General features: G+C 73.4%; 42 protein-coding genes, 1 tRNA gene and 1 pseudogene. 16 read left to right on the top strand and 28 right to left on the bottom strand.

Features of this window, described 5'->3' with window-relative positions; all coding sequences use genetic code 11:
* Positions 1–243 precede the first annotated feature (243 nt).
* Positions 244–714 carry a DUF3592 domain-containing protein gene (locus tag ACFXOZ_RS28115; protein ID WP_380593183.1) on the top strand — a complete coding sequence of 157 codons (471 nt, stop codon included), beginning with the start codon at positions 244–246 and terminating at the stop codon, positions 712–714.
* 351 nt (positions 715–1065) lie between these two features.
* The gene (locus ACFXOZ_RS28110; RefSeq protein ID WP_380593182.1) at positions 1066–1365 is read left to right on the top strand and encodes a hypothetical protein; all 300 of its coding nucleotides are present in this window, start codon (positions 1066–1068) and stop codon (positions 1363–1365) included.
* Between the two features lie 16 nt (positions 1366–1381).
* On the opposite strand, the pseudogene ACFXOZ_RS28105 reads toward ACFXOZ_RS28110, so the two are convergent.
* From ACFXOZ_RS28105 to ACFXOZ_RS28005, 21 genes and pseudogenes are all read right to left on the bottom strand, one after another.
* Positions 1382–2894: pseudogene (locus tag ACFXOZ_RS28105) on the bottom strand (DUF885 domain-containing protein).
* Between the two features lie 86 nt (positions 2895–2980).
* Positions 2981–4663: a phospholipase gene (locus ACFXOZ_RS28100; RefSeq protein ID WP_380593181.1), complete on the bottom strand. Its 1683-nt coding sequence runs from the start codon at positions 4661–4663 to the stop codon at positions 2981–2983.
* Positions 4664–4881: 218 nt separating this feature from the next.
* Positions 4882–5298 carry a peptidase inhibitor family I36 protein gene (locus ACFXOZ_RS28095; RefSeq protein ID WP_380397735.1) on the bottom strand — a complete coding sequence of 139 codons (417 nt, stop codon included), beginning with the start codon at positions 5296–5298 and terminating at the stop codon, positions 4882–4884.
* 216 nt (positions 5299–5514) lie between these two features.
* A tRNA-Met gene (locus ACFXOZ_RS28090) sits at positions 5515–5588 on the bottom strand.
* 102 nt (positions 5589–5690) lie between these two features.
* Positions 5691–6773 carry a hydrogenase expression/formation protein HypE gene (hypE, locus tag ACFXOZ_RS28085; protein ID WP_380523760.1) on the bottom strand — a complete coding sequence of 361 codons (1083 nt, stop codon included), beginning with the start codon at positions 6771–6773 and terminating at the stop codon, positions 5691–5693.
* 13 nt (positions 6774–6786) lie between these two features.
* Positions 6787–7929 (bottom strand): hydrogenase formation protein HypD, encoded by a 1143-nt coding sequence (gene hypD / locus ACFXOZ_RS28080; protein WP_380593180.1) that lies wholly within the window; start codon positions 7927–7929, stop codon positions 6787–6789.
* Positions 7926–8219, bottom strand: a complete 294-nt coding sequence (locus ACFXOZ_RS28075) for a HypC/HybG/HupF family hydrogenase formation chaperone (protein ID WP_380397731.1) — start codon at positions 8217–8219, stop codon at positions 7926–7928. The genes hypD and ACFXOZ_RS28075 overlap by 4 nt, the downstream gene beginning before the upstream one ends.
* Positions 8220–8225: 6 nt before the next feature.
* Positions 8226–10547: a carbamoyltransferase HypF gene (hypF, locus tag ACFXOZ_RS28070; RefSeq protein WP_380593179.1), complete on the bottom strand. Its 2322-nt coding sequence runs from the start codon at positions 10545–10547 to the stop codon at positions 8226–8228.
* The gene (gene hypB, locus ACFXOZ_RS28065; protein ID WP_380593178.1) at positions 10544–11338 is read right to left on the bottom strand and encodes a hydrogenase nickel incorporation protein HypB; all 795 of its coding nucleotides are present in this window, start codon (positions 11336–11338) and stop codon (positions 10544–10546) included. The genes hypF and hypB overlap by 4 nt, the downstream gene beginning before the upstream one ends.
* A gap of 5 nt (positions 11339–11343) precedes the next feature.
* Positions 11344–11724, bottom strand: coding sequence for a hydrogenase maturation nickel metallochaperone HypA (hypA, locus tag ACFXOZ_RS28060; protein ID WP_380593177.1), 381 nt, complete (start codon positions 11722–11724; stop codon positions 11344–11346).
* A 116-nt stretch (positions 11725–11840) separates the two neighbouring features.
* Positions 11841–11945 carry a DUF6893 family small protein gene (locus tag ACFXOZ_RS28055; RefSeq protein ID WP_380397724.1) on the bottom strand — a complete coding sequence of 35 codons (105 nt, stop codon included), beginning with the start codon at positions 11943–11945 and terminating at the stop codon, positions 11841–11843.
* Positions 11939–12481 carry a hydrogenase maturation protease gene (locus ACFXOZ_RS28050; RefSeq protein WP_380593176.1) on the bottom strand — a complete coding sequence of 181 codons (543 nt, stop codon included), beginning with the start codon at positions 12479–12481 and terminating at the stop codon, positions 11939–11941. Before ACFXOZ_RS28050 ends, ACFXOZ_RS28055 begins: the two co-directional genes overlap by 7 nt.
* Positions 12478–13860 carry a hypothetical protein gene (locus tag ACFXOZ_RS28045; protein ID WP_380593175.1) on the bottom strand — a complete coding sequence of 461 codons (1383 nt, stop codon included), beginning with the start codon at positions 13858–13860 and terminating at the stop codon, positions 12478–12480. The genes ACFXOZ_RS28050 and ACFXOZ_RS28045 overlap by 4 nt, the downstream gene beginning before the upstream one ends.
* Positions 13857–14501, bottom strand: coding sequence for a DUF6084 family protein (locus ACFXOZ_RS28040; RefSeq protein WP_380593174.1), 645 nt, complete (start codon positions 14499–14501; stop codon positions 13857–13859). Before ACFXOZ_RS28040 ends, ACFXOZ_RS28045 begins: the two co-directional genes overlap by 4 nt.
* Positions 14498–15145, bottom strand: coding sequence for a DUF5947 family protein (locus ACFXOZ_RS28035; protein WP_380523647.1), 648 nt, complete (start codon positions 15143–15145; stop codon positions 14498–14500). Before ACFXOZ_RS28035 ends, ACFXOZ_RS28040 begins: the two co-directional genes overlap by 4 nt.
* Positions 15142–15609: a thioredoxin gene (locus ACFXOZ_RS28030; protein ID WP_380397714.1), complete on the bottom strand. Its 468-nt coding sequence runs from the start codon at positions 15607–15609 to the stop codon at positions 15142–15144. The genes ACFXOZ_RS28035 and ACFXOZ_RS28030 overlap by 4 nt, the downstream gene beginning before the upstream one ends.
* Positions 15606–17393 carry a nickel-dependent hydrogenase large subunit gene (locus tag ACFXOZ_RS28025; protein ID WP_380593173.1) on the bottom strand — a complete coding sequence of 596 codons (1788 nt, stop codon included), beginning with the start codon at positions 17391–17393 and terminating at the stop codon, positions 15606–15608. Before ACFXOZ_RS28025 ends, ACFXOZ_RS28030 begins: the two co-directional genes overlap by 4 nt.
* A 115-nt stretch (positions 17394–17508) precedes the next feature.
* Positions 17509–18555, bottom strand: coding sequence for a hydrogenase expression protein HypE (locus tag ACFXOZ_RS28020; RefSeq protein WP_380593172.1), 1047 nt, complete (start codon positions 18553–18555; stop codon positions 17509–17511).
* Between the two features lie 134 nt (positions 18556–18689).
* Positions 18690–20381, bottom strand: coding sequence for an enoyl-CoA hydratase-related protein (locus ACFXOZ_RS28015; protein ID WP_380593171.1), 1692 nt, complete (start codon positions 20379–20381; stop codon positions 18690–18692).
* A gap of 136 nt (positions 20382–20517) precedes the next feature.
* A complete protein-coding gene (locus ACFXOZ_RS28010) occupies positions 20518–20967 on the bottom strand; it encodes a hypothetical protein (RefSeq protein ID WP_380523657.1) in 450 nt (149 codons plus the stop codon).
* 6 nt (positions 20968–20973) lie between these two features.
* Positions 20974–21450, bottom strand: a complete 477-nt coding sequence (locus tag ACFXOZ_RS28005) for a cupredoxin domain-containing protein (protein ID WP_380523659.1) — start codon at positions 21448–21450, stop codon at positions 20974–20976.
* A gap of 282 nt (positions 21451–21732) precedes the next feature.
* Between ACFXOZ_RS28005 and ACFXOZ_RS28000 the strand changes: the two genes are divergently transcribed.
* The gene (locus tag ACFXOZ_RS28000) at positions 21733–22179 is read left to right on the top strand and encodes an SsgA family sporulation/cell division regulator (protein WP_380593170.1); all 447 of its coding nucleotides are present in this window, start codon (positions 21733–21735) and stop codon (positions 22177–22179) included.
* Positions 22180–22227: 48 nt separating this feature from the next.
* Complete coding sequence (locus ACFXOZ_RS27995) at positions 22228–22602, top strand: cupin domain-containing protein (RefSeq protein ID WP_380593169.1); 375 nt, start codon at positions 22228–22230, stop codon at positions 22600–22602.
* On the opposite strand, the gene ACFXOZ_RS27990 is transcribed toward ACFXOZ_RS27995, so the two are convergent.
* Positions 22574–24868: a germacradienol/geosmin synthase gene (locus tag ACFXOZ_RS27990; RefSeq protein ID WP_380593168.1), complete on the bottom strand. Its 2295-nt coding sequence runs from the start codon at positions 24866–24868 to the stop codon at positions 22574–22576. The genes ACFXOZ_RS27995 and ACFXOZ_RS27990 overlap by 29 nt on opposite strands.
* Before the next feature lie 234 nt (positions 24869–25102).
* Between ACFXOZ_RS27990 and ACFXOZ_RS27985 the strand changes: the two genes are divergently transcribed.
* Complete coding sequence (locus ACFXOZ_RS27985) at positions 25103–25870, top strand: maleylpyruvate isomerase family mycothiol-dependent enzyme (RefSeq protein ID WP_380523667.1); 768 nt, start codon at positions 25103–25105, stop codon at positions 25868–25870.
* Positions 25871–25952: 82 nt separating this feature from the next.
* Here the strand turns inward: ACFXOZ_RS27985 and ACFXOZ_RS27980 are convergent, their stop codons facing one another.
* On the bottom strand, positions 25953–27152 hold the full coding sequence (locus ACFXOZ_RS27980) for a TIGR03364 family FAD-dependent oxidoreductase (RefSeq protein ID WP_380593167.1): 1200 nt from the start codon (positions 27150–27152) through the stop codon (positions 25953–25955).
* Between the two features lie 163 nt (positions 27153–27315).
* Between ACFXOZ_RS27980 and ACFXOZ_RS27975 the strand changes: the two genes are divergently transcribed.
* The 7 genes from ACFXOZ_RS27975 to ACFXOZ_RS27945 all read left to right on the top strand — a co-directional run bounded on the left by ACFXOZ_RS27975 (position 27316) and on the right by ACFXOZ_RS27945 (position 37791).
* A complete protein-coding gene (locus ACFXOZ_RS27975; protein WP_380523671.1) occupies positions 27316–28077 on the top strand; it encodes a GntR family transcriptional regulator in 762 nt (253 codons plus the stop codon).
* Between the two features lie 5 nt (positions 28078–28082).
* Positions 28083–28772, top strand: a complete 690-nt coding sequence (locus ACFXOZ_RS27970) for a phosphonatase-like hydrolase (RefSeq protein ID WP_380593166.1) — start codon at positions 28083–28085, stop codon at positions 28770–28772.
* 170 nt (positions 28773–28942) lie between these two features.
* Positions 28943–32533 (top strand): DNA polymerase III subunit alpha, encoded by a 3591-nt coding sequence (dnaE, locus tag ACFXOZ_RS27965; protein WP_380523674.1) that lies wholly within the window; start codon positions 28943–28945, stop codon positions 32531–32533.
* A gap of 232 nt (positions 32534–32765) precedes the next feature.
* Positions 32766–33551 (top strand): class I SAM-dependent methyltransferase, encoded by a 786-nt coding sequence (locus tag ACFXOZ_RS27960; RefSeq protein ID WP_380593165.1) that lies wholly within the window; start codon positions 32766–32768, stop codon positions 33549–33551.
* Positions 33552–33759: 208 nt separating this feature from the next.
* A complete protein-coding gene (locus tag ACFXOZ_RS27955) occupies positions 33760–35265 on the top strand; it encodes a Y4yA family PLP-dependent enzyme (protein ID WP_380593164.1) in 1506 nt (501 codons plus the stop codon).
* Entirely contained in the window at positions 35262–36590 is a 1329-nt protein-coding gene (locus tag ACFXOZ_RS27950) for a pyridoxal-phosphate dependent enzyme (RefSeq protein WP_380523682.1), read from the top strand. The genes ACFXOZ_RS27955 and ACFXOZ_RS27950 overlap by 4 nt, the downstream gene beginning before the upstream one ends.
* A 13-nt stretch (positions 36591–36603) precedes the next feature.
* Entirely contained in the window at positions 36604–37791 is a 1188-nt protein-coding gene (locus ACFXOZ_RS27945; RefSeq protein ID WP_380593163.1) for an aminotransferase class V-fold PLP-dependent enzyme, read from the top strand.
* A 77-nt stretch (positions 37792–37868) separates the two neighbouring features.
* On the opposite strand, the gene ACFXOZ_RS27940 is transcribed toward ACFXOZ_RS27945, so the two are convergent.
* Positions 37869–38927 (bottom strand): hypothetical protein, encoded by a 1059-nt coding sequence (locus ACFXOZ_RS27940; RefSeq protein WP_380593162.1) that lies wholly within the window; start codon positions 38925–38927, stop codon positions 37869–37871.
* 174 nt (positions 38928–39101) lie between these two features.
* Between ACFXOZ_RS27940 and ACFXOZ_RS27935 the strand changes: the two genes are divergently transcribed.
* On the top strand, positions 39102–39569 hold the full coding sequence (locus ACFXOZ_RS27935) for a rhodanese-like domain-containing protein (protein WP_380523688.1): 468 nt from the start codon (positions 39102–39104) through the stop codon (positions 39567–39569).
* Entirely contained in the window at positions 39563–40069 is a 507-nt protein-coding gene (locus ACFXOZ_RS27930) for a GNAT family N-acetyltransferase (protein ID WP_380523690.1), read from the top strand. Before ACFXOZ_RS27935 ends, ACFXOZ_RS27930 begins: the two co-directional genes overlap by 7 nt.
* 68 nt (positions 40070–40137) lie before the next feature.
* Here ACFXOZ_RS27930 and ACFXOZ_RS27925 read toward each other — a convergent pair whose 3' ends face one another.
* Entirely contained in the window at positions 40138–42588 is a 2451-nt protein-coding gene (locus ACFXOZ_RS27925) for a helicase C-terminal domain-containing protein (RefSeq protein WP_380523692.1), read from the bottom strand.
* Between the two features lie 212 nt (positions 42589–42800).
* Between ACFXOZ_RS27925 and ACFXOZ_RS27920 the strand changes: the two genes are divergently transcribed.
* Positions 42801–43796 carry a hypothetical protein gene (locus tag ACFXOZ_RS27920; protein WP_380523694.1) on the top strand — a complete coding sequence of 332 codons (996 nt, stop codon included), beginning with the start codon at positions 42801–42803 and terminating at the stop codon, positions 43794–43796.
* A 100-nt stretch (positions 43797–43896) separates the two neighbouring features.
* Here ACFXOZ_RS27920 and ACFXOZ_RS27915 read toward each other — a convergent pair whose 3' ends face one another.
* Positions 43897–44553, bottom strand: a complete 657-nt coding sequence (locus ACFXOZ_RS27915) for a TetR/AcrR family transcriptional regulator (protein ID WP_380593161.1) — start codon at positions 44551–44553, stop codon at positions 43897–43899.
* An 80-nt stretch (positions 44554–44633) separates the two neighbouring features.
* Here ACFXOZ_RS27915 and ACFXOZ_RS27910 point away from each other — a divergent pair, with 80 nt between their 5' ends.
* On the top strand, positions 44634–45527 hold the full coding sequence (locus ACFXOZ_RS27910; protein WP_380593184.1) for an NADP-dependent oxidoreductase: 894 nt from the start codon (positions 44634–44636) through the stop codon (positions 45525–45527).
* Between the two features lie 67 nt (positions 45528–45594).
* On the opposite strand, the gene ACFXOZ_RS27905 is transcribed toward ACFXOZ_RS27910, so the two are convergent.
* Entirely contained in the window at positions 45595–48342 is a 2748-nt protein-coding gene (locus ACFXOZ_RS27905; RefSeq protein WP_380593160.1) for an alkaline phosphatase family protein, read from the bottom strand.
* A 136-nt stretch (positions 48343–48478) separates the two neighbouring features.
* On the bottom strand, positions 48479–49569 hold a 1091-nt coding region (locus tag ACFXOZ_RS27900), incomplete at its 5' end, for an ABC transporter permease (RefSeq protein ID WP_380593159.1).

The following is a 49569-nucleotide window of genomic DNA, read 5'->3' as shown; positions in this document are numbered from 1 at the left end:
TACAATTCGCTCGCCCCCACCGCGCCGCACTTCCGTCCCACCACCCCCCCCCCGGCCTCCCCCGCCCCCCCCCCCGGCCGGGGCGCCCACTTTCGGGGGCCCCCCCGGCAGCACCACGACCCACCGCCCATGCCGGGCACACCACATGAGGGGCGACGAGCCGAAGCTCGCCGCGCCTCTCTGTCGGCGGGTGCGGCTAGCGTGAGCGCGTGTGGACAGTCGAGCCGAAATCCAGGGGGATCGATGGAGAACGAGCGGGACCACGGCCGGACCGTGCGGAACGGTTCGCTCGCGATGATCGGCCTGGGGGTCCTGCTGTTCGTCCTCAGTCTGGCCTATCTGATACCGCACGACATGGGTGTGACCTCGGATCTCCGCAGTCGAGGCCTCCACACCCCGGCGGTCGTCACCGAATGCGCCGAAGTGAGCAACCCCCAGGACAACCCGGCGGGCAACTCCCACTGCAGGGTACGGTTCACGACTCCCCAGGGGACATCCGTCGAGACCCAACTGGCCTACGTCACCGGCACCGTCAAGCCCAGTGACACCGTGACGGTGGTGTACGACCCTCAGCACACCGACGTCGCCGCCCTCGCGTCGAGCATCGGTTTCTGGAACTCACTGACCCGGAACGCGGTCGACGTGGTCGCACTGGTCGCCTCGGTCGTCATGACTCTCCTGGGCCTCGCGGTCCATCTCGCCTACCGCCGGTGACCCGACCGTCGTCCAGCCCCAGGTGACCACCGCTCCCACCCGGGCCGAATTGATGCGTGCCCGAACCGGGAATAGCCTGGAACCACCGCGAGTTGGCGGGCCGGACCTCCGCCCCGCCGACCGGCACACCGCATCCCTGCGCTGCGTCCATCCGCTGCGTCCATCCGCTGGGGGCGCCCGATGCCCACCCACCCGGCACGGGCCCTGGCCGTCTGTTCGCCAGGGCACGGCAGACTCCACCTCTTCGTCGGCGCGGACGACGGCACCGCACGGCACCGGGCCTTCGACGGCGGCTGGCACCCCTGGCGCACTATTTCCGGGCCGGCCTGAACCAGAACTCCCCGAAGTTCTATGGCCGCCTGGGCCGCGCGCGGCAGCTCCGGCACCAAGGTCGCCCGCCTCTACACCCAGAACGACCCCGCCCAACTCGCCCCGCTGCTCGCCCAGCTCGGTGTCACCGCCCCCGGCCCCGCCCCCTTCGACGCCGCCACCCCGGACGACCGCAACTCCCTCATCTCCCTCCCCCTCACCTCCTGGAAGGACCTGGCCACGAAGCAGGGCGGCAGCGTCCCGTACACCGTCTCCGAACAGGCGCACCACGTGATCTCGGCCCTCATGCTCACCGACGCCCTGCGCCGCAGCCAGTTCTGAGGCAGGGGCCGGCCCCCTACGCCTCGGCGAGGCGGGCCGCCAGGGCGTCCAGGCCGAGCGAGCCCTGGGCGAGGACGGTGCCGTGCCAGGCCCGGAGGTCGAAGGCGGCGCCCTGGCGGCGGCGGGCCTCCTCGCGGCCCCGCAGCCAGACGCGTTCGCCCAGCTTGTAGCCGATGGCCTGGCCGGGCCAGCCCAGGTAGCGGTCGATCTCGCTGCTGCGGCGCGGGAGTTCGCTGCCGTGGTGGGCGGCCATGAACGCGGTGGCGAGTTCCGGGGTCCAGCGTTCGCCGGGGTGGAAGCCGCTGTCGGCGGGGACGGCGAGTTCCAGGTGCATGCCCAGGTCCACGATCACGCGGATGATCCGGAGCATCTGCTTGTCCAGGTAGCCGAGCCGCCGGGCGGGGTCGGTGAGGAAGCCCAGTTCGTCCATCAGGCGCTCGGCGTACAGCGCCCAGCCCTCCTTGTCGGCACTGACCGCGCCGAGGGTGATCTGGTAGCTGCTGAGCCGGTCGGCGCAGGCGGTCCAGCGGGCGGTCTGGAGGTGGTGGCCGGGGACGCCCTCGTGGTACCAGGTGCTGACGAGCTGCCAGGTCGGGAAGGTCCGCCGGCCGAGGGTGGGCAGGTAGGTGCGGCCGGGGCGGCGGAAGTCCAGGCTGGGGCCGTTGTAGTAGGGCGCGCCCGAGCTGCCGGGCGGCGCGATCCTGGTCTCGACCCGGCGCAGCGGGCCGGAGATGTCGAAGTGGGTGCCGTCGAGGGCGTCGATCGCCTCGTCGACGACCTGCTGGAGCCAGGCGCGGACGTTCTCCTCGCCCTCGACGGTGTGGCCGTGCCGGTTGAGGTGGTCCATGGCGGCCCGGGGTGCCGTCGGCGGCGGGCAGGTAGGTGTCGTGCAGCCAGTCGCGGAAGGCCGCGGTGGCGGCGGTGGCACGGTCGGCGGCGGCGTCCAGTTCGGGGCGCAGCCGGGCGGGCCCGGCCGCGGTGAAGCCGTTGAACCAGCTCCCGCCGCCGGAGCGGCCGGTCCAGGCGTCCAGTTGGGCGATGGTCGCGCGGGCCTGCCGGGGTGCGCTCAGCAGTCCCCGGGCGATGCCCTCGGTCAGGGTGGCGCGGTAGCCGTCCAGCGCTCCGGGCACGTTGCGCAGCCGGCCGGCGACGGCCGCCCACTGCTCGTCGGTCTCGGTGGGCATCATCGTGAACACGCCCCGCACCTTGTGCAGCGGGGAGTTGACGTTGCGCAGTTGGCGGAGGTGGTCGCCGGCCTCGTGCACGGCGAGTTCGGCGGTGAGCCGCTCCCGCAGCAGCCGGGCGCAGTCCCGGTCGGCGGCTCCGTCCGGGGGCGCGGCGTCGTCGAGCGCGGCCAGCGTCCGCCGCCCGAGTTCGGCGAGCGCCTCGAAGCCCTCCGGCGACAGGTCCGGCTGCCGGTCGTCCTCCGGGTGCAGACCGAGTCTGGTCGAGGTCGCCGGGTCGAGTGCCGCGACCTGGGCGACGTACCTGTCGGCGATGCTGCGGGCGGACTCCGGTGTCTCGGGCATGCCCCCATGCTGGCGCAGCGGCCGAGCCGCCGTCCAGGGCGCCTGGGCAGGAGGCTCCGACGGCGGCTCGGCGAGGCGCTGCGGGCTCAGCCCTGGCAGAGGCCGCGGCTGTAGTCGAAGGTCGCGGCGGCCTGCGAGTACTGCCACTGCGGGGCGAGCAGCTGCTGGTCCAGCTGCGCGGCGGCGGTGCGGTTCTCCACGACGTAGCCGAAATCCTGGAGCCAGGCCGGGTAGAGGTTCTTGGAGCCGATGAAGAAGGCGGAGCCGTCGACCGAGACCAGCTTGTGGTGCAGCGCGTACGGGTGGCCGTCGGCCCAGGTCGGGGCGGAGGAGGCCCGGAACGGGGCGAGTTGGAGGTTGCGGCACATCGCGGTCCGGGCCTGCGCCGGGTCGCCGAGGCGGGCGGCGAGCCGGGCCGCGAGGGTGTCGCTGATCTCGTTCAGGGACTTGATCTGCGAGTAGCCGCCGCTGCCGACCGCGCCGCGGTTGCCGGGGTCGCTGACCACGATGCGGACCTTGACCCCGTCGGCGAGCTTGCCCGCGAGCAGGTCGAAGAGCCGGGCGTCGTAGCGGGGCATCGGCGGGCAGGTGCCGGTGACGTCCTGCTGGGAGATGTCGATCCGGCCGGTGGCGCCCGCGATCAGGGCGCGCAGCGCGTTCTCCTCGGGGTTGACCGTCTCGTAGTCGCGGTCGTCGTTGGTGCGGTCGGGCAGGCCGATCGGGCCGCACTTGACGTCGGCGGGCCGGGCCGTCCGGTCGGGGCGGTAGTCGGAGGCGGGGTCCTCGTCGGTGATCCCGACGCCGAGGCCGCCGATCGCGATCACCGGGACGTTTCCGGTGGCGGGCACCTGCCCGACCGCCGGGTTGCGGCGCTTCTCCAGGTCGGGGGTGCAGCTCGCGCCGTTGGTGGAGGCGTACCACGCGGCCGAGAGGACCCCGGTGTTGCGGCAGGTCCAGTCCCACAGGGTGTCCAGGTACGCACCGGCGGAGGCGGCGGCCGGGCCGGTGAGCGCGAGGTCGACGTCGGTGACCGGGTGGGCGGTGTCGAGGTAGTCGCCCTTCCAGTTGTTGATGCCGCCGGTGATGACGCTCTGCCCGTCCACCACCAGCAACTTGGAGTGGTTCCAGGAGAACGCGGTCTTCGCGGTGGTCATCGAGGCGACCTCGATGGTGACGCGGCCGGCGGCGCTGCCGAGCCGGGCCACCAGGTCGTCCCGGTACTTGGAGGGCAGCGCGGTGATGTTGAGCAGCGGCGCGGCGCCGGCGAGGACCCGCACGTGCGGGGTGTTCCCGGCGGCCACCGAGGCCTTGAGGCCGTCGGCGATGGCGTCCTGGAACGCACCGTCCGGGAACGGGGCGAGAGTTGATATGTCGACGGTCCGGGTGGCCCGTCCGATGTTCTCCCGCATCTTGTCGAGCAGCTGCTCGGTGCCGGTCCGCTCGGTGCAGGAGGCGTCGCCCCAGCAGCCCGGCGTCTGCAGCAGCCACCCGCCCGGGTTCCCGGCCGGTGCGTCGAGGCGGTTGCCGGCCGTCCGCTGCCAGACCGTTCCCTCCAGCCCGGGCGACACCTGACGCAGCGTCCGCTCCACCGCGTCCAGGTACGGAGTGGCATCGGCGGGCGAGGCCGGCACGGCCGGAACGGTCGACGCCGGCACCGGGGCCGGGTCGGCGAAGGCGGGAGCGACGGGCAGCGCACCGACGGCGGCGGCGAGGGCCAGCGCGGTGCCGGCCAGACGGCGGCCGGAGCGGCGGGAGTGAGGAGAGAGCACGTACGAGTCCTTCATGCGAGGCCGGGGACGTTCACCCGGACGACACCCTTAAATTACCCTAAAGTAACCAAATCTGCTGTCAGGGCCCCATCAATGCCGGCAACTCGACCGCACACCAACCGACTTCACGCCACCTCACCCTGATGGCCACTCAGCCGCCGAAGGCAAAGAGGCCCCCGCACCGATCCGGTGCGGGGGCCTCCCGTGCCAAGGTCCGGTCAACTCCAGAGCTGGGCGTCCTTGTTGTAGGTGTAGTCGAGCACGTCGGAGTAGCCCGCCCGGTAGTAGTCCCAGGTCCCGTCGTCCGCGACCACGGCCACCGTCTGCCCGGTGTTGTTGACCAGCGAGGCGGCGTTGTCCGCCACGGTCTGCCCCCAGCCGGCGCCGTTGTTGCCCCAGTGGCCGAAGTGGGCGCTGCGCAGGTCGACGGTCTGCCCGACCGACCAGTTCTCCCACGCGCCCCAGCCGTACTGCGGCGAGTGGAAGTAGAGGCACACGTTCCCGCTCGGGCAGGCCTCCGCCCCGGTCGGCTGGGACGCGGCCGACGCACCCCCCGTCGCCATGCCCGTCGCTCCGAGCGTCAGCGCCACCACGGCGGCGACCTCGGCCGTACGGCGTCCGATCCTGATCCGCATTGCGTCCCCCTGGAAGTCCACGGTGCCCGACGAACCGGCGGCCGACGGCTCTGAGCGGACCCCCGGCCGAACCCGCGCAAGGCTCGCACGATCGGCCCCGCCCCGCCAGAAGTGCCGACGCCTCCGCTTGTGTGGACTTCTCGGCGCGGCACCGCCCCCGGGACGCAAAAAGCCGGGGCCGACGCACCAAGTGCGCCGACCCCGGCTCCTACTGAGTAGCGGGGACAGGATTTGAACCTGCGACCTCTGGGTTATGAGCCCAGCGAGCTACCGAGCTGCTCCACCCCGCGTCGATGTCTCCACCATAGACCACGGCCGGGCGAAAACGGAAATCGGTTTCCCGAGGGGCCCGTCGCGCCGGCCGGACGCCGGTGGAGACACGACCGGCGCCGTCAGCAGATCCGCGGGAGCTGCTCGCCCAGCGGCAGGTCCACCACCCGGGTGCCGCCGAAGCCGGTGCGGGCGACGACCATCCCGGGGTGGTCCTCGACGCACTCGCCGATCACCACCGCCTCCGCGCCCAGCGGGTGGGCCCGCATCGCGGCGAGCACGGCGTCCGCCTCGGTGCGCGGGACGAAGGCCACCAACTTGCCCTCGTTGGCGATGTACATCGGGTCCAGGCCCAGGATCGCGCAGGCGTTGGCCACCGGGTCCGGAACGGGGACAGCGCGTTCGCTCACCACCACGCCCACCCCGGCCGCCGCCGCGATCTCGTTGAGCGCCGCCGCCAGCCCGCCCCGGGTGGGGTCCCGCAGCACGTGCAGGTCGAGGGTCGCCCCGAGCATGGCTTCCACCAGACCGCCGAGCGCCGCGCAGTCGCTGCGCACCTCGACCCCGAACTCCAGCCCCTCCCGGACGCTCATGATCGCCACCCCGTGCAGCCCGATCGGCCCGCTGACGATCACCACGTCGCCCGGGCGGGCCCGCTGCGGCCGGATGTCGACCCCGGCCGGGACGAGCCCGATGCCGGCGGTGTTCAGGTAGACGCCGTCGCCGTGCCCGGCCTCGACCACCTTGGTGTCGCCGGTGGCCACCTCCACCCCGGCGGTGCGGGCGGCCGCGCCGAGCGCCCGGGCCACCCGGTCCACCACGGCCAGCTCCACCCCCTCCTCCAGGATGAAGCCGCAGGACAGGTAGGCCGCCCGGGCCCCGCTCATGGCCAGGTCGTTGACGGTGCCGTTGACGGCGAGGTCGCCGATGCAGCCACCGGGGAAGAACAGCGGCCGCACCACGTAGGAGTCGGTGGAGAACGCCAGCCGGGCGCCGCCCAGTTCGAGCACGGCGGAGTCGCCGAGACCGGCCAGCGCCCGGCTGCCGTAGGCGGGGGCGAAGATGTTCTCCACCAGCTCGGCGGACATCGCCCCACCGCCGCCGTGCCCCATCACCACCCGGGGGTGGTCGCGCAGCGGCAGCGGGCAGCTCCAGCCGGAGAGGTCCGGCACACCGGCCGCACCGACGCCGCCGGACGCTTCGATGAGCAGGTCGGTGTCAGCCAACGGGGCTCGCCTCCTGGACGGGGCTCGGCGTGCTCGGCCCGGTCGGCGTGCTCAGCCGCCGGTAGAGGTAGTACGCGGCGCAGGCCCCCTCGCTGGAGACCATGGTGGCGCCGAGCGGGGTGCGCGGGGTGCAGACGGTACCGAAGGCCTCGCACTCGTGGGGCTTGAGCAGCCCCTGGAGCACCTCGCCGGCCCGGCACGCGGCGGGTTCGCTGGTCCGGATGCCCCCGACGTCGAAGCGGTGCTCGGCGTCGTGGTCCCGGTAGCGCGGTGAGAGCCGCCAGCCGCTCCGCGGGATGACGCCGATGCCGCGCCAGGCCCGGTCGGTCACCTCGAAGACGTCCTCCAGCATGGCGCGGGCCGCCGGGTTGCCCTCGGGGCGGACGGCCCGCGGGTAGGCGTTGTCGACGGTGTGCTCGCCGCGCTCCAACTGCCGTACGGTGCGCCGGATCCCCTCCAGGATGTCGAGCGGCTCGAAGCCGGTGACGACGATCGGGACCCGGTGGCGCTCGGCCAGCGCGGGGTACTCCTCGGTGCCCATCACGCTGCACACGTGCCCGGCGGCCAGGAAGGCCTGGACCCGGCACTCCGACGAATCCATGATCGCCTCGATCGCCGGGGGCACCCGGACGTGCGAGACCAGCATGCTGAAGTTGCGCAGGCCCTGCTTGCGGGCCAGGTGGACGGCCATCGCGTTCGGCGGGGCGGTGGTCTCGAAGCCGATGCCGAAGAAGACCACCTCCCGGTCCGGGTTCTCCCGGGCGATCCGCAGCGCGTCGAGCGGCGAGTACACCACCCGGACGTCGCCGCCCTCGCCCCGGACCCGGAACAGGTCGCGGTCGGTGCCGGGAACCCGCAGCATGTCGCCGAAGGAGCAGAAGATCACCCCGGGGCGGGCGGCGATGGCCAGCGCCCGGTCGATCACCTCCAGCGGGGTGACGCACACCGGGCACCCCGGCCCGTGGATCAACTCGACCTCGTCCGGCAGGAGTTGGTCGATGGCGTGCCGGATGATGCTGTGCGTCTGGCCGCCGCACACCTCCATCAGCGCCCACGGCCGGGTGACCGTCGCCCTGATGTCGGCGAGCAGGCCCTCGGCCAGCTCGGGGTTGCGGAACTCCTCCAGGTACTTCACCGTCCCGCCTCCTCGACCGCCGCGGGGTTGCCCGCAGCCTCCCACGGATCTCCGAACTCCTCCTGCAGCAGCCCGAGTTCCTCGAACAGCTCCAGGGTCCGCCGGGCCGACTCCTCGTCCAGGCGCTGCAACGCGAACCCCACGTGGACGATGGCGTACTCCCCCACCGCCAGGTCGGGCAGGTACTCCAGGCAGACGTCCTTGACCACCCCGCCGAAGTCCATCACCGCCATCCTGGTCCCGTCGCGTTCCTCGATCTCCGTCACCCTGCCGGGCACCGCCAGACACATCCGCTGTCACTCCTCCCGGGCGGCCGACGACCGGCCGGCCACCATCAGCTGGCCGAGCGCCAGCCCTCCGTCGTTGGGCGGCACCCGGCGGTGCCGCAGCACGGTGAAGCCGTCCTCCCCCAGGCCGCTCGCGCAGGCCGAGGAGAGCAGCGCGTTGGCGAAGACCCCGCCGCTCAGCGCCACCGTCGAAATCCCGTACTCCCGGCGGACGTTCGCGCAGACCCGCCGGACGGCCCCGGCGACCGCGCGGTGGAAGCGGGCGGCGATCAGCCCGGTCGGCGCGCCCGCCGCCAGGTCCGCCAGCACCCCGGCCAGCACCGGCCCGGGTTCGACGGTCCAGCCGCCCGCGCGCTCCGCCAGCCCGAAGGCGTAGCCCGCCGCCGGGCCGGTCTCCGCCGGGCCGAACTCCACTGCGGCCGCCTCCAGTTCGATCGCCGCCTGGGCCTCGTACCCGGCCCGGTGGCAGACCCCGGCGAGCGAGGACACCGCGTCGAACAGCCGGCCCATGCTGGAGGTCGGCACGCAGTTCAGGCCGCGATCCAACTGCTGTTCCAGCAGCCGCAGTTCGTCCTCCGGGCAGGCCAGCACCGGCGGCAGCCCGGCCGCCCAGGGCAGCCCGGCGGCGCGCAGGTGGGCGAGCGCCGCCCGGTACGGGCGCTCGACCGCGGCATCGCCGCCCGGCAGCGGCACGTAGCCGAGGTGGGCGACCCGGCGGTACCCGTCGTAGTCGGCCAGCAGCACCTCACCGCCCCAGATCGCGCCGTCCTCGCCGTAGCCGGTCCCGTCGAAGGCGATGCCGAGGACCGGCCGCCCGCCGTCCCGGCCGTGTTCGGCCAGCACGGCGGCGACGTGGGCGTGGTGGTGCTGCACCCGGCGCACCGGCCGGCCGGCGGCGGTGCGCTCGGCGTGGTGCAGCGAGCGGTAGCCGGGGTGCCGGTCGGCGACCAGCAGTTCGGGCCGCACCCCGCTGACCAGGCCTAGTTGCCCCACCGCCCGGTCGAAGGCGCGCAGGGTGGCCAGGTCGTCCATGTCGCCGATGTGGCCGGACAGCCAGGCGTAGCCGTCGCGGGCGAGCGCGAAGGTGTTCTTGAGGTCGCCGCCGACCGCCAGCACCGGCCGGACGGGCACCGGCAGCGGGAGCGGAAGCGGGGCGTACCCGCGCGAGCGGCGCAGCGGCAGCAGCTCGCCGTCCACCACCCGTACCACCGAGTCCTCACAGGGCACGTGGATCGGCCGGTCGTGGCCGAGCCAGCCGTCGACCAGCGGGGCGAGCGCGCTCAGCGCGTGCCGGTCGTCGGTGACGATCGGCTCGCCGGAGAGGTTGGCACTGGTCATCACCAGCAGGTCGGGCCCGGGGGCGGCGAGCAGCAGGTGGTGCAGCGGGGTGTACGGGAGCATCACCCCGAGGTCGGGGCTGCCCGGGGCGACCGCCGGGAGCTGCGCCGCGAAGCCCCCGGGGCGGCGCAGCAGGACGATCGGCCGGACGGCGCCGGTGAGCAGTTCCCGTTCGACCGGCCCGACCGTGGTCAGCGCCTCGACGGTGGCGAGGTCGCGGGCCATCACCGCGAAGGGCTTGTCGCCGCGCCGCTTGCGCCGCCGCAGCAGGGCGACGGCCGCGGCGTCGCGCGCGTCGCAGGCCAGGTGGTAGCCGCCGATGCCCTTGACGGCGAGGACCGCCCTGTCGGCGAGCAGCCGCCGGGCCTCGCCGAGCGCGTCCTCACCGTCGAGGTCGGCGCGTCCGGGCACGGTGAGGGTGAGCCGCGGCCCGCAGGCGTGGCAGGCGACGGGCTGGGCGTGGAAGCGGCGGTCGGCCGGGTCGGTGTACTCCCGGGCGCAGTCCGCGCACATCGGGAAGCCCGCCATCGTGGTGTTGGCCCGGTCGTACGGCAGGCCGGTGACGATGGTGTGCCGGGGGCCGCAGTTGGTGCAGCTGATGAACGGGTGCCGGTGGCGCCGGTCGGCGGGGTCGGCGAGTTCGGCCAGGCAGTCGGCGCAGACGGCGACGTCGGGCGGGATCAGGGTGGCCCGGGGCCCGTCGGTGCGGGAGGGGGTGATGGCGAACCCGGTGGCGCCGGTGGCGGCGAGCGGCGCGTGCTCGACGGAGGCGACCTGGGCGAGCGGCGGGGCGTCGGCGGCGACCCGGCGGCAGAAGGCGTCCAGGGCGGCCGGGCTGCCCTCGACCTCGGCGAGAACGCCCTCCCCGGTGTTGGTGACGCTGCCGGCCAGGCCGAGTTCCCCGGCCAGCGCGAAGACGAAGGGCCGGAAGCCGACGCCCTGCACCAACCCCCGGACGGCGACCCGCCGTCGTTCGCGGTCGAGCGCCGTCACGGCGTCCCCGGCACGGCGTGCGAGTGCTCCGCGTGCGAGTGCCCGGCGTGGGAGTGCTCCGCGTGCGCCTGCCCCGCGTGGGCGTGCTCGCCCTGCCCGGCCGCCATCACCGGCCGGTGCGGCACGGCGCCGTCCAGCACCGCCAGCGCCCGGTCCAGCAGCGCCCCCACACCGTCCCCGGTCCGGGCCGAGGTGGGCACCACCTCCACCCCCGGATTGACCCGCTGGACGTTCGCCAGGAACGCCGCCTCGTCGAACTCGGCCGCCGCGGCGAGGTCCGCCTTGGTCACCAGCACGAGGTTGGCCAGCCCGAACGCGGTCGGGTACTTGAGCGGCTTGTCCTCGCCCTCGGTGACCGAGGCGAGCACGACCCGCAGCGATTCCCCGAGGTCGTAGGAGGCCGGGCAGACCAGGTTGCCGACGTTCTCCACGAACAGCAGCCGGCAGTCCTGCGGCAGCCAGCCGTCCAGGTGCCCGGCGAGCATCCGCGCCTCCAGGTGGCAGAGCCCGTCGGTGAGCACCTGCTTCACCGGTGCGCCCGAACGGGCCAGCCGCAGCGCGTCGTTCTCGGTGGCGAGGTCGGCGGTGAGCGCGGCGACCGGGATCCCGCGCCGCCGGGCCAGCCCCAACTCGGCTTCCAGCAGGGCGGTCTTGCCGCTGCCGGGGCTGGAGAGCAGGTTGACGGCGACCGTCCCGCGGGCGGTCAGCGCGGCCCGCAGCTCGTGGGCGCTGTCGTCGTTGCGGGCGAGCACCGCCCGGCGGAGGTCGACCGTGTGGCCCGACTGGCACATCGGTTTCAGCCTTTCTGTTCGGCCGGGACGCCGGGGCCGGCGGCCCACTCGACGTCGAGGATCTGGAGCTCGCGCCCGGCGAGCAGCTCGACGCCCACGCCGGAGCGGCAGTCCGGGCAGCCGAGGTCCGGCGGCATGCCGACGGCCCATTCGACGGCGCAGGGCGAGCAGCGGGCGCGCGCCTCGACGACCTCGGTGTCCAGCACCGCGCCCTCCACCAGCGTTCCGGCGCAGGCGAGTTCGAAGCAGAAGTCGAGGGCCTCGGGTACCACGCCCGCCAACTCGCCGACCTGCAGCCGGACCCGGGCCACGCCGGGGGCCCGGTGTTCGCGCGCGGCCGTGTCCACCTGCTCGACCACGGCGGCGGCGATCGACATCTCGTGCATCGGTCCCTTCCCACGGCGGGCGGCAACGCGCCCCATTACAGGGGGCGGTGGCGGCGACGGCTCGAAGCCGCGCCGCCACCCGGTCCGGGGCTGCACCGTTCGCAGCAATCCGCGGCTCACATCCGCGAGATCCTCAGGTACCGCTTGAGGTCCGGCAGGCTCTGCCAGACCAGTGCGCCGATCCCCGCCAGCAGGGCCGCGCAGAACAGTTTCCTCAGCATGGTGTTGTCCTCCTCTCGGACTCCGCACTCACCGGGTCCGGACTTGACGCATCCGCCCGCACCGCCTCCTCGACGGCCGCCAGCACCATCCGGACGGCCCCGTCCACGGCGGAGGCCACCGGCTCGCTCAGCCCGATGCCCTCCTCCAGCGAGGCCGGCTCGCACCCGACCACCAGCACCCGCCCGGGCGGTTCGGCCCCGGTGCCGGCGGCCAGCGTGGCGAGCAGCCCGAGCACGGCGTCCGGTCCCATCCGGTGCCCGTCCAGGGCGGGCGCCTCCAGCGGCTCGGCGGCCGCCTCGATGAGGTAGAGGGTGCCGGGCGGGCCGCCCCGGCAGGTGGCGTCCACCAGCACGGCCGTCCGGTAGCCGTCGAGCAGCCGGTACGCGAGGTCGACGCCGCGCACCCCGACGTCGACCGCCGCGACACCGTCCGGCAGCTCGACGCCGGCCAGCCGCCGGACCGTCTCCACGCCGAAGCCGTCGTCGCCGAGGAAGATGTTGCCGACCCCGGCGACCAGCACCGCGCCGCCGGTCACGACTCCTCCAGCGGGGTGACCTCGTCCGGCTGGAAGTAGCGGAACCGCCCCTGGGCCCGCCACAGGTCGGCGCCCGGGTCGTCCTCGACCGTGACGGCGAGGTGCACCGAGCCGTCGACGTCGTGCAGCACGGCTTCCACGAGGGCGGTGCGCCCGTCCAGGAAGAGGTCCTGGGCGTCGGTGCGCCGCCGCCCGGGCCGCAGCAGCACCCGGCTGCCCGCGCCGACCTGCCGGCCGTCGACCAGCACCTTGTCCCGCTCGGGGTCGACCGCCGGATCGTTGCCGGGGTCCCACCAGGGCTGTTCGGAGTCCGTCCCGGAGCCGGTGATCTCGCGCAGGCCGCGGACGGCGCCGTGCAGCCGTTCCAGCACCTCGGGCGGCATGGACTCGGCGAGGTCGATCACCGCCCCGGCCCGGTCGTCGGTGCCCCGGGCCTCGCGCTTCTCGTCCTCGGTCAGCGCCGCCGTGCGCAGCGCCAGGATCTCGTCGATCTCGGTGGCGTCGTAGAGGGTGCCGAGGCTCTCCGGGGCGATCCGCGGGTGGTCCTCCAGGATGATCGGCGAGGAGAGCATCACCTGGTACCCGCCGTCCGGTCCGGCCAGCACCGGCCAGGTGCGGTCGTTGCGGCACCGCTCGACGGCCGGGCGGGCCCACTCGGGCGGGTCGGTGACCGAGACGAAGCGGCCGTGCTCCAGCCCGAGCAGCAGGTGGGCGGAGACCAGCGAGCGCGCCAGCGCCTCCTCCCGCCCGGCCTTGCGGCGCGGTGTCCAGGCGGAGACGTTCTCCACCTCGGCGGTCAGCCGCTGCGCCCGGTACGGGCCGGGCAGTTCCTTCATCCGCAACCGGACCAGCCCGTCGACCTGTTCGCGCCGCCGCACCAGCCGGCCGACGGCGCTGCCGTGCTCGTGCACCAGCTCGGTGGAGCCGACGCCCGGCAGTCGGAAGTCGCGCTGCACCCCGGCACCGGTCAACTCCTCGACGGACACCAGCAGTTCGATCCGCTCTTCGACGCCCTCGTCCCATTCGACCAGCACCCGGTCGGCCAGCTCCAGCCGTTCCACCGGCTCGAACCCGCTGCCGTCGGTGGCCCGTTCGACGGTGCGCCGCTGGACCCGCAGGAACCGCAGCTCGACCGCGAGCCGGTCGCCCTGCCGCGCCTCCGTGACGCACTCGGTGCGCTGGTGCGAGTGCTCGCCGCCCTGCCGGGTGTACTCGGGCGGCACCAGCACGCCGAACTGCCAGCGCAGTTGGTTCTTGGCGGCGGACGCGCGGTACGGGTAGAGCACGTAGCCCTCCAGCAGCACCGCGTCGGCGATCTGCCGGGCGCCCGCGAAGCCACGCTCGATCCCCTCGGGGAGCTCGACCGTGAACCCGCTCACCGGACTCCCTCCCGCACCGCCGCGGTGGCGAGCAGGTCGCGCACCGTCGCCTCCCAGGAGGGCAGCGCCCGCCGGGAGCGGTGCGCCAGCAGCTCGTCCATCAGGTCCTCCGGCAGTCGCAGCCAGCCGCAGCCGGGGAAGTGCTGGTCGACGGCCTCCCGCCAGACCCGGACCGGCATCCGCACCCGGGCCTCCTGGTCCCAGGGCACCGGGGTGACCTGGAACCCGCCGGGGCCGGCGAAGGCGGTGCCGGAGAAGAGCAGCAGCAGCGGCACCTCACCGCCCTCCAGGGCCCGGAAGTACCGGGCGCAGGCGACCTCCAGGTCGTAGCTGCACGGCACCACGAGGTCGGCCTCGGTCTCGCCGGTGAAGCCGGGCACCAGCAGCGGCACGGTGGCGAACTGGATCGGGTTGAGCGTGCTCCCCCAGCGCTCCCGCTCCCCGAACAGGTCGCCCAGCCGCTCCCCCTCGGCCTCGCCGTAGGGCCGGCGGGCGGGTTCGATCCGCAGCTGGCACTGCAGGGCGAGGGCGTGCACCCGGGTGTCGGCGGGCCCGGTGATCCGCAGCCGGAACACCAACGTGGGCCCGGCCGCGTACGGGTCGGAGCGCACGCCGGTGCAGGCGAAGCCGAGCTTCGTCATGCCGTCACCGCCGCGGTCAACGGGCGGGCCCGGAGGGCCAACCGGCCGAAGAAGGCGTCGAGTTCGGCCCGGGCCTCGGCGCCGCCGTCGAAGCCGTGCCAGCACCGGCGGAGCCGGCCGACCAGCTCGTAGCAGACGTCGATCGGCACCAGGTAGCAGGCGACCCGGCCGTCGGTGCGGCGCAGCAGCAGCGCCTCGACGTCCGGTTCCAGGGCGGCGGCCAGCCGGCTGCTGCCGAGGGCGCGCTGCCAGGCCTCCTCGTCGACCTCGCTCTCGGTGGCGCCGGCCGGGCCGGGGTAGAAGGCGAGCAACCGGTCCAGCACGGCGTTGCGGAACAGGAAGACGGTGCCGACCGGGACGCCGAGCACCGACCAGACCCGCTCGTCCACCGCGCCGTCCGGATCGTGCAGGTAGCGGTCCGGCACCGTGCGGTAGCGGCCGCCGGCCGCGCCGTGCTGCTGGAACAGCAGGCCGCAGGCGGTGCAGGTGCAGGCCAGGGAGCGTTCCTCGACGTCCACCAGGTGGCGGTGGCCGGGCGGCAGGTCGTGGCCGCAGAGGCCGCACTGCTCGGGCCGCGGGGGCGCCGGCTCGCGCAGCCGGCGCAGCAGGGCGGTCCCGTCGCGGGAGACCCTCCGGGTGTTCATCGCGCCTCCGCGGGCTGGGGCGGGCGAGTGCCGATCTGGAGCAGCTGGGGGGCGCGCTCCAGGTCCAGGGCCGTCACCTCGGGGGCGTGGCAGGCGAGGGCGGCCTCCACCTCCTGCTCGCCGCAGCCGCACCCGGAGGCGGTGCGGCGCAGCCGCAGGGTGCCGGTCTCCGGGGCGAAGCCGAGCACCTCGATCCGCTCGGGCAGGTTGGCGAGCGCCCGGTCGATCCGGGCGGTGACGTCCTCGGGGTGGAGGTCGTGCAGGAGCAGCAGTCCGGCCACCGCCGGGTCGTCCAGCATCCGTTCCAGGGCGGGCGGGGGCAGCGCGGGGACCAGTCGGGCCAGGCCCTCGCCGTAGAACTCCATGAGCTCGCGGACGAGTTGCTCGCCGGCCTGTTCGGCGTCGCTGCCGGCCAGGGCGTCCAGGGCCTGCTGGATCCGCTGCCCGGTCTGCTCGGCCGTCATGCGGTGAGCCCGCTCAGGCCGGTGGGGACGTGCATGGTCTTGAGGGTGCGGCCGTTGCCGACGTACATGTGCACGCCGCAGGGCAGACAGGGGTCGAAGCTGCGCACGGCGCGCATGATGTCGATGCCCTTGAAGTTCTCCGGGGAGTTCTCCTCGAAGATCGGCGTGTTCTGCACCGCGTCCTCGTACGGGCCGGGGGTGCCGTAGCTGTCGCGCACGCTGGCGTTCCACGGGGTGGGCGGGTACGGGTGGTAGTTGGCGATCTTGCCGTCGCGGATCACCATGTGGTGCGAGAGCACGCCGCGCACGGCCTCGGTGAAGCCGCAGCCGATCGACTCGTCCGGCACCTCGAAGCGCTCCCAGGTCTGGGTGCGCCCGGCGCGGACCTCTTCGAGCGCCTTCTCGGCGAAGTGCAGGGCGGCGGCGGCCGCGTAGGCCTGGAAGTAGGTGCGGGCGCGGTTGCGCTCGATGGCGTTGCTCCACTGCGGGATCTTCCACTCGAAGGTGACCTCGGGCTTGGTCATCGAGCGGGGCAGGTTGATCCGGACGCTGTGGCCGGTGGCCTTGATGTAGCCGATGTCGACCAGGCCGGACAGCGCGGTGGACCACAGCCGGGCGATCGGGCCGCCGCCGGTGTCGAGGGCGAGGTGCTCCTTGCCGTCGAACCAGCGCGGGGACATCACCCAGCTGTACTTGTCGTCGAAGTTGCGCTTCTGCGGCTGCGGGATGGTGTGCTGGTTCCACGGGTGCCGGGGGTCGACGGGGTTGCCCAGCGGGTCATGGGTGACGAACAGTTCCTTGCCCTGCCAGTCCTCGTAGTAGGAGCTGCCGAGCAGGATCCGGATGCCGAGGTTGATCTCGGTGAGGTCGTTGGTGACCAGCTTGCCGTCGACCACGACGCCGGGGGTGACGAACATCCGCCGCCCCCAGTCCGTCATGTTGCGGTACGTGAAGTCGCAGTGGTCCGGGTCGTTGAGGCTGCCCCAGCAGCCGAGCAGCACCCGGCGCCGGCCGACCTCCTCGTAGCCGGGCAGGGCCTGGTAGAAGAAGTCGAAGAGGTCGTCGTGCAGCGGCACGACCTTCTTCATGAACTCGACGTAGCGCATCAGCCGGGTCAGGTAGTCGGTGAACAGCTGCACGGTGGCGACGGTGCCGACGCCGCCCGGGTAGAGCGTGGAGGGGTGCACGTGGCGGCCCTCCATCAGGCAGAACATCTCCCGGGTGTAGCGGCTGACCTGGAGCGCCTCGCGGTAGAACTCGCCCTCGATCGGGTTGAGCGAGCGCATGATGTCGGCGATGGTCTTGTAGCCGTGGTCGCCGGCGTGCGGGGCCTCGGTGCGTTCGGCCAGTTCCAGGACGCCGGGGTTGGTCTCGCGGACCATCTTCTCGCAGTAGTCGACCCCGACCAGGTTCTCCTGGAAGATGTTGTGGTCGAACATGTACTCGGCCGCCTCGCCGAGGTTGATGATCCACTCCCCCAGGCGCGGGGGCTTCACGCCGTACGCCATGTTCTGGGCGTAGACCGAGCAGGTGGCGTGGTTGTCGCCGCAGATCCCGCAGATCCGGCTGGTGATGAAGTGGGCGTCGCGCGGGTCCTTGCCGCGCATGAAGACGCTGTAGCCGCGGAAGACCGACGAGGTGCTGTAGCACTCCGCGACCCGCTTCTGCTTGAAGTCGATCTTCGTGTGGATGCCCAGGCTGCCCACGATCCGGGTGATCGGGTCCCACGACATCTCGGTCAGGCCGCTGCCGTCGCCGGCCGCCCTGGTCATCGGTGTTGCCATCGTCTCTGGGTGTCCTTGTCTAGGGGTCTACGGGTTCGGCGGGGTCGGCGGGGTTCGACGGACCGGGCGGTGGCCGACGCGGGCCGCACACCGGGGGGTGTGCGGCCCTCCCCCGTCACCAGGGCGGGCGGTAGCCCGTGGTCAGGTGACGCCCGGTACGGCGCCACTTCGGTTCCTTGTCGACGGTCTTCTGGGTGATCGCGCGCAGCCGGCGGATCAGCGAGCCGTACGCGGCACTGGCACCCGTCGAGACGCGCGATCCGGGCGGCGGGTCCATGAAGGGCATGAACTTGTCGGGGAAGCCCGGCATGGTGCAGGCGATGCAGATGCCGCCGACGTTCGGGCAGCCGCCGACGCCGTTGATCCAGCCGCGCTTGGTGACGTTGCACTTGACGACGGGGCCCCAGCAGCCGAGCCGCACCAGGCACTCGGGGGTGCCGTAGTCGGTGGCGAACTGGCCCTGCTCGTAGTACCCGCCGCGGTCGCAGCCCTCGTGCACGGTGGCGCCGAACAGCCAGGCGGGCCGCAGCTTGTCGTCCAGCGGGATCATCGGCGCCGAGCCCGCCAGTTGGTACAGCAGGTAGGTGAGCGTCTCGGCGAAGTTGTCGGGCTGGATCGGGCAGCCCGGCACGCAGACGATCGGCAGCCCGGCCTTGGACTTCCAGTCCCAGCCGAGGTAGTCCGGCACGCCCATCGCGCCGGTCGGGTTGCCGGCCATCGCGTGGATGCCGCCGTACGTGGCGCAGGTCCCGATCGCCACCACGGCGGTCGCCTTGGAGGCGAGCCGGTCCAGCCACTCACTGGTGGTGATGGGCTGGCCGGTGGCGGGGTCGTCACCGAAGCCGCACCAGTAACCCTCCTTCTTGATCTTCTCGTTGGGGATCGACCCCTCGACGACCAGCACGAAGGGTTCGAGCTCGCCGCGGTCGGCCTTGAAGAACCACTCGACGAAGTTGTCGGCGCCCTGGACCGGCCCGCACTCGAAGTCGATCAGCGGCCAGTGCACCGCGATCTTCGGCAGACCGGGCAGCGCGCCGGTGACGATCTCCTCGATGCTCGGCTGCATCGCGGCGGTCAGCGAGACGGAGTCCCCGTCACAGCTGAGGCCGGCGTTGATCCAGAGAATGTGCACCACGTCGGTGTCGGTTGTTGCAGCACCCATGAGGATGCCTCCTCGGGGATGGGAGCCGGACGAAAATGGCTCGGACCCAGTCATAGCAACGCTTCGGGCCTTCCGCCGGTCCACCGACCCGGCGGGACCGCCCGGCACGCGCAAGCCGGGCGCGGCCGTTCGGGTCACGGCTCGGCGCGGAGCCCGGCGGGCACCGGCTGCTTGCGCACGAACGCGGACCGCAGCACGTGGTACGGCGATTCGGGTGTGAAGAACTGCCGGCGCATCACCGCGAGCTCCTCCGCCCGGTACGCCTCCAGCGGCTTCCTCCGCTCGTCGGCCTCGCGCGCCGCCTTCTTCGCCGCGATCCGCCGGTGGACGGACGGCGAGGCGGCCAGCAGCCCCGCCAGCCGGGCCGTGTGCGCCCCGAACTCCTCCGGCCCGGCGTCGAGCACCCGGTCGACCAGGCCGATCCGCTCGGCGGCCGCGGCGGACACCGGCAGGGCCCGCCCGGTCAGCCGCTCCGCCTGCGCCGCGCCCACCCGGCGCGGCAGGGTGTACGTCCAGTACTCCGAGCCGTGCAGCCCCATCAGCCGGTAGTGCGGGTTGAGCACCGAGCCGGCCCGGCACCACACCTCGTCGGCGGCCAGCGCCAGCATCACCCCGCCGGCCGCGGCGTTCCCGCCGACGGCCGCGACCACCAGCCGGTCGGTGGTGGTGAGCACCTCGGCCACCAGGTCGTCCATCGCGGTGATGTTCGCCCAGGACTCGGCGACCGGGTCCGGTGCGGCCTCGATCACGTTGAGGTGGATGCCGTTGGAGAAGAAGTCCCGGCCGCCGCCGAGCACCAGCACCGTGGTCGGGCGGCCGAGCGCGAAGCGGTACGCGGCCAGCAGTCGGCGGCAGTGCTCGGCGGACATCGCCCCGCCGGGGAAGGAGAACCGCAGGAAGCCCACCGGGCCGTCCTCGTGGTAGCCCAGGTCCGACCAGCCCGGGTGCTCGCCCTCGTCCGCCGTCAGCGGCGCCGGGTGCTCCGGCAGGGGCGGCAGCAGGGCGCCGAGCGCCGTCACCGCCGGGAGCTTGACCGTCGCGGGCCCGCCCGGGGTGCGGCGGCGACGCAGTTCGGGGAGCCACACTGCGCCGTCCGGGGTAGCCCGGCACACCGCGCCGGCCCGGGTGGCGAGCAGCTCGCCCGGGCGGCCGCGCAGCAGCGGCTCCCGGTGGCCCCCGTGCAGGTACCACTCGGCGCCGCACAGCACGTCCAGCACCCCGGGGCGGGAGTCCGCGGCGCGCAGCCGGCGCAGCACCTCCTCGGTGGGGTCGGCCGTCCAGTCGATCCGGCGCTCCGCCTGGCGCAGCGGCGGCCGGGTGCGCACCGTCCCGTGCCAGCCGGGGCCGTGCTGCGGCTGCGGGGCGTGGCTTCCGGAGGCGAAGCGTTCCACGGCGAGCAGCGCGGCCGTGACGGCGGCGTCGGCGACCTCGTTGCGGTAGAGGTCGCTCTTGCCGCGCTCCGGCAGCCGGCAGGGCGCCCAGGCCCAGACCGGTCCGGCGTCCATCTCCGCCTCGGCCTGGAGCACCGTGACGCCCCATGCGGTGCGGCCCTCCTGGACCGCCCGGTCCAGCGAGGACGGGCCGCGGTCGCCCGGCGGGCCGGGGTGGACGACCAGGCAGGTGAGCTGCTCCCAGAGCGTGCGCGGGATCGCGCTGCGGAGCATCGGCGCGAGCACCAGATCCGGCCGCAGCCGGGCCACCGTCGCCAGCAACTCCTCGTCGTCACCCGCCAGTTGGACGTCGACGCGGTGGCCGCGGTCGCGCAGTTCGGCGTGCAGCCGCTGGCTGAGGCTGTTGAACGCGCTGGCAAGGAGCAGGATCCGCATGTCCGCCTCCGACGGTGAGGGCCCGGGGATTCCGGCGATCATCGCCTCCGCCCGATCCGCCTCCGGGCCCGTCGCCCCCGCCGCGCCGCCCGTTCACCCGAGCGGCGGGGCACCGCCCGGGCGCGCCCGCTCCCGCTCAGGCGGGTTCCTGGCCTCGGCGGCGGCGCAGGCCGAGCAGCAGCAGGGCGGTGAGCGCCGCCGTGGCGATGCCCTCGGCCCAGGCGGCCAGGGTCTTGTCGGCGAACCAGATCGGCTCGTACATGTTCGGCAGCGGTCCGAGGGTGCCGACGTCGACGTAGCGGTAGAGCAGCAGGGCGCCGAGGCCGGAGGCCGCGACCAGCCAGCCGAACAGGACGGCGGACCGGCGGCGCCCGAGCAGCAGGAGCAGCGCGGCGAGGCTGGCGGCGGCGGCCTCGGCCCGGAACAGCGTGCCCTGGGTGATGCTGTCGCCGATGGCGTCGTACCGGTCGGCGAGCCGGGCGTGGACGGCCGCGTCCACGGCGAGCCCGGCGACGGCCACCAGGCACAGCAGGAGTTCGACGGGCCGGCGTCCGTCGCGGGGGCGGGCGTGCGTGCGGGGGGCCACGGCCGGTCAGCCGACGGTGAGGGTGCCGTGCATGAACGGGTGGATGGTGCAGATGTACGGGTGGTCGCCGGTCTGCTGCGGGGCGGTGAAGGTGGCACTGGCGCCGGGCTGGATCGTCCCGGTGTCGAAGGACTTGTCGGAGGCCGTCAGGGTGTGGGCGGTGGAGTCCTGGTTCATCACGGTGACGGTCTGGCCGGCCTTCACCGTCAGGGTCGCGGGGGAGAAGGCGAAGTTCTTGATGATGACCTGGAGAGCGCCGGTGCTGCCCTGCGCGGGAGTGGTCGCGGCACCGCTGCTCTGCGCCGGGCTGGTGGCGGCGCTGCTGACCTGCGCGGGGCTGGTGACCGCGGACGAGGGCGCGCCGTTCGAGGTGGTGCCGGTCGACGGGCTGCCGTTCGACGGGCTGCCGGAGCTGGAGCAGGCGGCGAGGGCGGCGGAGAGCAGCAGCGCGGCGGCTGCCTGGAGGGGCCGGGGGCTGGTCACGGACGGGCTCCGTTCGGGAGGGGTGCGGCGGCGGGAGCGGCGCGCTTCCCAGCCTCCGCCGCCACGGGCCGGTCGCGGCTACGCCGAGGACGCCGGACAGCCCACCGTTTCATCCGTGTGAGTGAATGCGAGGGCCCCGTACGGATGCCCGACGCCCCGGCGATGCGGGGGAATTGTGCAGATTCCTCCCCCGCCCGCTGCCGGCCGGCGCACCGGGTAGGCGCCCCCGGGTACGGCGGGCCGCCCCGGTCCGGCGGGTCGCGATCGCAGGAGGCCGAACCGATGCAGTTGTCCACCGTCCGCCCGGTGCCCGTCACCTTCCCCGACGGCCCGGCGCCCGACGTCCCGGTCGAGGCCGAGCTCCGCTTCGACGCGAGCCTCCCGTACGCGGCCTGCCTGGCGTTCCCGCTGACCCCGTGCCGGTGCACCGGCGACGCCGCCCGGGTGTGCTGGTACTTCAGCCGCGAACTGCTCAACGAGGGGCGGCTCGGCCCGGTCGGCAGCGGGGACGTGCGGATCCGCCCGGGGGCGGCGGGCGAGGTGCTGATCACCCTCCAGGGGCCGGTCGGCCGGGCCGTGGTGAGCGCCCCGGAGGACCTCGTCACGGCGTTCCTCTCGGACTGCTTCGCGCTGGTGCCCGCCGGGGCGGAGTCCCACCACCTGGACGTCGACACGGCCCTCGACCGGCTGCTCGCCGCCGACCGAGGGACGCCCGGTGATCCTCCGTAGAATCCGCGGGCCGATCCCCTCACCCCCGCTCGCCCGCAGGAGGCCGCGTTGACGTCCCACCCCGGACCAGGTGTGCTCACCCACCTGGACTCCCTGCTGCACCGGGCCCCCGCCGACCGCGGCGGGGCGCTGTGGCGGTTGCAGGAGGAGGGCCGCCAGCTCGACGCCAACATCGTCCGCCTGCCGGCGAACGCCGAGGTCGCGGCCCATGTGGAGCCGGACCTCGACGTCCTCGTCCAGGTGCTCGACGGCAGCGGCCACCTGGAGACGGCCAACGGCCGGCAGTTGCTCTCCCCCGGCTGCACCGCCTGGCTGCCGCACGGCGCGCGGCGGGCGGTCGGTGCGGGCGAGGACGGCCTGGTCTACCTCACCGTCCACCGCCGCCGGCCCGGCCTCACCGTGCGTCCCGCACCGGCCGGGTAGCCGCGCCCGGCGCCCGGTGCGGGCGGCCGCCGGGCCAGCGGGCCGGCAGCGGGAGCCGGGTGGCCAAGGTGCCGAGGCCGGTCGGCCCCCGCAGCTCGTGGCCGTGGTGGCGGCGCAGTTCGGCCTCCGTGAAGCGGCCGCTGCGGCCGTGCCAGTCCAGATTGCCGGCCAGGAAGGCCCGCAGGTGGCGGACGTGCTCGTCGACGGCCTGCCGGGCGGCGGCACCGAGCCGGAAGTCCTCGCAGAGGACGGGCAGTTCGGCGGCCACCAGGTGTTCGAACTGGTCCAGCCGGGCCTCCGCGAGGTCGGCGACGACGTGCGCCGCCTCCCGGTAGCCGCAGTCGAAGAAGTGCTCCGCGACCAGCGCGGAGTTGTGGAAGTCGCCCTCGAACTCGATCTCCCGCTGGTACGAGTACAGGTCGTTGACCAGGGCGGAGTGGTCGACCGCCGCGAGTTCCACGGCCCGCATCGTGCCGCTGGCCCGGACCTCGGGCGGGAGCGCCTCACCGCGCAGCAGGCCGGGGATCGTGGTGAAGAACTCCCCGCCGACGGTCTGCCGACGCACCTCCAGGAAGTCGACCGGGTCGGGGATGCGGTGGTGGGCCAGGTTGGCGACCTCCGTCACCCAGCCCTCCAGCAGGTCCGTCAGGACGCCTCGGACGGTGTCCTGCGCGGCGGGCGGCAGGTGCTCGGCGAGCCGGGACCAGAGGTCGGCGAGCCCGCGCTCCAGCGCGTCCGCGGGGGCGACGGGTGCGGCCTGGCCCGGTGCGGTGAGCGCCAGCAGGCGGGCGGCGGCCAGTTTGGCCCCGGCCAGGTCGCGCGGCTGCCCGTAGGCGGCGTCGAAGTGGTCGTCGCCGTAGCAGCCCCAGGTGATGAAGCCGACGGCGGCGGCCAGCTGCTCGGCGCCGAGGTCCGGCAGGGTGAGGGCGCCCAGCAGGCCGAAGTCGGCGCGGGCGAGGGTCCGTTCGCTCCAGACCGGCCGGCCGCCGGTGCGCGGTCCGGGGGCGAGCATGCCCATCCGTTCGGCCCACTCCAGCGACGCCTGTCGGGCCTGCGCCAGGTGCGGGCTGGCCCGTACCTCGCCCGGGGACCGGAGTGCGGGCACCAGGGACGGCCCGGTGCGCCGGTGCGGGACGAAGGAGAAGTTCCGTACGCGCTGCGCGCCGGTCGCGGCCCCCAGCCGCTCGAGGTCCATCGCCGAGGTGCCGAGGCCGCCCAGCGGGAGCACCGAACTCCCCTGCGGGCCGAAGCCGTTCACGCCCCCGTCGTTCATGCCCCCGCCGTTCATGTAGCGGCTGGACCGCAGGTGCCACTCGTGCCCGCCGGACTGCCAGTCCTGCAGTCCCTTGACGTACGCGAGCACCCGGGCCGCCTCCTCCGGGCCGAGGCCGTGGTCGGCGAACAGCGGGGGCAGTTCGGTGAGCGCGGTGTCCTCGAACTGCTGGAGCCGGGAGGTCAGCAGGTCGTTGACCCGGTCGGCCGCCTCCTGGGTGGAGATGTCGAGGAAGGTCTCCAGCACCAGGACGCCGTTGCTCAGTTCGCCCTCCTCCTCGGTCTCGCGCTGGTAGGAGAACAGGTCGTTGCGCAGGTGCACCGCGTCCGAGAAGGCGTCCCGGAGCACCCGCAGCGGCCGGGTGCCGGCGACCGACGCCGGGACCTCGGCACCCGCCGCGTGCTCCACCAGCCCGGCGGACCAGGGCGCGCCGCCCACCTTGCGGCGCATCTCGATGTACTCGACCGGGTTGGGGATCCGGCCGATGTCGATGTTCGACAGCTCCCAGATCGACTCGTCGAGCAGGTGCTCGGTGCTCAGCGCGAAGCGTTCGCGCCACTCCCGCGAGGTGCCGGGGACGGTGCGCAGCCAGAGGTCGGCGAGGCCCGCCTCGACCGGGTTCCGCGGCTCGGGCATCGAGAAGGGGAGGTTCAGCGGCATGAAGGCGGGCAGCCGGTCCAGGTAGGCCTTGCCACCGGCCCGGTCCTGGGTGCGCTTGAAGGTCTCCAGGAAGTGGTCGTCGAAGAAGAACACCCAGACGTACCAGTCGGTGATCAGCGAGAGTTCGGGCCCGTCGCAGTCCGGGTGGGTGTAGGCGCACAGCAGCGGGTAGTCGTGGGCGTCGAGGTCCCGCTGCTCCCAGATGCCCGAGCCCTCCAGCATGCCCATCTGCCGGGCCCACTGCCGGGAGTGCTCGCGCGCCTCCTCCAGTCGGGGGTTGAGGCGGGCGGGGTACGGCAGGTAGAAGGCGGGGAGTTCGAAGGGCTGGGGCACGTGGCTGCACGCTTTCTCGCGGGGACGTCCGGCCCCTGCTCAACGACCCCTGCCGGGCCCGGTCACCGCGGCGCTCCGGCCCCTCGGCGCCTCCGCAGAGTTACTTGACAAGCTCAACCTTTCAGGCCTAGCGTCGTGGCGATTGTTTCAGCTGGTGAAAAATTGACAGCGCAAGCCATCGGGCGCAGTCCGACCCGGGGCGCCGCGACATCCGTAGCACTGGAGACAGCCCTCATGACCCCGCAGGACCACGGCGCTGCCGTCGCCGCCGAGACCGCCCGCTTCGTCACCGCCGTCCAGGACGCCGACCCGGCCCTCCCGGTGCCCGGCTGCCCCGGCTGGACGCTCGCCGACCTCGTCCGCCACACCGGCAGCGTGCACCGCTGGTTCACCGTCCTGCTCCGGCAGCGGATCCAGGAGCCGCCGCGCAGCCGGGACGTCGACCTGCGGCTGCCCGAGGGCGTGGACCAGTACCCGGCCTGGCTGGCCGAGTCCGCCCGGGAGTCCGCCGCCGCCTTCGCCGAGGGCGGGCTCGACGAGCCGATGTGGGCCTGGGGCGCGGACCAGCACGCCCGGTTCTGGGTGCGGCGGATGCTCTTCGAGACCCTGGTCCACCGCGTCGACGCCGAGACCGCACTCGGCCTGGCGCCGGAGATCGACCCGGCCCTCGCCGCCGACGGCGTGGCCGAGTTCCTGACCAACCTGCCCTTCGCCACCCTCTTCGCCCCCGGGACGGCCGAGCTGCGCGCCGAGGACCGGACCATCCGCTTCACCCGCACCGACGGCGAGGGCGACTGGCTGGTCCGGCTGCGCCCCGACGGCTTCGGCCTGGCGGACGCCGACCCCGACGGCTCCGAGGCGGCCGCCGACGCCACCGTCCGGGCGGGCGCCGCCGAGCTGCTGCTGCTCCTGTACGGGCGCCTGGACCGCACCGCCGCCGGGATCGAGCTCGCCGGGGACGAGGAGCTGCTGGCGCACTGGTTCGCCCACTCGGCGTTCTGAGCCGCGCCGGGCACGCGCCCGGAGCACTCACCGGCCGGGCCCCTCAACGGGCCCGGCCGGACGGCCGTCCGGGCCCGTGGGCTCAGTCGGTCGCGGCCAGGGTGCCGTCGAAGGTGGCGGCCGCCAGGCCGAAGGAGAGGGTCATCCCGACGCCCGAGGTGACGGTGATCGCCCGCACGCCCGGGGCCAGGTCGCGCACCAGCAGCGGGCCGCGCGCACTGCTGGCGTAGACGCCCTGCCAGCGCTCCAGGATCCGCAGGTCCGGCACGCCCAGCACCCGGGCGACGGCGGCGATCAGCAGCTCGTGGGTGCGCTCGTCGACGAACGGCGGGGTGGTGGCGTCGTAGTGGTGCGAGTCGCCGACCAGCACGGTGCCGTCCGGCAGCCGGGTGAACATCACATTGGCGCCGATGCCCACCAGCTCCGCGCTGTGGCCGAGGACCTCCGCGCGCAGCGGGCCGGCCGACGGCTGGGCGGTGAAGGCGTCGTAGCGCAGCATCGAGGTGGCGGTCAGTACCGCCGCGTTGGTGCGGAACCCGGCCGGTGCCTCGGCCCGCGCCATGCTCAGGCGGCAGCGCTGGATCTCGTGGTCCTCGGCGATGTCGGGGAACAGGTAGTCGAGGTCGTGGCCGACGCAGACCAGGATCCGGTCGCCGCGCACCGGGCCGCGGGTGGTGTGCACGGCGCCGGACTCCACGCCGGTGACGGCGGTGCCCCACAGCACCCGGCCCCGCGGGTGCTCGGCGACCCAGCGGGCCAGGGCGGGCGCGGCCTCGCGCGGGTTGACCCGCAGGTCGGCGGGCAGCAGCGCGCCGCCGACCAGGTCGCCGGCCTCGCCGCCCGCGCGGCCGAGCGCCTCGGCCGTCTGCGCGGCGGTGCGCAGCCGTACGTCGTCGCCGCCGCGGTCGGCGTGCAGCTCGGCCAGCACGGCCGCCTCGGTCTCCGACCGGGCCACCACCAGGGCGCCGGCCTCCTCGGCCCAGAAGCCGGCCGCCGCGGCGGCGCGCAGCCAGCCGGAGCGGGAGCGCCGGGCCAGTCCGAGCAGTGCGCCGTCCTGGGCGGTGATGCAGCAGTGGCCGAAGTTGCGGACCGAGGCGCCGACCGGCTGCCGGTCGCGCTCCACGACGGTGACGGACAGCCCGTTGCGGAGCGCCTCGAAGGCGTGGGCCAGGCCGACGATGCCGGCGCCGACGATCACCACGTCGCTGGGGCCGGGCGCGCCGGCGGTGTCGCGCGAGGGGGAGACGGCGGGGGTGGTTACGGATGCGGTGCTGCTGCTCATGGTCCCCAGCCAAGCGGCCGACGAGCGCCGGAGTCAAGAGATGTATGTACAAGTCACCCCCTGTTCACCCGGCGGACGATCTTCGGGCCCACTTGGATGAACAGGAGAATCCGCAGGTGGAACGGCCTTGAGAAGTTCCGGCCCCGGGTGTCATAGTCGACTTGTGAAGACAAGTGAGGACCTCCCCCTCCACCAACGGCTCGGCGCGGAGTTCCTGCGCCGCATCGAGTCCGGCGAGTGGCCCGAGGGCGAGCCGGTGCCCAGCGAGTCGCAGCTCTGCGCCGAGTTCGGCACCTCCCGCGGCCCGGTCCGCCAGGCCCTGGCCATGCTGCGGAGCGCGGGCAGCCTGGTCGGCGGACGCGGCAAACCGCCCGTCGCCCACCGCACCGCGCCCTCCCAGCCCTTCGGCACCTTCCTGTCCTTCACCCAGTGGGCCCGCAGCATCGGCCGCGAGCCCGGGCAGCACACCCTGGAGGTGGCCCGCCGCCGGGCCGCCCCGGAGGCGGCCGCCCGGCTCGGCCTCGCCGAGGGCGAGCCGGTGGTCGAACTCGTCCGGCTGCGCCTGCTGGACGGCGTCCCGGCCATGCTCGAACGCTCCACCTTCGTCCACGAGGTCGGCCGCATCCTGTTCGACTTCGACCCGGACACCGGCTCGGTCTACCAGGAGCTGCTGCGCCGCGAGGTCGACCTGCACCACGCCCGGCACACCATCGACGCCGTCGCCGCCGGGCCGCGCGACGCCGAGCTCCTCCGGATCGCCACCGGGGACCCGCTGCTGCGGGTGCGCCGGCTCACCACCTCCGGCCGGGGCGTCCCGCTGGAGGACGCCGACGACCGCTACCTGCCCGCGATGGCCACCTTCACCGTCGAGAACACCGTCGAAGGCCGAACCGTGATCGGCCGCTACCGCACCGAAGAGGACTGAACACCGTGATCGAGCTCGCCGCCCTGGACATGGCCGGTACCACCGTCAACGAGTCCGGCGCCGTGTACCGCGCACTGCGCACCGCCGTCGAACGCAACGGAGTGGCGGTCGCCGACGCCGACCTCCAGACCTGGATGGGCACCGACAAGCGCGAGGCCATCGCCGCCCTGGTCCGCATCGGCGGCGGCACCCCCACCCCGGAGCTGGTCGAGGAGAGCTACGCGGCCTTCGCGGAGTTCCTGCGCGAGGCCTACCGCGCCAACCCCCCGCAGGCCATCGAGGGCGTCGAGGAGGCCCTGGCCGAGCTGCGCCGCCGCGGCATCAAGGTCGCGCTGACCACCGGGTTCAGCGACGACGTCGCCTACCCGCTGCTGGAGTCGCTCGGCTGGTCCACCGGCGAGGGCGGCAACCTGGACGCCGTCGTCACCTCCGACGAGGTCCCGCGCGGCCGCCCGGCCCCGCACATGATCCACCGGGCGATGGAGAAGACCGGGGTGATCGACACCCGCCGGGTGCTGACCGCCGGGGACACCGTGGTCGACGTCGAGGCCGGCCGCAACGCCGGGGCCGGCGTGGTCGTCGGGGTGCTGACCGGGGAGCTCACCCGGGCCGACTTCGACGGGCACCCGCACACCCACGTGCTGACGAGCGTCACCGAGATCCCCGCCCTCCCCGAGGCCACCCCGACCGCCTGACCGCACCGCTCCCGCCGTCGGCGCACCCCGACGGCGGGAGCGGTTGTCAAGGCGGCGGGAGGATCTCGTCGGAGTCCGTCGGCCCAGACCCCGGAATGCCGCACTCCCCGGGGCGACCCGCTAACGTGGACCGCTTCCGTACCCCCCGGTCCACCGAGGAGCAAAGCGCCGTGTCCGACAGCTTCGCGCACCTGCACGTCCACACCGAGTACTCGATGCTGGACGGGGCGGCGAAGAACGGAAAGCTGTTCGCCGAGGCGGAGAGACAGGGCATGCCCGCCATCGCGATGAGCGACCACGGCAACATGTTCGGCGCGTACGAGTTCTTCCACTCCGCCGCCAAGACCGGGGTGAAGCCGATCATCGGCATCGAGGCCTACGTCGCCCCGGCCTCCCGCTTCCTCAAGAAGCAGGTGTTCTGGTCGCCCGGCGGCCAGCGTCCCACCGGCTCCGACGGCGAGGGCGGCAAGGACGTCTCCGGCGGCGGCCGCTACACCCACATGACCATGTGGGCGCAGAACGCCACCGGCCTGCGGAACCTCTTCAAGCTCTCCTCGCTCGCGTCGATGGAGGGCTACTACATGAAGCCCCGGATGGACCGCGAGCTGATCGCCGCCAACGCCACCGGGATCATCGCCACCACCGGCTGCCCCTCCGGCGAGGTGCAGACCCGGCTGCGGCTCGGGCAGTACGACGAGGCGGTCAAGGCGGCCGGCGCCTACCAGGACATCTTCGGCAAGGAGAACTACTTCCTGGAGCTGATGGACCACGGCCTCTCCATCGAGAAGGACGTCCGCGAGGACCTCCTGCGCCTGGCCAAGGACCTGAACATCCCGCTGCTGGCCACCAACGACTCCCACTACGTGACCGCCGACCAGGCGGACGCCCACGACAGCCTGCTCTGCGTCGGCGTGGGCAAGAACAAGGACGACCCGAACCGCTTCAAGTTCAACGGCTCGGGCTACTACGTGAAGACCGCCGAGGAGATGCGCGAGCTCTTCCGCGAGCTGCCGGAGGCCTGCGACAACACCCTCGCGATCGCCGAGCGGATCGAGTCGTACGACGAGGTCTTCACCTACGTCGACCGGATGCCCCAGTTCGACGTGCCCGAGGGCGAGACCCAGGCCTCCTTCCTGCGCAAGAAGATCGAGGTCGGGCTCCAGCACCGGTACGGCGACAGCCCGAGCCAGGAGGTACTGGACCGGATCGAGCTGGAGATGGGCGTCATCACCCCGATGGGGTTCGACGCCTACTTCCTCGTGGTCGCCGACATCTGCCAGTACGGCCGGGACAACGGCATCCCGGTCGGCCCGGGCCGTGGCTCGGCGGCCGGCTCGATGGTCGCCTACCTCACCGGCATCACCCAGCTGGACCCGCTGGAGCACGACCTGCTGTTCGAGCGCTTCCTCAACCCCGAGCGCATCAACCCCCCGGACGTCGACATCGACTTCGACGACCGCCAGCGCGACCAGATGGTCCGCTACGTGACCGAGAAGTACGGCGCCGCGTACACGGCCCAGGTGAACACCTTCGGCACCATCAAGGCCAAGGCGGCCGTGAAGGACGCCAACCGGATCCTCGGCTACCCCTTCGCGATGGGCGACCGGATCACCAAGGCGATGCCGCCGGACGTCATGGGCAAGGGCGTGCCGCTGGCCGACCTGTTCGACGAGAAGCACTCCCGGTACAACGAGGGCACCGAGATCCGGGCGCTGTACCAGAACGAGCCCGACGTCAAGAAGATCATCGACACCGGGCGCGGCATCGAGGGCCTGATCCGCGGCACCGGCGTGCACGCCGCGGCCGTCATCCTCTCCTCGACCCCGCTGCTCGACCTGATCCCGCTGCACATGCGGGACAAGGACGGCGTGATCATCACCGGCTTCGACTACCCGTCGTGCGAAGCCATGGGCCTGATCAAGATGGACTTCCTGGGTCTGCGGAACCTGGGCATCATCGACCACTGCATCAAGATCGTGAAGGCCAACCGGGGCGTCGACGTCGACATCGAGAAGATCCCGATCGACGACCCCACCACGTACCAGCTGCTCGCCCGCGGCGACACCCTGGGCGTGTTCCAGCTCGACGGCGGCCCCATGCGCGCCCTGCTCAAGCTGATGAAGCCCACCGAGTTCGCCGACATCTCCGCCGTCTCCGCGCTGTACCGGCCCGGCCCGATGGGCATGAACTCGCACACCAACTACGCGCTGCGCAAGAACGCCCAGCAGGAGATCATCCCGATCCACCCCGAGCTGGAGGAACCGCTCAAGGACGTCCTCGGCCCCACCTACGGCCTGATCGTCTACCAGGAGCAGGTGCAGCGAGCCGCCCAGGTGCTGGCCGGCTACTCGCTCGGACAGGCAGACCTGCTGCGCCGCGCGATGGGCAAGAAGAAGAAGGAGGTGCTGGAGAAGGAGTTCGTCCCCTTCCACGCGGGCTGCAAGGAGCGCGGCTACTCCGACGAGGCGATCCAGGCGGTGTGGGACGTCCTGGTCCCGTTCGCCGGCTACGCGTTCAACAAATCGCACTCCGCCGCGTACGGCCTGGTCTCGTACCAGACCGCCTACCTCAAGGCCAACTACCCGGCCGAGTACATGGCGGCGCTGCTCACCTCGGTCGCCGACGACAAGGACAAGATGGCCGTCTACCTGGCCGAGTGCCGGCAGATGGGCATCAAGATCCTCTCCCCCGACGTCAACGAGTCGGTGGTCGACTTCACCGCCGTCGGCAGCGACGTCCGCTTCGGCCTCAAGGCCGTGCGCAACGTCGGCGTGCCGGTGATCGAGTCCCTGGTCGGGACCCGCGACGAGAAGGGCAAGTACACCTCCTTCGCCGACTTCCTGGACAAGGTCGAGCTGGTGGTCTGCAACAAGCGCACCATCGACTCGCTGATCAAGGCCGGCGCCTTCGACTCGCTCGGGCACAGCCGGCTCTCGCTCAGCAGCGTCCACGAGAGCGCCATCGACGCCGTCACCGGGTTGAAGAAGCAGCAGGCCATCGGGCAGGACGACCTGTTCGGCGCCCTCGACACCGGTGACGGCGGCGGACCCGCCATCGGACTGGACTTCCAGCTCACCGAGAACGAGTGGCCCCGGCGCCAACTCCTCGCCCTGGAGCGCGAGATGCTCGGCCTGTACGTCTCCAGCCACCCGCTGGACGGCGCCGAGCACATCCTCTCCCAGAACCGCGACACCTCGATCGCCGAACTCCTCGGCTCCGGCCGCTCCGAGGGCGAGGTCCGGCTCTCCGGGCTGATCACCGGCGTGGACCGGCGGATCAACAAGGCGGGCAACGCCTGGGCGATCATCACCCTGTCCGACCGCGACGGCTCGGTCGAGGTGCTGTTCTTCCCGGCCACCTACAACCTGATGGCCGAGCAGATGATCGAGGACAACGTCATCTCGGTCCGGGGCCGCCTCAACGAGCGCGACGGCTCGCTGAGCATCTTCGGCCAGGAGATCGCCACCCTCGACGTCTCCTCCGCCGAGCTCGGCACCAAGCCGCCGGTCCAGATCACCGTCCCGGCCTCCCGGATCACGCCCGAGGTCGTCGCCGAGCTCAAGCTCGCCCTCCAGGCCCACCCCGGGGACGTCCCGATCCGGCTGCTCACCACCAACTGGGACAAGAACACCCTGTACGAGCTGGGCTTCCGGGTGAACCCCGACAACGGGCTCGCCTCGGACGTCAAGACGCTGCTCGGCAACCGCGCCTGGGCGGGCGCGGCCGTACGCGCCGTCGCGGACCAGTCCGCCGGGCGGTAGACCCGCCGGAAGGGCCGGGCCGGGGTGGGGCGCTGCTGCGCTCCGCCCCGGCCCGGCCCTCGCCGCTTCGCGGATTCCCGTGGCGGGCCCGCCGCAGGCTCGCGGCAGGCCCGTGGCACGCCCCTCAGATGAAAACGGATATCATTACGGTGCGGGCAGTGGATCGCACCGGCCGGTTCCGTTGCCAATCCGTATGGACATGACACACATTGGCATCGCACGGGGAGCTCGAATGCGCACGGACACAGCGGGAGTCGGGATGCCGGTGGACGCGACCCTGGCCGGGGCCTGGCTGGAACGCTGGGAGCGCCAGCAGGAGCGGTACGCGGTGGAGCGCGAGGAGCGGTTCACCGTCATGGTCGACGTGGTGGAGCAGGTCGTCGGCCACCGCGCCCGTCCGCTGATCGCGGACCTCGGCAGCGGTCCCGGCTCGCTGTCCGCGCGGGTCGCCGAACGGCTGCCGCACGCCGAGGTCGTCGCCGTCGACATCGACCCGCTGCTGCTCGCGCTCGGCCGGGCCGGACACCCCCGGGTGACCCGCTGGGTGGAGACCCTGATCGGGCGCCCCGGCTGGATCGAGGACCTCGGACTCGACCGCCCGCTGGACGCCGTGCTCTCCTCCACCGCGCTGCACTACCCGCCGCCGGAGGCACTGCTCCGGATCTACCGCGACCTCGCGGGCGCGCTGCGGCCCGGCGCCGTCCTGGTCAACGGCGACCACCTGATCCCCGAGGAGCCCTCCCTCGCCGAACTGGCGCTGGCGATCGGCCGGCGCCGCTCCCAGCGCCGGGGCGTGGGCGGCGCCGAGGACTGGTCGCAGTGGTGGGACGCCGCCCGCCGGATCCCGGAGTTCGCCGAACTGCTGGCGGCCCGCGAGCGGCAGCTGCCGCCCAGCGAGGGCGAGGGCAACGGCCTGTCCGCCGCCCAGCACGCCGCACTGCTGCGACTGGCGGGCTTCCGCCAGGCCGGGTCGGTCTGGCAGTACGGCGCCAGCTCCGTCCTGGTGGCGCTGCGCTGACCGGAATTGGTCCCTGACCCAACTTCCTTCTGTCACAAACGGATTGAGTACTTTCATCTGGGCACAGTCTTTGCTCTGGCGTGACAGAAACCGCTGTTGATTCAAACTGAAAACAGTTACCGTTTGCCTCGGTCGTCGACCGGCCTGGGCAGCCCGTCGGCGAGCCGTGTGCCCCTCACCCCGGACCACCGACGGGAGGCTGACCACCATGCGGCCCTCACCGCTGTACCTGGAACCACGGCTGGAGCCCCGGCTCCGATCCCTCCTGGACACCACCGACCTCCTGCACACCCTGGTCGACGCACTCGGGTCACCGCTCAACCTGCTGCTGCCCGAACAGCTCGCCGACAACCTGGCCCGCTTCCGGTCCGTCTACCGCAAGCACCGGCTCACCGGGCGGATCCACTTCGCCCACAAGGCCAACCGCTCCAGCGCCCTGGTCCGGCGGCTCGCCGCCGCGGACGCCGCCACCGACGCCGGGCTCGACGTCGCCTCGCTCGGCGAGCTCCAGCACGCCCTCGGCGCCGGCTGCGCCCCCGAGCGGATCCTGGCCACCGGCCCGAAGACCCGCGAGTTCCTCTGGCTGGCCGCCCGCACCGGCGCCACCGTCCACCTGGACACCCTGGCCGAACTCGACGAGCTGGCCGACCTGGTGCGCAAGCACGCCCTCCCCCGGGTGCCCGTCATGCCCCGGCTCTCCGGCTTCCACTCGCCCGGCGTCACCGTCCTCACCCGGCCGAGCCGCTTCGGCGTCCCGGCCGACGAGCTCGACGCACTGCTGGACGCCCTCGAACGCCACCGCGACACCGTCGAACTCACCGGCGTCGCCTACCACTTGGACACCACCGGTATCGGCGAGAAGGCCGTCGCCCTGGAAGCCTGCATCCGGATCATGGACGAGTGCCACCGCCGCGGCCTGCACCCCCGCACCATCGACATCGGCGGCGGCTTCGGCGTCAACTACCTGGCCGACGCCGCCCAGTGGGAGCGGTACACCACCGCACTGACCGACGCCGTCCTGGGCCGACGGCCCCCGCTCACCTGGCAGGGGCACGGCTACGGGCTCCGCAACGAGTCCGGCACCCTGCGCGGCACGCTGGGCCTGTACCCCGCGCACCGCCCGGTCGTCGCCGAGGCATACCTGGACGAACTGCTCTCCCACCCCGCACCCACCCTCGGCCGACCGCTGGCCACCCTGCTGCTGGAGAACATGTACGACCTGGCCGTCGAACCCGGCCGGGCCCTGGTCGACCAGTGCGGGGCCACCCTCGCCCGCGTCCTGGAGGTGCGACGGGGGCCGGGCGCCGAGCAGCTGGTGCGGCTGGAGATGAACGCCCGGGACGCCGGCCTGGAGGACCACGGGGTGCTGATGGACCCGGTGCTGATCCCGCGCTCCGGCGCCCCCGCCACCCCGGCCATCCCGGACGGGTCCGTCGGCGTCCACCTGCTCGGCAACCTCTGCCTGGAGGCCGACCTGATCACCCGTCGGGTGGTCCACCTCCCCCGCCTCCCCGCCCCCGGCGACCTGCTCGCCTTCGCCAACACCGCGGGCTACCTGATGGACTTCAACGCCGGCGGACCGATCCGGCAGCCCGTCGCGCGCAAGGTCGCCGCCTACCGCCAGGACGGCGCCTGGCACTGGCGCCTCGACGAGCAGTACTGGCCCCTCGACACCGCGGGGCCCGCGACACCCCAGGGGGACGGACGCGCATGAGGTACGACAGCATCACCGACGCGATCGGCGACACCCCGCTGGTCCGGATCGACCCGGCCGTGACCGGCCTGCGCAGCATCGACCTGTACGCCAAGCTCGAACTGCTCAACCCCTTCGGCTCGGTCAAGGACCGCGCCGCCTGGAACATGACCCGCGAGGCGCTCCCCGCCGCCGTCGCGCGCGGCGACACCGTCGTGGAACTCTCCAGCGGCAACACCGCCAAGGCGCTCGCGCTGATCGCCGGCATGCACGGCCTGCCGTTCAAGAGCGTCACCAACCGGATGAAGGTCCCCGAGGTCAAGGACCTCCTGCTGCTGCTCGGCGCCGAGATCGAGGAACTGCCCGGCCGGGCCGAGTGCCTCGACCCCACCGACGCCGACGACCCGCTCACCCGCATCCACCGGATGCTCTCCGCGGCCGAATCCGGCTACCTCCACACCGACCAGTACTTCAACCCGCTCAACCTCGACGCCCACCTCACCGGCACCGGTCCGGAGATCGTCCGCGACCTCGACGGCCGCGCCCCCGACGTCTTCATCGCCTGCGTCGGCACCGCCGGCTCCTCCACCGGCGTGGCGACCGTGCTGCGCGCCCACAACCCGGCGGTCGAGGTGCTCGGACTGGTCGCCCACAAGTCCGACTTCATCCCCGGCATCCGCACCATCGACGAGGTGCACGAGGTCGGCCTGTTCGACCCCGACACCTACGACAGCATCGCCTCGGTGACCGCCGAGCAGGCCATCGACGGCATGCTCACCCTGATCCGCCGCTGCGGCCTGCTGGCCGGCCCCACCGGCGGCGGCGCCTACTACGGCGCGCTGCGCCACCTCCGCTCCCTGGACGCCGAGTTGGCGGGCACCGAGGAGCGCCGGACGGCCGTGTTCATCGTCTGCGACCGGGTCGAGAGCTACCTCGGCTACGTCCGCGACCGCCGCCCCGAGCTGTTCCACCGGCCCGCCCGGCCGAACTCGGTGGGCACCCTGACCGAGGCCGAACTCGCCGCCGCCCGGGCCGTCGACGTGGACGCCGCCCGCGAGTGGATCGCTGAGGAGCACCCGCTGGTGGTCGACCTGCGCGGCCCCTTCGCCTACGCCGCGCTGCACATCGAGGGCTCGGTCAACATCGTCGACGAGCTGTTCGACGAACTCCTGCACGGGGGAATGCCGTTCGGCACCCGCCGGCCCGTCCTGCTGGCCTGTCCGGTCGGCGAGAAGTCGGTCCGGTACGCCGCACTGCTCACCCGGATGGGGCACCAGGACGCCCGCAGCCTGGCGGGCGGCATCATCGGCTGGCGCGACGCGGGCGCGCCGCTGGTCCGGGACTGAACGGAGGCCGCGCATGAGCACCCTCGACGAACTGGACGGCTGGCACCGGGAGTTGCGCAAGCAGTTCCCGATCATCACCGGCGCCCCCGAGCAGGCCTACCTGGACAGCGCGGCCACCGCCCAGAAGCCGCGGGCGGTGCTCGACGCCGTTCACCACTACCTGACCACCGCCAACGCCAACGCCGGGCGCGGCACCTACACCTGGGCCAACGCCACCACCACGCTGGTCGAACGCACCCGCACCCGGGTCGCCGCCTTCCTCGGCGACCCGGCACCCGGGCAGCCCTCCGGAGTGCACTTCGTCAGCGGCACCACCGAGGGCCTGCGCACGGTGGCCCGGGACTGGCTCCCCCGGCACCTGCGGGACGGCGACGAGATCATCGTGCCCTTCGCCGACCACCAGGCCAACGCCCTGCCCTGGCTGGAGGCGCAGCAGCTGCTCGCCGACCGCGGCGTCCGCGTCCGGGTCCGCGAACTCCCGTACGACCCGGCCTCGCACGACTACGACCACCGGGCGCTGCCCGGACTCGTCACCGAGCGGACGGCCTTCGTCGCCGCCACCCACGTCCACCACGTGTACGGCGCCGACATGAACGTCCACCGGATCCGGGCCGCCGTCGGCCCCGACGTACCGATCTGCCTGGACGCGGCACAGAGCGTCGGCCACCTGCCGGTGGACGTCGGCCGCCTCGACGTCGACTTCGTGGTCTTCTCCGGCCACAAGGCACTCGCCCTGCCCGGCACCGGCGCCGTCTGGGCCCGCAACACCCGCGGCCCGGAGTTCCGCCCCGGCGGCTGGAGCGGCACCCCCAACACCTGCGGGATCGCCGGCCTGGAGGCCGCCCTGGACTGGCTCGACGCCGCCGGCACCGACCGCATCCGACGCTGGACCACCGCCCTGGCCACCCGCCTCACCGACGGCCTGAGCGGCTCCGACGCCTACCAGGTGCTCGGCTGCGGACAGAGCCTGGCCGCCGACTCCCCGGTGCAGCGCCGCGAGGCCATCGTCACCTTCCGACACCGCGCGATCCCCTCCAACGACCTCGGCTTCGTCCTCGCCAGCCACGGCCTGATGGTCCGCGCCGACGGCCACTGCCAGGCCCGCGCCGGCGAGACCGACACCTCGGTCCGGGTCAGCCTGCACGCCTACAACTCCCCCGAGGAGATCGACCGGCTGCTGGCCGCCCTGCCCGACGTCTAGGGCCCGCCTTCGGACTCCCGTCGTTCGCCCGGAGGGCGGGCGGGAGTCCGAAGACGGGCCCTGGCACCCGGGGGTGGTCAGCGACGCCAGCGGCGGTAGGCGTTCCACTCCTGGGTGAGCCAGGTGCCGTCGCCCAGGGGCAGCACGTAGTCGACCTCGGACATCGGGTACTCCAGGCGGCCGTGCAGGGCGCCGGTGGCGGGGTCGGCGAGCCAGTGGCTGTACTCGCGCCAGTCCTGCTCGCCGAAGAGGAGCACGGCGCCCTCGTCGTAGCGGTTGTGCAGGGTCACCAGCACGGTGGAGTCGTCCACGAAACCGGACAAGGAGGAGATGGACGGGTCGTTGTGGACCGAGCAGTCGCCGGTGCCGGGGGCCGGGAAGTCGCTCAGCCGGAGCGTGGCGGTGACCTCGTAGGAGGGCACGGCGTGCCAGCTGATGTCCCGGCCCCTCCGATCGACGGTCATGCAGCGGGTGTTGCCGGAGTCCGCGTCCAGGTAGTCGCGGTCCGCCGGGAGCCGGGGGACCGCGTCCTGCGGCAGCGGCTCGGCCAGGACGAGGGCGCCGGACTCCCGGCGGAGCCGGTGGCGGGTGGTCGGCCCGGAACCGCCCGAGACGTCCACCCCGATGACCTCGCCGTCGGCGTCCAGGAGCAGGCGGGCGTACCGCTCGTAGCCGCCGCACTCGAGCACGCTCCGGGCCAGCACCCGCCCCTCGGCGTCCAGGGTCAGGAAGAGGGTGGCGTCCGGCAGTCCGGAGGGCAGCCGCAGCCAGATCCGGAGCTCCCGGTCGGGACCGGTCACCGTGAACAGGACGTAGCCCCAGCGGTCCACCCGCCAGGTGCCGTACGGCTGCCGCCAGAGCTCCGTGCCGTCCTGGGCCGTCGCGACGTACCCGTCCCCGGTGCCGAAGACGGCGAAGGAGAGGTCGGGAGCCGTCCACACCGGCGCCCACCACTCGGGGCCCGGGGCCGGGAACTCGGCCTTCAGTTCGGCCTGCTCCCGCAGGTCGTAGAGGCGCAGCGAGGTGCCGTCGTGGACCTCCAGACGGGGAACGGGGCCGGTCGGATCGACGGAGGAGCGGGAGTTGCTCCCGCTCGGGATCGGGTAGCTGGCCACCGGCGTGGGGGTGATCGTCATGTCGCCATCCTCTCCCGACGGGCCGACAGCACCTGGCGGGATCTTGACGACCTTCGGCGTTCACGCCACTCGTGGGGGTGGGCCCCGGGACCGGAGGATGGAGTCATCGCCGACCGGGGAACCCCGGAACGGCCCACCGAACCCCGCCCCACCAGCAGGAACACGAGGTTTCCGATGTCCGCCAGCGCCGTCCTGACCGTGCCCGCCGCCACCCCGGCCGAGGCCGCCGCCCACTACGCCGCCCGGCTCGCCTTCGAGGCGGACGTCTCCGACGTCCACGCCGACCTGGCGTCCGGCGCACCCGGCGTGGTGGTGGTCGACACCCGCAGCGAGGTCGCCTGGAACCAGGGCCACATCCCCGGCGCCGTGCACATCCCCACCGCGCGGATCGCCGAGCTCGCACCGAAGTTGATCGACCCGGCCACCACGACCGTGGTCACCTACTGCTGGGGCCCCGGCTGCAACGGCGCCACCCGGGCGGCCCTGGCCTTCGCCCTCCTCGGCCACCCCGTCAAGGAGATGCTCGGCGGCTTCGAGTACTGGGTCCGCGAGGGCTTCGCGTACGACACCGCCACCGGCCCCGAGAGCCGCCCCGTCGACGACCTGACCGCCCCGCGCTCGGGCATCTCCTGCGCGTGCTGAGCGCCGACGCACGGCCGGGCGGCACGATCCGCCCGGCCACCCCGGCCGACCTGCCCGCGCTCGCCCGCCTGTGCGCCGACCACGCCGCCCACGAGCGCGCCGAGCCGGTGCCCGCGGACCTCGCCGCCCGGCTGGCGCCCGCACTGTTCGCCGCGCGGCCGAGGGCGTGGTGCCTGGTGGTCGACCACGGCGGCGAACTGACCGGCTACGCGAGCTTCTCCCGGGAGTTCTCCACCTGGCAGGCCGCCGACTACGTCCACCTGGACTGCCTGTTCGTCACCGAGGCCCACCGGGGCGGCGGGTGGGGCCGCGCCCTGCTCGACGCCGTACGGGACGCGGCCGCAGCACTGGGCGCCGCGCAGCTGCAGTGGCAGACACCCGCCTGGAACACCGACGCCATCCGCTTCTACCACCGGACGGGGGCCCTGAGCCGCCCCAAGGCCAGGTTCTCGCTCCCCACCCGCCCGACCGCTCAGCCGACCACCTCGTACGCGACGTAGTCCGGATGGGCCGCGCCGACCTGGCCCGAACGGCCAGACATGTACGGACAGGGGAACGGCGGCCCCGGCTACCCGGGCATCACGCCGTGGATGCGGGAGAGGGTGAACACGCGCTCGTCCTCGCGCAGGTGGCACCAGGCGTTCAGGTAGGGCGCGTCCAGGGCGAGGCGGCTGAGGGTGCGGACGGTCGTGTTGCCGGACGTGGCGACGTACTCGATCGTGACGGCCTGTCCGTGGTCGACGGCGTGGGCCAGTTGGCGGACGTCGGTGAAGGTCAGATGGCGCGCGTTCCGGGCGATGATCTCCTCGGTGTCGCCGGCGTAGGGGCGGCCGTCGTCCGGGGCGGGCTCCGCGCCGTCCTGCGGGGCGGCGCGGAGCCGGGCGGCGAGGGCGCGCAGGTCGGCGGGCTCGTCCTTGGTCGGGGTACGGGCGCCCGTGCGGGGCCTGCCGGGCCGACGCGGGGGCGGGGCCGGGCGCGCGGCGCGGGGGTGCGGGGGCCGTTCGATCCGGACGGTCCCGTCGGGGGTCTCGGCGACGGGGGCGTAGCCCGCGGCGCGCAGGGCCGCGAGGGTCTTGTCGGGCGGGGTCCGGCTGATCAGTACCGTCGGCGCGAGGTGCCGTAGGCCGAGCGGGGCGAGCTTGCGGTGGGCGGCGAGTTCGGCCAGGAGGGCGGGTTCCTGGCCGTGGATCACGCAGGCGGCGGCCGCGACGCGCACCCGGCCGTGGCTGCGCGCGGTGTCGTGGATCAGGTAGGAGAGCGGCTGGGGCAGCGGTTCGACGGCGACCGCCGCCAGGTCGGCGGTGAGGGCGTCGGGGGTGAGGCCCGCGTCGAGGGCCCGGCGGACGCTGCCCGGGCCGAACCGCCAGACGGAGGCCGCACCGGCGCTCTCCCGGTCCGCGGCGGAGTCCAGCAGTGCGTGGAGGTGCGCGGACGGGGTGCCGGCGACCACGGCGGTGAGGTCGCTGCCGAAGCGGGCGCTCGTGCTGGCGGCGGGCAGCAGCCGGTGGCAGGCGTCGACCAGCGCTTCGGCCTCGGCGTCGTCGCCGAGCGGGGCGGCCCCGAGCAGGGCGGCCCCGATCGGGGAGAGCGCCCCGAGGGCGAGGGCGCCGAGCAGTTCCGCCTCCCGGATCAGGGTGGCGAACGGCTCGGCGTCCTGCGGGAGTTCGTCGGCGAGCGGGCGCAGCCACCGGAGCAGCGCCCCCAGGTCAGCCGGTTTCGCCGCGCCTTCACCGGCCGGGAGCCGGGAGGCGGCGGTGAGCAGCCCGTGCCGGGCCTGGACGCAGCCCCCGCAGGGCGGCGCCCCGGCGAGCGCCGGCCGTGCCTTCCCGTCCTCGTCGCGGCTCCGGCCGGGGGTCAGGGGGAGCGACCACCAGGCCCGGAGCAGGACGGCGAGCCGCTCGGCCGGTTCCCGCCCCGCCCAGGTGTCGTAGGACGCGGTCGCGACGACCCGGTCGCCCTCCACGGCCAGGAGCCCGGCGGCGCTCGCCGCCTCCAGCACGAGGCGTAGCGGCAGTTCGCCGCACTGCGCGGCCCGGCCGATCCTGGCGAGCTCACGGGCGCCGATCCCGCCGGCCTTGAGCCGGACCGGCGGGGCGGCGGCGCACACGGCGAGGACGGACGTCGCGTCGGCGGCGAAGGCCATCGAGGCGGCCGCGGCCTCCCGTTCGACGTCCGTGGCGGTGGCGGGCGCCGTCGGCACGGCGGGCGGGAGGGGTGTGAACGGGGCGTGCCAGTCGGCACCGCGCAGGGCGAGGGCCACTTCGGCGGGCATGCGCGTGGGCCCGTAGTGGTAGCGGTCCCGGATCAGCAGTCCCCGCTCCACCGCCCACTGCTCGCCGGGTGCGGAGGCGGCAGGCGGCCCCCCGAACATGATGGCGCCCAGGTGCTCGGGAACCGTACGGGCCCGCCGTGCCAGGAGTTCCCGGGTGGCCTCCGGCGCCTTGGCCGCCAGCGCCGCGACCCGGGCAGGATCACTGTGGTGGTCGATCAGCGCCGCCAGCCGCCGCTCCTTCCTGTTGCCGTCCGGCTTGATCCCGGCCTTCGCCAGCATGCGGGCGAGATCGTCGGAGTTCGCGCCCGCGAGCAGGCGTGCGAGCGGTGCGTCGAGCCCCAGCGGCGCGCGCCACGCGCCCCCCAGTGGCGCCGCCATCCGCAACCGGCCGTCGCCGCCCGGCCACACCAGCGCGCGGTCCGCCAACTCCCCCAGGGCGGCGGCCAGTCCATGGGCACGTGCACCGCCCGTCGCGTCCAGGAGGCCTGCCAGCTCCTCCTGCGACGCGTTCCCCAGCGCGGCGAGGGCTTCCGCCGCCTGGAGGCACGGCAGCGTCAGCCGGGGCAGGGCCGAGGCCACCGACGCCGGGCGCTGCAGACGGTCCGCCAGTTCGCCGACCGAACGCGGTTCCGGGGGCGAGGCGGCGTCCGGGCGCGCTGCCAGGATCCGTTCCAGGGCCGCCGTGTCGAGGCCGCGCAGCCAGGCGACCAGCGCCGACCCGTTGTTCTTACCGATGGGACACCTCACCGCTCAGCAGGGCGGCCGTACTCGCCCGGGGGTACCAGGATGGCCCATCGGCAGCGGCGCGGTGCACCGCTCCCGGAATGCGACGTCCGGGACTCGACAGTCAAATGACTGATGCTGCGTGTGCGTCGGAGCGGGAAGCATCGGTGGCGGCGGTCGGAGGGTGCCCCACCCCCGGCCGTCGGTCCCCCGATGTTCTCTTCCAAGGAATTCCCATGAGCTCCCTTCGCGCCAAGTGGCGCATGGCCGCCGTCACCGCGACGACCGCCCTGGCCGTGCTGATGTTCTCCAACGCCCCCGCGTCCGCCGCCGTGTTCGGCGAGAGCAGCACCTGGGCCAGCGAGATCGAGGACAACGTCCCGGTCCGGGCGAACGGCTTCATGGGCGAGGCCCGGGCCGTCAACGGCGATCTCATCCAGGTGTGGCGCGGGTACGACAACCCCGGCATGTACCTCTCGCTCGACCACGGCCGGCCGGTCCGCCTCGCGGGGGCGACCAATGCCAGCCCGCAGGTGGTCTACATGGGCGGGGCCCAGTTCGTGCTGTTCCACACCGGCACCAACGGGTTCATCTTCTACTGCGTCCTGACCGTGAACCAGGCCAACAACGGCCAGCGGTACCTGAACTTCGGCAACTGGATCCAGGTCCCGAACGGCGCCCAGACGAACGACGGCCGCCCGGTGGCCATCGCCGCGCTGCCGCACAACAACATCTCGCTGGCGTTCCACGGCGCGAACAGCAACGAGATCTGGAGCATGATCTTCAACATCCCGAACAACCTCTGGGGCGACCCGGTGCGGGTCGCCGGCGCCACGAGCAACTCCTCCCCGGCGCTGGCGTTCAGCCCCGCCAACAACCTGCTGCTGATGGCCTACCGGGGGCTCGACAACCGGGTGAACGTCATCCGCACGTACTACCAGAACAACGGCTGGTACGGGCGGAGCATCCTGGACGGCGTGCAGACCGACTCGGAGCCGGCCATCGCCATGGCGGGCTCCGGCTGGGGGCAGGTCGCCGTCCGGCAGCAGGGCACGGGCGTGCTGTACCTGGAGGACGTCCAGGACACCGGCTCGCACGGCGACTGGACCCGCGAGGCCGTCGCCTTCGCCTCGGCGTACGGCCCGCGGCTCATCATGGACGCCTACCGCGCCTACCTGGTCGCCACCAACCTGAACGGGTACGTCATGTGGAAGCAGTCCCGCCAGTACTGAGCCCGTACTGAGCCCGAACCGGGCCCGACCGGCGACCTGACACTGCCCGGGGTGGGGCGGCCGTGAACCCGGCCGCCCCACCCCGGGCTCCGGCGTCCGGTCAGGCGGGGTGCGGCGCCCAGGCGGCTTCGATCATCCCGAAGACCTCGTCCACCGTGGCCGCCGGGTCGGCCGCGTCGCGGGCCAGTGAGAAGGCGTCGATCACGAAGCGGGCGACGGCCCGGCAGGCGGTGGGGGTGCGGGTCTGCCCGGGCAGGGCGGTGACGGCCGCGGCGAGGGCCGCGGCGTGGCGCAGCCGCATCGACTCCTCGTAGGCGCGCAGGGCGGGCGAGGAGTCGATCAGGCGCCAGATCGTGGCGGCGCCGTCGGCGGCGCAGTGCCGCACCATGGCGTGGATCTCGCGGCGCAGGGCGGGGATCAGCGGGTCCTCGGGGGTCCGGTCGGTGACGGCCCGGACGAGGCGCTGTTCGAAGTCCTCGTCCTGCTCGAAGACCAGGGCCTCCTTGGCGGCGAAGTGGGAGAAGACCGTGGTGACGGCGACGTCGGCCTCGGCGGCCACCTCGCGGATGCCCACCGCGTCGTAGCCGCGCTCCAGGAAGAGCCGCAGGGCGGTGTCGGCGATCTTCCGGCGGGTCGCGGCCTTCTTGCGCTCGCGGCGGCCGGTCGGCTCGGGCGCGGCGCCGGCCCCGGTGGTCCCGGTCGCGGCGATGGTCCCGGTGGTCCCGGTCGGCTCGATGGTCCCGGTCGGCTCGGTCATGCCCGTGATGCTATCAGCCATGAAAACGGAACAGTTCCAAAACACTAACCGTTAGTGCTACGGTCGGCCGCATGGAGACCATGAAGAAGGTGAGCTACACCGAGTTCGGCGGCCCGGAGGTCCTGCGCCTGGTGGACGCCGCGCGGCCCGAGGCGGGCCCCGGCCGCATTCGGATCGCCGTACGGGCGGCGGGCGTGAACCCCGTGGACTGGCGGCTCCGGGAGGGCCAGGTGCTGGGGGCCCATCCGCTCCGACTGCCCGCCGGGGTCGGGCTGGACGCCGCCGGGGTGGTGGACCAGGTCGGGGCGGGCGTCGAGGGGGTCGAGGTCGGCGACCACGTGTTCGGCGAAGGGGTCGACACCTACGCCGAGTTCGCGGTGCTGACCGCCTGGGCGAGGATGCCCGAGGGGCTGGGCTTCGAGGAGGCGGCGGGATACCCCTCCGTGGTGGAGACCGCGCTGCGCGTCCTCCGCGAGGTCGGTGTGCAACCGGGGCAGACGCTGCTGGTCAGCGGTGCGGCCGGGGGCGTCGGTTCGGCGGTGCTGCAGATCGCCCGCGACCGCGGCATCACGGTGATCGGCACGGCCGGCGCCGCGAACCAGGACTACCTGCGCGGCCTGGGTGCGCTGGCCACCACGTACGGCGAGGGCTGGGTGGAGCGGGTGCGCGGGCTCGGCCGGGTCGACGCCGCCCTGGACCTCGCCGGCAACGGTGTGATCCGCGAACTCGTCGAACTGACCGGGGATCCGAGGCGGGTGGTGTCCATCGCCGACCTCGACGCGCCCGGGCTCGGGGTCCGGTTCTCCGGCACGGCCGGAAGCGTCCCGGCGGCGCTCGCCGAGGCCGCCGACCTGATCGCCCGGGGCCGGCTGCACATCCCCGTCGACACCTCGTACCCGCTGGCCGCAGCCGCGGCGGCGCACGCCGACAGCCGGGCCGGGCACACCCGCGGACGCCGGGTCATCGTGGTGTGAGAGCGGGCTGACGCCCCGGACCGGACCGAGCAGTGCCGGTCCGGGGCCCCGCTCGGGCCGGGGCGGGTCAGCCGTCGTTCTCCGCGGAGGGGATGTAGGCGCCGGGGACGTCGTTCGGGGCGTGGATCGCGTCCTCGCCCGGGTACGGGGTCCGCCAGTTGTGCGTCTGGTACCAGGTCAGGTGGTTCATCTGGGCCGGGTTGGCCCGGTCCGGCGCCGCGTTCGGGCCGGTCAGCTGCTGCTTGGACTTCCAGTCCTCCCACTGGGCCGCGACCTGCCGCTCGGCCGCCGGCGGGGCGACGGTCACCGGCGCCGCCGCGCCCGCGTCCGGGGCCCCGGGTACGTCGACGCCGCAGGACGGCGGGGTCTTGAGGCCGTCGGTCAGCGAGGTGCGGTTGGGCACCGCGGTGAACGGGGTGAGGTCCGGCTTGTCGGTGAAGGCGGTGGTCATCGGGCTGGCCGCGCTGTCCTTCTGGTTCATCGGGTGGATCCCGAGGATCTGCTCGATGGTGCGGACCATGGTGATCTGCGAGTAGTAGCGGCTGTCGACGGCGCCGTGCTGCGCCCAGGGGCTGATGATCTGGATCGGGGCGCGGTGGCCGTCGACGTGGTCGAGGCCGGCCTGGGAGTCGTCCTCGACCACGAAGATCGCGGTGTCCTTCCAGTACTCGCTGTGCGAGATCTCCTGGACGATCCTGCCGACCGCGAGGTCGTTGTCGGCGACCTGCGCGGCCGGACTGGCCGGACCGCCGGTGTGGTCGCTGGACAGCCACAGCATGTTGAGGGCCGCCGGACCGTTCTGCTCGAAGTCCTGCTTCCAGATCTGGTAGCGGTAGAGGTCCGGCACATCGGTGTCGAACTTCGGGAAGCCGGGCACCGACACGTCGTTGAGCGAGGGGATCGGCGAGGAGGAGTTGAGCGGGTAGGCGGTGTCGTCGCCCGTCGCGTCCATGTTCTTCGAGTCGCAGTACAGGTTCTGCCAGGTCGCGCCGTCGGGCTTGGTGAGGAACTGGTGGAACTCGCCGAAGTCGCGCACGTCCTGGCCGGCCGCCTGGGCACCGGTCCACAGGAAGCCCGAGCGCTGGTGGCCCAGGGCGTCGTCCTCGGTGTCGTAGCTGCGCTCGTACTCCCCGGCCGAGGACTCGGTGTACTCCGGATTGTCCGCCTGCATCAGCCAGTTGTGGCCCTCGGCGGAGTTGGTGCCGATGTCGTAGGTGTTGTCGTAGAGCCCGAACTGCTTGGCCAGCGCCTGCTGGTTGGGCGTGACGTTGGCACCGAACTGGGCCAGCTTCGGGTCGCCGTTGCCCTTGCCGATGTCGCCGAAGACCTGGTCGTAGGTCCGGTTCTCCTTGACGATCAGGAAGACGTGCTTGATCGTCGACGGGTCGCCGATCCGGGCCGGCACCGCGACGGGCTTCGCCTTGTGCCCGTCCGCCGTCCGGACGGCGCCCTTGGTCCAGCCGTTCTGCCGGAAGACCTGGTCCGTCCGGGAGCGGATCTCCTGGTCGGACGGCAGGGTGAACTGCGTCAGGCTGGAGGTGGTGTCGTGGGTGTTGTGGGCGCCGGTGGAGTTGGGGCGGCGCGCGTCGATGCCGCGGGTGTTGGAGACGACCACCTTGGAGCCGACGGTGGTGACCTCCGCCGGGAAGTAGTCGGTGGGCAGCAGGCCGACGTAGCTCACCGGCTCCTGGGCGCCCGCGAAGCGGTAGACGGCCACCGCGTCGGCCCGGCCGAGGGTGACCAGCAGGCGTCCGTCGTCGGTGAGCGTGATCGCGGTGGGCTCGTAGCCCACCGAGGCCTCCGGCCAGGGCTTGGTGGAGATCCGCTGCACCACCTTGCCCCGTGCCGCGTCGATCACGGACACCTGGTCGGAGGAGGTGTCCGCGACGAAGACCGTCCCGCCCTTGGCGTACACGGCCGTCGGGTGCAGGCCCACCTCGATGGACCCGACGGCGGCGGAGCGGTCCGCCAGGTCGATCACACTGACGGTGCCCGTGGTGGTGGCGCCGGTGTCCGGGTCGGCCGGCACCTGGGTGCCGTAGGAGTTCAGCGTGTCGTCGTCGCCGGTGGCGGCGCGGCCGCCCTCGTTGCTGACGTACAGCTTGTGCCCGACCTGGACGATGCCGCGCGGTGCGTTGCCGGTCGTCCAGCTCTGCCCGAGCGCGCCGGTGGCCGCGTTGATCTCGACCACCCGGTTCTGGCCGTTGACGGCCGCGTACACCGTCGAGCCGTCGGCCGAGAACACCAGGCCCGAGGCCAGCGCGTGCTTGGTGCCGTCGGCCGGGATGGCGACCTTCACCGGGTTCGCCAGGGAGCCGTCCGCGTTCACGGTGAACCTGGTGTAGCCGTCGAGCTGGCCGAGCCAGAGCTGCTTGCCGTCCGGTGAGTAGACCGGGGCCTCCTGGCCGACCGAGCCGTCGGTCAGGTGCAGGTCGGCGGTCTTGGCCTTGCCGGCGCGCTGCTGCACCTTGCCGGTCCTGAGGTCGACCACGACCAGCGAGGCGTCGCCGTCGGCCAGCGAGGCGGCCAGGTGGGTGCCGTCCGGGCTGACCCGGGAGCCCATCAGCTTGCCGTTGTCGATGACCAGGCGGTCGCCGTACGGGGCGATGTACTGGTCGCTGGAGATCACCTGGCCGTCGGCGGTAACCTGGCCGACCTGGTCGGTGCCGAACTGGTGGGTGGTGGCGAAAGCGGTGCCCGTGGCCACGGCCACCGCCGTGATGCACGCCGTGGCCAGGGTGGCCCGGCGGCCGACCTTGCGGCCGAGGAGCACCGGGTGCTCCCTCTGGACTCGTCGACGACGCGTTACCTGCATGGCGTCAGCCCTTCGTGGTGAGTGCGCTGCGTTGATTCCGGTGTCTTCGCTGCGGGTGGTGCTTGTGGTGCTTGTGGTGCACGTGGTGCTGGTGATGCGAGTGGTGCGGGTCATGCGCTCAGTGCGCTCAGTGCGCTCAGTCCGTCGAGGAGTCGAGCAGGTCGATCTGGCCGTCGAACTGCCAGAGCGGGTTCGGCGCGTCCCCGGTGCCGGTGTGGACCAGGAAGTAGCCGTTGACCTCCTTCGGCCCGTCGCCGTCGGCCATCACCCGGCCGTCCGAGGCGACGTCGAGCTGGTAGACCGCCGTACCGGGGGCCTCGGTGCCGGGCAGGTGCCAGGTGACCACGCAGCGCCAGTCGTTGCCCGGGCCCTCCGGTTCGACCTGGCCGTCGCCCCGGTTGCAGTCCGCGGCCACCCGCAGGTCGGCCTCGGTCACGGCGGGGCGGTGCAACTGCTCGGTCTGCAGCCGGTACAGGTGGGCGAACACGGTGGAGACCGTCCGCTGGACCTTCGCCCGGCTGATCCCCGAGCCCGTCGAGGGCGCGGCCACCGCGACCACCCCGGTGGTCAGCGCGAGCAGCCCGGCCAACGGCAGCACCCCGTGGGTGAGCGCGCGGCGCTTCTCGCCGTCCTCGCTGCCGTTGGTGAAGTCCCGCCGGACGAACAGCCGGTAGGCCGCCGTGGTCGCCACCACGGCCCAGACCAGGCTGACCGCGACCGCGATCAGCAGCTCCGGCAGCCGGTTCGGCGCGGCGAACAGCCCGTTCCAGGAGACGAAGGCGTAGCCGGGCAGGGCCAGCCGCAGCGGCACCGGGAGCGGCAGTGTCTGGGCGAGCTGCATCGCGACCGCGGACAGCGCGGGGACGAGCAGGCCCATCGGGGAGCGGCCCAGCACGACCGAGCCGAGCAGGCCGAGCGAGGCCAGCGCCATCGTCGGCGCCAGCGCGGCGGCCCAGGCCAGCAGGACGCCCACGGCCGCGTCGGACGGCGCCAACAGGTGCCCGTCGACGCCCACCAGCGGCTGGTTCCCCACCGCGGCGAGCCCGCCCGCCGTACCGGACGCCACCAGTCCGGCCACCAGCAGGACGATCACGGTGGCGCTCGCCAGGGTCTTGGCGAGGAAGATCCGGCGCGGCGAACGGACCGCCACCAGCAGGTGCCGCCAGGTGCCGAGCCGGTCCTCGGCGGCGAACACGTCGCCCGCGACCACCGAGGTCAGCAACGGCA

The organism is Kitasatospora sp. NPDC059160 (assembly GCF_042755465.1).
Taxonomy (GTDB): Bacteria; Actinomycetota; Actinomycetes; order Streptomycetales; family Streptomycetaceae; genus Kitasatospora.
Note: the sequence above shows the minus strand (reverse complement) of the source record. Positions and strands in the feature narration are given on the sequence as shown.

Bases quoted from the DNA above. Each gene is read 5' to 3' on its own strand.
- ACFXOZ_RS28115 (WP_380593183.1), top strand. From the start codon at position 244: ATGGAGAACGAGCGGGACCACGGCCGGACCGTGCGGAACGGTTCGCTC.
- ACFXOZ_RS28110 (WP_380593182.1), top strand. From the start codon at position 1,066: ATGGCCGCCTGGGCCGCGCGCGGCAGCTCCGGCACCAAGGTCGCCCGC.
- ACFXOZ_RS28095 (WP_380397735.1), bottom strand. From the start codon at position 5,298: ATGCGGATCAGGATCGGACGCCGTACGGCCGAGGTCGCCGCCGTGGTG.
- ACFXOZ_RS28075 (WP_380397731.1), bottom strand. From the start codon at position 8,219: ATGTGTCTGGCGGTGCCCGGCAGGGTGACGGAGATCGAGGAACGCGAC.
- hypB (WP_380593178.1), bottom strand. From the start codon at position 11,338: ATGTGCCAGTCGGGCCACACGGTCGACCTCCGCCGGGCGGTGCTCGCC.
- hypA (WP_380593177.1), bottom strand. From the start codon at position 11,724: ATGCACGAGATGTCGATCGCCGCCGCCGTGGTCGAGCAGGTGGACACG.
- ACFXOZ_RS28055 (WP_380397724.1), bottom strand. From the start codon at position 11,945: ATGCTGAGGAAACTGTTCTGCGCGGCCCTGCTGGCGGGGATCGGCGCA.
- ACFXOZ_RS28040 (WP_380593174.1), bottom strand. From the start codon at position 14,501: ATGACGAAGCTCGGCTTCGCCTGCACCGGCGTGCGCTCCGACCCGTAC.
- ACFXOZ_RS28035 (WP_380523647.1), bottom strand. From the start codon at position 15,145: ATGAACACCCGGAGGGTCTCCCGCGACGGGACCGCCCTGCTGCGCCGG.
- ACFXOZ_RS28030 (WP_380397714.1), bottom strand. From the start codon at position 15,609: ATGACGGCCGAGCAGACCGGGCAGCGGATCCAGCAGGCCCTGGACGCC.
- ACFXOZ_RS28025 (WP_380593173.1), bottom strand. From the start codon at position 17,393: ATGGCAACACCGATGACCAGGGCGGCCGGCGACGGCAGCGGCCTGACC.
- ACFXOZ_RS28020 (WP_380593172.1), bottom strand. From the start codon at position 18,555: ATGGGTGCTGCAACAACCGACACCGACGTGGTGCACATTCTCTGGATC.
- ACFXOZ_RS28015 (WP_380593171.1), bottom strand. From the start codon at position 20,381: ATGCGGATCCTGCTCCTTGCCAGCGCGTTCAACAGCCTCAGCCAGCGG.
- ACFXOZ_RS28000 (WP_380593170.1), top strand. From the start codon at position 21,733: ATGCAGTTGTCCACCGTCCGCCCGGTGCCCGTCACCTTCCCCGACGGC.
- ACFXOZ_RS27985 (WP_380523667.1), top strand. From the start codon at position 25,103: ATGACCCCGCAGGACCACGGCGCTGCCGTCGCCGCCGAGACCGCCCGC.
- ACFXOZ_RS27980 (WP_380593167.1), bottom strand. From the start codon at position 27,152: ATGAGCAGCAGCACCGCATCCGTAACCACCCCCGCCGTCTCCCCCTCG.
- ACFXOZ_RS27960 (WP_380593165.1), top strand. From the start codon at position 32,766: ATGCGCACGGACACAGCGGGAGTCGGGATGCCGGTGGACGCGACCCTG.
- ACFXOZ_RS27955 (WP_380593164.1), top strand. From the start codon at position 33,760: ATGCGGCCCTCACCGCTGTACCTGGAACCACGGCTGGAGCCCCGGCTC.
- ACFXOZ_RS27950 (WP_380523682.1), top strand. From the start codon at position 35,262: ATGAGGTACGACAGCATCACCGACGCGATCGGCGACACCCCGCTGGTC.
- ACFXOZ_RS27945 (WP_380593163.1), top strand. From the start codon at position 36,604: ATGAGCACCCTCGACGAACTGGACGGCTGGCACCGGGAGTTGCGCAAG.
- ACFXOZ_RS27940 (WP_380593162.1), bottom strand. From the start codon at position 38,927: ATGACGATCACCCCCACGCCGGTGGCCAGCTACCCGATCCCGAGCGGG.
- ACFXOZ_RS27935 (WP_380523688.1), top strand. From the start codon at position 39,102: ATGTCCGCCAGCGCCGTCCTGACCGTGCCCGCCGCCACCCCGGCCGAG.
- ACFXOZ_RS27920 (WP_380523694.1), top strand. From the start codon at position 42,801: ATGAGCTCCCTTCGCGCCAAGTGGCGCATGGCCGCCGTCACCGCGACG.
- ACFXOZ_RS27915 (WP_380593161.1), bottom strand. From the start codon at position 44,553: ATGACCGAGCCGACCGGGACCATCGAGCCGACCGGGACCACCGGGACC.
- ACFXOZ_RS27910 (WP_380593184.1), top strand. From the start codon at position 44,634: ATGAAGAAGGTGAGCTACACCGAGTTCGGCGGCCCGGAGGTCCTGCGC.
- ACFXOZ_RS27905 (WP_380593160.1), bottom strand. From the start codon at position 48,342: ATGCAGGTAACGCGTCGTCGACGAGTCCAGAGGGAGCACCCGGTGCTC.